The 55357-nt window shown below is 73.2% G+C and carries 52 protein-coding genes (2 of these 52 only partly in view); 24 read left to right on the top strand and 28 right to left on the bottom strand.

The genetic code is table 11. The features are described 5' to 3' along the window. The 6 genes in view from ACH5AC_RS17075 to ACH5AC_RS17050 are tightly spaced (at most 11 nt apart) and all read left to right on the top strand, a layout consistent with a single transcriptional unit that may run on beyond the window. Window positions 1–528 carry the 3' portion of an NADH-quinone oxidoreductase subunit H gene (locus tag ACH5AC_RS17075; protein WP_398862627.1) on the top strand. Its footprint begins 399 nt before the window's first position, so 528 of the gene's 927 nt are visible here — the last part of the coding sequence; the start codon falls outside the window, past its left edge; its stop codon occupies window positions 526–528. A gap of 11 nt (window positions 529–539) precedes the next feature. Beyond that, entirely contained in the window at window positions 540–1100 is a 561-nt protein-coding gene (locus ACH5AC_RS17070; protein WP_398862626.1) for an NADH-quinone oxidoreductase subunit J, read from the top strand. Continuing rightward, on the top strand, window positions 1097–1402 hold the full coding sequence (locus tag ACH5AC_RS17065) for an NADH-quinone oxidoreductase subunit NuoK (protein WP_398862624.1): 306 nt from the start codon (window positions 1097–1099) through the stop codon (window positions 1400–1402). Before ACH5AC_RS17070 ends, ACH5AC_RS17065 begins: the two co-directional genes overlap by 4 nt. Beyond that, window positions 1399–3240, top strand: a complete 1842-nt coding sequence (locus ACH5AC_RS17060; RefSeq protein ID WP_398862623.1) for an NADH-quinone oxidoreductase subunit L — start codon at window positions 1399–1401, stop codon at window positions 3238–3240. Before ACH5AC_RS17065 ends, ACH5AC_RS17060 begins: the two co-directional genes overlap by 4 nt. A gap of 6 nt (window positions 3241–3246) precedes the next feature. Next, window positions 3247–4752, top strand: a complete 1506-nt coding sequence (locus ACH5AC_RS17055; protein ID WP_398862622.1) for a NuoM family protein — start codon at window positions 3247–3249, stop codon at window positions 4750–4752. Next, window positions 4749–6176, top strand: a complete 1428-nt coding sequence (locus tag ACH5AC_RS17050) for an NADH-quinone oxidoreductase subunit N (protein ID WP_398862621.1) — start codon at window positions 4749–4751, stop codon at window positions 6174–6176. The genes ACH5AC_RS17055 and ACH5AC_RS17050 overlap by 4 nt, the downstream gene beginning before the upstream one ends. Window positions 6177–6395: 219 nt before the next feature. On the opposite strand, the gene ACH5AC_RS17045 is transcribed toward ACH5AC_RS17050, so the two are convergent. The 5 genes from ACH5AC_RS17045 to ACH5AC_RS17025 all read right to left on the bottom strand — a co-directional run bounded on the left by ACH5AC_RS17045 (window position 6396) and on the right by ACH5AC_RS17025 (window position 12389). Next, complete coding sequence (locus ACH5AC_RS17045; protein WP_398862620.1) at window positions 6396–7343, bottom strand: DMT family transporter; 948 nt, start codon at window positions 7341–7343, stop codon at window positions 6396–6398. A 200-nt stretch (window positions 7344–7543) separates the two neighbouring features. Continuing rightward, complete coding sequence (locus tag ACH5AC_RS17040) at window positions 7544–8308, bottom strand: class I SAM-dependent methyltransferase (RefSeq protein ID WP_398862619.1); 765 nt, start codon at window positions 8306–8308, stop codon at window positions 7544–7546. 89 nt (window positions 8309–8397) lie between these two features. After that, the gene (locus tag ACH5AC_RS17035) at window positions 8398–9600 is read right to left on the bottom strand and encodes an aminotransferase class V-fold PLP-dependent enzyme (protein ID WP_398862618.1); all 1203 of its coding nucleotides are present in this window, start codon (window positions 9598–9600) and stop codon (window positions 8398–8400) included. 6 nt (window positions 9601–9606) lie between these two features. Beyond that, window positions 9607–10926 (bottom strand): pyridoxal-phosphate dependent enzyme, encoded by a 1320-nt coding sequence (locus tag ACH5AC_RS17030; protein WP_398862616.1) that lies wholly within the window; start codon window positions 10924–10926, stop codon window positions 9607–9609. Further along, window positions 10923–12389: a Y4yA family PLP-dependent enzyme gene (locus ACH5AC_RS17025; RefSeq protein WP_398862615.1), complete on the bottom strand. Its 1467-nt coding sequence runs from the start codon at window positions 12387–12389 to the stop codon at window positions 10923–10925. The genes ACH5AC_RS17030 and ACH5AC_RS17025 overlap by 4 nt, the downstream gene beginning before the upstream one ends. A gap of 173 nt (window positions 12390–12562) precedes the next feature. On the opposite strand from ACH5AC_RS17025, the gene ACH5AC_RS17020 reads away from it, so the two are divergent. Then, the gene (locus ACH5AC_RS17020) at window positions 12563–12748 is read left to right on the top strand and encodes a hypothetical protein (protein ID WP_398862614.1); all 186 of its coding nucleotides are present in this window, start codon (window positions 12563–12565) and stop codon (window positions 12746–12748) included. A 182-nt stretch (window positions 12749–12930) separates the two neighbouring features. Here ACH5AC_RS17020 and ACH5AC_RS17015 read toward each other — a convergent pair whose 3' ends face one another. The 3 genes from ACH5AC_RS17015 to argG all read right to left on the bottom strand — a co-directional run bounded on the left by ACH5AC_RS17015 (window position 12931) and on the right by argG (window position 16493). Then, complete coding sequence (locus ACH5AC_RS17015; RefSeq protein WP_398862613.1) at window positions 12931–13404, bottom strand: hemerythrin domain-containing protein; 474 nt, start codon at window positions 13402–13404, stop codon at window positions 12931–12933. 14 nt (window positions 13405–13418) lie between these two features. After that, on the bottom strand, window positions 13419–14660 hold the full coding sequence (locus tag ACH5AC_RS17010; protein ID WP_398862612.1) for a nitrate/nitrite transporter: 1242 nt from the start codon (window positions 14658–14660) through the stop codon (window positions 13419–13421). 378 nt (window positions 14661–15038) lie between these two features. After that, complete coding sequence (gene argG / locus ACH5AC_RS17005) at window positions 15039–16493, bottom strand: argininosuccinate synthase (RefSeq protein ID WP_398862611.1); 1455 nt, start codon at window positions 16491–16493, stop codon at window positions 15039–15041. 87 nt (window positions 16494–16580) lie between these two features. Here argG and ACH5AC_RS17000 point away from each other — a divergent pair, with 87 nt between their 5' ends. Then, window positions 16581–17558, top strand: a complete 978-nt coding sequence (locus tag ACH5AC_RS17000) for a phosphotransferase enzyme family protein (RefSeq protein WP_398862610.1) — start codon at window positions 16581–16583, stop codon at window positions 17556–17558. 25 nt (window positions 17559–17583) lie between these two features. Here ACH5AC_RS17000 and ACH5AC_RS16995 read toward each other — a convergent pair whose 3' ends face one another. The 4 genes from ACH5AC_RS16995 to ACH5AC_RS16980 form a co-directional block, all read right to left on the bottom strand. Further along, entirely contained in the window at window positions 17584–20214 is a 2631-nt protein-coding gene (locus tag ACH5AC_RS16995; RefSeq protein WP_398862609.1) for a multicopper oxidase domain-containing protein, read from the bottom strand. A gap of 80 nt (window positions 20215–20294) precedes the next feature. Continuing rightward, window positions 20295–21515, bottom strand: coding sequence for a TIGR04053 family radical SAM/SPASM domain-containing protein (locus ACH5AC_RS16990; RefSeq protein WP_398862608.1), 1221 nt, complete (start codon window positions 21513–21515; stop codon window positions 20295–20297). Continuing rightward, window positions 21512–22006 (bottom strand): hypothetical protein, encoded by a 495-nt coding sequence (locus ACH5AC_RS16985; RefSeq protein ID WP_398862607.1) that lies wholly within the window; start codon window positions 22004–22006, stop codon window positions 21512–21514. The genes ACH5AC_RS16990 and ACH5AC_RS16985 overlap by 4 nt, the downstream gene beginning before the upstream one ends. Before the next feature lie 49 nt (window positions 22007–22055). After that, the gene (locus ACH5AC_RS16980) at window positions 22056–22865 is read right to left on the bottom strand and encodes a DUF2249 domain-containing protein (RefSeq protein WP_398862606.1); all 810 of its coding nucleotides are present in this window, start codon (window positions 22863–22865) and stop codon (window positions 22056–22058) included. A gap of 469 nt (window positions 22866–23334) precedes the next feature. Between ACH5AC_RS16980 and epsC the strand changes: the two genes are divergently transcribed. The 5 genes from epsC to ACH5AC_RS16955 all read left to right on the top strand — a co-directional run bounded on the left by epsC (window position 23335) and on the right by ACH5AC_RS16955 (window position 26829). After that, entirely contained in the window at window positions 23335–23976 is a 642-nt protein-coding gene (gene epsC, locus ACH5AC_RS16975) for a serine O-acetyltransferase EpsC (protein ID WP_398862605.1), read from the top strand. Further along, the gene (gene cysK / locus ACH5AC_RS16970) at window positions 23973–24905 is read left to right on the top strand and encodes a cysteine synthase A (RefSeq protein ID WP_398862604.1); all 933 of its coding nucleotides are present in this window, start codon (window positions 23973–23975) and stop codon (window positions 24903–24905) included. The genes epsC and cysK overlap by 4 nt, the downstream gene beginning before the upstream one ends. Window positions 24906–24929: 24 nt before the next feature. Continuing rightward, on the top strand, window positions 24930–25547 hold the full coding sequence (locus ACH5AC_RS16965) for a vitamin K epoxide reductase family protein (RefSeq protein ID WP_398862603.1): 618 nt from the start codon (window positions 24930–24932) through the stop codon (window positions 25545–25547). A gap of 101 nt (window positions 25548–25648) precedes the next feature. Next, window positions 25649–26512 (top strand): class I SAM-dependent methyltransferase, encoded by an 864-nt coding sequence (locus ACH5AC_RS16960; protein WP_398862602.1) that lies wholly within the window; start codon window positions 25649–25651, stop codon window positions 26510–26512. Beyond that, window positions 26509–26829 carry a cupin domain-containing protein gene (locus tag ACH5AC_RS16955; RefSeq protein ID WP_398862601.1) on the top strand — a complete coding sequence of 107 codons (321 nt, stop codon included), beginning with the start codon at window positions 26509–26511 and terminating at the stop codon, window positions 26827–26829. The genes ACH5AC_RS16960 and ACH5AC_RS16955 overlap by 4 nt, the downstream gene beginning before the upstream one ends. Here ACH5AC_RS16955 and ACH5AC_RS16950 read toward each other — a convergent pair. After that, the gene (locus tag ACH5AC_RS16950; RefSeq protein ID WP_398862600.1) at window positions 26795–27307 is read right to left on the bottom strand and encodes a GNAT family N-acetyltransferase; all 513 of its coding nucleotides are present in this window, start codon (window positions 27305–27307) and stop codon (window positions 26795–26797) included. The genes ACH5AC_RS16955 and ACH5AC_RS16950 overlap by 35 nt on opposite strands. An 83-nt stretch (window positions 27308–27390) precedes the next feature. On the opposite strand from ACH5AC_RS16950, the gene ACH5AC_RS16945 reads away from it, so the two are divergent. Beyond that, window positions 27391–28467: a YihY/virulence factor BrkB family protein gene (locus tag ACH5AC_RS16945; protein WP_398862701.1), complete on the top strand. Its 1077-nt coding sequence runs from the start codon at window positions 27391–27393 to the stop codon at window positions 28465–28467. Window positions 28468–28476: 9 nt separating this feature from the next. After that, the gene (locus ACH5AC_RS16940; RefSeq protein ID WP_398862598.1) at window positions 28477–28989 is read left to right on the top strand and encodes a molybdenum cofactor biosysynthesis protein; all 513 of its coding nucleotides are present in this window, start codon (window positions 28477–28479) and stop codon (window positions 28987–28989) included. 12 nt (window positions 28990–29001) lie between these two features. On the opposite strand, the gene ACH5AC_RS16935 is transcribed toward ACH5AC_RS16940, so the two are convergent. Genes ACH5AC_RS16935 through ACH5AC_RS16925 form a run of 3 tightly spaced genes read right to left on the bottom strand, consistent with a single transcriptional unit; the run spans window position 29002 to window position 30739 of the window. Next, on the bottom strand, window positions 29002–29742 hold the full coding sequence (locus ACH5AC_RS16935; protein ID WP_398862597.1) for a metallophosphoesterase: 741 nt from the start codon (window positions 29740–29742) through the stop codon (window positions 29002–29004). Then, window positions 29739–30026: a BON domain-containing protein gene (locus ACH5AC_RS16930; protein WP_398862595.1), complete on the bottom strand. Its 288-nt coding sequence runs from the start codon at window positions 30024–30026 to the stop codon at window positions 29739–29741. The genes ACH5AC_RS16935 and ACH5AC_RS16930 overlap by 4 nt, the downstream gene beginning before the upstream one ends. After that, window positions 30023–30739 carry a nucleotidyltransferase family protein gene (locus ACH5AC_RS16925; protein WP_398862594.1) on the bottom strand — a complete coding sequence of 239 codons (717 nt, stop codon included), beginning with the start codon at window positions 30737–30739 and terminating at the stop codon, window positions 30023–30025. The genes ACH5AC_RS16930 and ACH5AC_RS16925 overlap by 4 nt, the downstream gene beginning before the upstream one ends. Before the next feature lie 186 nt (window positions 30740–30925). On the opposite strand from ACH5AC_RS16925, the gene ACH5AC_RS16920 reads away from it, so the two are divergent. Next, window positions 30926–31798 (top strand): trypsin-like serine protease, encoded by an 873-nt coding sequence (locus ACH5AC_RS16920; protein ID WP_398862592.1) that lies wholly within the window; start codon window positions 30926–30928, stop codon window positions 31796–31798. An 89-nt stretch (window positions 31799–31887) separates the two neighbouring features. Here the strand turns inward: ACH5AC_RS16920 and ACH5AC_RS16915 are convergent, their stop codons facing one another. Continuing rightward, entirely contained in the window at window positions 31888–33876 is a 1989-nt protein-coding gene (locus tag ACH5AC_RS16915; protein WP_398862700.1) for a discoidin domain-containing protein, read from the bottom strand. Between the two features lie 308 nt (window positions 33877–34184). On the opposite strand from ACH5AC_RS16915, the gene ACH5AC_RS16910 reads away from it, so the two are divergent. Both ACH5AC_RS16910 and ACH5AC_RS16905 read left to right on the top strand, forming a co-directional pair. Next, window positions 34185–35867, top strand: a complete 1683-nt coding sequence (locus tag ACH5AC_RS16910) for a serine/threonine-protein kinase (RefSeq protein WP_398862591.1) — start codon at window positions 34185–34187, stop codon at window positions 35865–35867. Further along, on the top strand, window positions 35864–36484 hold the full coding sequence (locus tag ACH5AC_RS16905; RefSeq protein ID WP_398862590.1) for a hypothetical protein: 621 nt from the start codon (window positions 35864–35866) through the stop codon (window positions 36482–36484). Before ACH5AC_RS16910 ends, ACH5AC_RS16905 begins: the two co-directional genes overlap by 4 nt. On the opposite strand, the gene ACH5AC_RS16900 is transcribed toward ACH5AC_RS16905, so the two are convergent. From ACH5AC_RS16900 to ACH5AC_RS16890, 3 genes are all read right to left on the bottom strand, one after another. Then, window positions 36474–38024 (bottom strand): MFS transporter, encoded by a 1551-nt coding sequence (locus ACH5AC_RS16900; protein ID WP_398862589.1) that lies wholly within the window; start codon window positions 38022–38024, stop codon window positions 36474–36476. The two genes, ACH5AC_RS16905 and ACH5AC_RS16900, sit on opposite strands and share 11 nt — an antisense overlap. 96 nt (window positions 38025–38120) lie before the next feature. Beyond that, window positions 38121–39167 (bottom strand): MASE1 domain-containing protein, encoded by a 1047-nt coding sequence (locus tag ACH5AC_RS16895; protein ID WP_398862588.1) that lies wholly within the window; start codon window positions 39165–39167, stop codon window positions 38121–38123. A gap of 475 nt (window positions 39168–39642) precedes the next feature. Beyond that, window positions 39643–40473 carry a PP2C family protein-serine/threonine phosphatase gene (locus ACH5AC_RS16890; RefSeq protein WP_398862587.1) on the bottom strand — a complete coding sequence of 277 codons (831 nt, stop codon included), beginning with the start codon at window positions 40471–40473 and terminating at the stop codon, window positions 39643–39645. A 170-nt stretch (window positions 40474–40643) separates the two neighbouring features. Here ACH5AC_RS16890 and ACH5AC_RS16885 point away from each other — a divergent pair, with 170 nt between their 5' ends. Continuing rightward, window positions 40644–42089, top strand: coding sequence for a glyceraldehyde-3-phosphate dehydrogenase (locus ACH5AC_RS16885; protein ID WP_398862586.1), 1446 nt, complete (start codon window positions 40644–40646; stop codon window positions 42087–42089). 28 nt (window positions 42090–42117) lie between these two features. Here the strand turns inward: ACH5AC_RS16885 and ACH5AC_RS16880 are convergent, their stop codons facing one another. Beyond that, the gene (locus ACH5AC_RS16880) at window positions 42118–42618 is read right to left on the bottom strand and encodes an HAD domain-containing protein (protein ID WP_398862585.1); all 501 of its coding nucleotides are present in this window, start codon (window positions 42616–42618) and stop codon (window positions 42118–42120) included. A gap of 129 nt (window positions 42619–42747) precedes the next feature. On the opposite strand from ACH5AC_RS16880, the gene ACH5AC_RS16875 reads away from it, so the two are divergent. From ACH5AC_RS16875 to ACH5AC_RS16860, 4 genes are read left to right on the top strand one after another with little or no spacing between them, the layout of a single operon-like run. Continuing rightward, entirely contained in the window at window positions 42748–43245 is a 498-nt protein-coding gene (locus ACH5AC_RS16875; protein ID WP_398862584.1) for a DUF6461 domain-containing protein, read from the top strand. After that, window positions 43242–43613 (top strand): hypothetical protein, encoded by a 372-nt coding sequence (locus tag ACH5AC_RS16870; RefSeq protein WP_398862583.1) that lies wholly within the window; start codon window positions 43242–43244, stop codon window positions 43611–43613. The genes ACH5AC_RS16875 and ACH5AC_RS16870 overlap by 4 nt, the downstream gene beginning before the upstream one ends. Window positions 43614–43631: 18 nt before the next feature. Continuing rightward, on the top strand, window positions 43632–43790 hold the full coding sequence (locus ACH5AC_RS16865; protein WP_398862581.1) for a hypothetical protein: 159 nt from the start codon (window positions 43632–43634) through the stop codon (window positions 43788–43790). Window positions 43791–43830: 40 nt separating this feature from the next. Continuing rightward, window positions 43831–44451 carry a GNAT family N-acetyltransferase gene (locus ACH5AC_RS16860; protein WP_398862580.1) on the top strand — a complete coding sequence of 207 codons (621 nt, stop codon included), beginning with the start codon at window positions 43831–43833 and terminating at the stop codon, window positions 44449–44451. Between the two features lie 72 nt (window positions 44452–44523). On the opposite strand, the gene ACH5AC_RS16855 is transcribed toward ACH5AC_RS16860, so the two are convergent. Genes ACH5AC_RS16855 through ACH5AC_RS16840 form a run of 4 tightly spaced genes read right to left on the bottom strand, consistent with a single transcriptional unit; the run spans window position 44524 to window position 51289 of the window. After that, the gene (locus ACH5AC_RS16855; RefSeq protein WP_398862579.1) at window positions 44524–47307 is read right to left on the bottom strand and encodes a hypothetical protein; all 2784 of its coding nucleotides are present in this window, start codon (window positions 47305–47307) and stop codon (window positions 44524–44526) included. Next, complete coding sequence (locus tag ACH5AC_RS16850) at window positions 47304–48425, bottom strand: AAA family ATPase (RefSeq protein ID WP_398862578.1); 1122 nt, start codon at window positions 48423–48425, stop codon at window positions 47304–47306. Before ACH5AC_RS16850 ends, ACH5AC_RS16855 begins: the two co-directional genes overlap by 4 nt. A 27-nt stretch (window positions 48426–48452) precedes the next feature. Further along, window positions 48453–49838: a VWA domain-containing protein gene (locus ACH5AC_RS16845; protein WP_398862577.1), complete on the bottom strand. Its 1386-nt coding sequence runs from the start codon at window positions 49836–49838 to the stop codon at window positions 48453–48455. Further along, window positions 49835–51289: a hypothetical protein gene (locus ACH5AC_RS16840; protein ID WP_398862699.1), complete on the bottom strand. Its 1455-nt coding sequence runs from the start codon at window positions 51287–51289 to the stop codon at window positions 49835–49837. The genes ACH5AC_RS16845 and ACH5AC_RS16840 overlap by 4 nt, the downstream gene beginning before the upstream one ends. 776 nt (window positions 51290–52065) lie before the next feature. Here ACH5AC_RS16840 and ACH5AC_RS16835 point away from each other — a divergent pair. Continuing rightward, the gene (locus ACH5AC_RS16835) at window positions 52066–53622 is read left to right on the top strand and encodes a C40 family peptidase (protein WP_398862576.1); all 1557 of its coding nucleotides are present in this window, start codon (window positions 52066–52068) and stop codon (window positions 53620–53622) included. Window positions 53623–53635: 13 nt separating this feature from the next. On the opposite strand, the gene ACH5AC_RS16830 is transcribed toward ACH5AC_RS16835, so the two are convergent. From ACH5AC_RS16830 to ACH5AC_RS16820, 3 genes are all read right to left on the bottom strand, one after another. After that, window positions 53636–53809: a hypothetical protein gene (locus ACH5AC_RS16830; RefSeq protein WP_398862575.1), complete on the bottom strand. Its 174-nt coding sequence runs from the start codon at window positions 53807–53809 to the stop codon at window positions 53636–53638. Window positions 53810–54004: 195 nt separating this feature from the next. Next, window positions 54005–54634 carry a phosphatase PAP2 family protein gene (locus tag ACH5AC_RS16825; protein WP_398862574.1) on the bottom strand — a complete coding sequence of 210 codons (630 nt, stop codon included), beginning with the start codon at window positions 54632–54634 and terminating at the stop codon, window positions 54005–54007. Window positions 54635–54717: 83 nt separating this feature from the next. Next, a protein-coding gene (locus ACH5AC_RS16820; RefSeq protein ID WP_398862573.1) for a diacylglycerol/lipid kinase family protein crosses the window boundary here: on the bottom strand, window positions 54718–55357 show its end. It continues 749 nt past the right edge of the window; only the last 640 of its 1389 coding nucleotides appear in the window; its start codon lies off the right edge, out of view — the gene reads right to left on this strand; the stop codon is at window positions 54718–54720.

Genomic DNA, 55357 nt, shown 5'->3' with positions numbered 1-55357 from the left:
CGGTTCCTCGCCCAGGGGCTGGCCTACGAGCTGCCGTTGATGTTCGCGCTGATCTCGGCGGGCACGGGTGCGCAGTCGCTGCGGGTGGGTGAGGTGGCGGCCGCGCAGCACGGGCTGTGGTTCGCGGTGTGGATGCCGGTGGCGTTCGCGGTGTTCCTCGGCGGGGTTCTGGCGTTCAGCTTTCTCGGGCCCTTCGCGTATCCGGCCGGATCGGACATCGCGGGCGGGGTGCTCGGTGAGGCGGCGGGGGCGGACCGGCTGCTGCTGCAGGCGGGCCGTTGGCTGTGGCTGGCGGCGGGGGCGGCGATGGCGGTGCCGCTGTTCCTGGGCGGCGGGAGCGGGCCGGTCCTGCCGGACTGGGCCTGGTCGGCGGTCAAGACCTTTGCCGTGCTGGCGCTGCTGGTCGTCGTGCGGCGCCGGCTGCCGGTGGTGCGCGCGGACCGCTTCATGGAGGTGGCCTGGGTGGTGCTCATCCCTCTGACGATCACGCAGGCCCTGGTGGCGGCCCTGGTCGTCCTGAACCGGTAGGAGGCGAGGGCGTGTCGGCGGTGCTGTCGGTGGTCCTAGGGGTCGCGGCCCTGGTGTGCGGGTGGCTGGTGTTCCGGTTCCGCTCGATGGCCCGGGCCACCTTCGCGCTGCTCGCGTCGCTGGTGTGCGTGGGCGGCGAGGTGGTGGTTCTGGGCCTGCCCTATCTGGGTGTGGTGATCGTCCTGATGATGGTGATGGAGATGGTCATCATGGCCGTCTTCATGATCGCTTACATGATGGATCCGGCCGGTCTGATGCCCATGTCGATGGTCCACAACCAGCGGGGTTCGGCGGCCGTCGCGGGCGGGCTGTTCGCCGCGCTGGCCGTCGCGGTGTTCCTGGTGCCCTGGCCCGAGCGGTCCGGCCGGCCGCCGCGGGACACCACTTTCCAGTTGGGTGAGGCACTGATGGGCGAGCAGATGCTCACCATGATCACACTGGGGTTCGTGCTGCTGGCCACCATGGTGGCGACCGTTGCGCTGGCCACCTCTCGGGGCCGCTACGACCGGTTCGGTGACGACCTCGACCGGCGCGCCCCCGATGATCCGGCACGGGGAGGGATGGGTCGGTGATGCTGGAACTGTTCCTGCTGCTCGCCACCGGGCTGTTCTGCGTCGGTCTGTACGGGGCGCTGTCCCAGCAGTCCATCGTGATGATCATGATGGGGATCGAGCTGATGATCGGCGGGGTGATCGTCGCCGGTGCAGCGCTCTGGCACTTCGTGGCCCCGGCCGCCGCGAGCGGGCAGGTCCTGGTGGTGGCCGCGGTGGTGGCGATGGCGGTGGAGATGGCGATGGGTTTCGCCGTGACCACCGCGATCTTCCGGGCCCGGCAGGTCGACATGACCGACATGGCCGAGGACCTCAGGGGATGAGCGCGATCCTGTGGGCGCTGCTCGTCCTGCCCCTGGCCGCCGGCACGGCGCTCGCCCTGGCGGGCCGGACCGCCGACCGGTCGGCTCCGGTGCTCGGCGTCGCGACCGCCGTCGTCACGCTGGGCCTGGCGGTCGCCGCGGCGGTGACCCGCCCGGCCCTGTCGGTGCCGCTGTTCACCGGTGTCGACGCCGGGGCACGGGTGGACGGGCTGTCGGCGGTCATGGTGGTGACCGTCGCGGCGGTGACCTGCGCCGTACTCGGCTACTCCGTCGGGGAGTTCCGGACAGCTGACGACCGGGGCCGGTTCTTCGGGCTGATGCTCCTGTTCGCCGGCGCGATGCTGGTCACCGTCACCGCGACGACGCTGCCGCTGCTGCTGATGGCCTGGGAGGCGATGGGCGCCACCAGTTGGGCGCTGATCGGCTTCCGGTGGCGTGAGCGGGCGCGGGCGGAGGCGGCGGACGTCGCCTTCCTGACCACCCGCACCGCGGATCTGGGCCTGTACCTGGCGGCGGGCGCGGCTGTCGCCGGCGGGGTCGGCACGCTCAGCCTGGACGCGCTGGGCGCGGCCTCCTCGCCGTGGCTGCACCTGATCAGCGGCGGGGTGATCGCGGCCGCGCTGGGCAAGTCCGCCCAACTGCCGTTCTCCTTCTGGCTGTCACGGGCCATGCAGGGCCCGAGCCCGGTGTCGGCGCTGCTGCACTCGGCCGCCATGGTGGCGGCGGGAGCGTATCTGCTGCTGCGGATGCAGCCGCTGCTGACCGCGACGGGCTGGGCCGGGCCGCTGGTCGCCTGGGCCGGGGCGGTGACCGCGCTGGCGCTGGGGTCGGTGGCCGTGGCCCAGGTGGATCTCAAGCAGTTGCTGGCCGCCTCCACCGCCGCGCAGATCGGCTTCATGGTGCTCGCGGCCGGCGCGGGCGGGGTGGCCGGCGGGACCGCGCAGCTCGTCGCGCACGCCGCCGTGAAGTCGGGCCTGTTCCTGGCCGCCGGAATCTGGCTGACCGCGCTGGGCAGCCAGCTGTTGCCGGCGCTGCGCGGTGCCGCCCGGCGCCTCCCGCCGGCCGGTGCCGCGTTCACCCTCGGCGCGCTGACGCTGGCCGGGCTGCCGCCGCTGTCGCTGTGGGCGACGAAGGACGAGGTCCTCGCCGCCGCCTTGGAGCGGGATCCGGCACTGTACGCGGTGGGGCTGGCCGCGGCGGCCGTGGCGGCCGTCTACAGCGTCAGGGCCCTGCACGAGGTGCTGCGCCCCCTTCGCGCCGCCGAGGACCTCCCGCACCCGCACATCCCCGTGGTCATGGTCGCGCCGCCGGTCGTCCTGGCCGGCGCCGCTGCCGTCCTCGGCGTGCTCGCCCTGCCGGGGCCCGCCCAGTGGCTGCGCGGCCTCCTCGGCGCTGAGGGTGAACCCAGCCCGCACGCCTGGGAGTTGGCCCTGTCCGCGGCCGTCGTACTCGCCGCAGCGGGACTCACCTGGCGGCGGCCGGTCCGGGTGTCCGGTCGTGTGCGGGACTGGGCGGCCGACTGGCTGCGCCTCGAAGCGGTGGCCCGGCGTCTCGTGGCGCGGCCCGTGCTGTCCGCGGCGCGGGCGCTGGCCGACTTCGACGACCGGGTGGTGGACGGCGCGGTGCGTGCCGTCGGCCGGGGCGGCCTCGCCGTGGCGCGGACGGCGGGCCGCGTGGACGACGGTGGTGTCGACGCGGCCGTGCGGGCCGTCGCCCGCGGTGCCCGGCGGCTCGGTGGGTGGGCGCGGCGCCCGCAGACCGGGCTGCTGCACCAGTACTACGCCCAGGCCGCGGTCGGCTTCGCGGTGCTGACCCTGATCGTGCTGTTGGTGAGGTGACCGTCGATGCTGACCGCCGTCACGTTCTGGCCGCTGCTGGTGTGCGCCGTGCTGCTGGGGGTGCCCGGGGGCCGGTCCGGCCGGGTCTTCGTGTGGACGTGGATCGCCGCCGCCGCGCTCGACCTGGCGCTGGTGGTCGCGCTGTGGGTGGGCTTCGATCCGGGCGGCGGCCTGCAGTACGAGCAGCGGGCGCGCTGGATCCCGGGCGCCGGGGTCGGCTATCACGTCGGCGTGGACGGCCTGTCGCTGCCCCTGGTGGCGCTGACCTGTGTGCTGTTCCTGGCGGCCGCCGTGTACTCCCTGCGGGAGACGCGCCGGGTGCGGGCGTACGTCTGTCTGTTCCTGTTCCTGCAGACCGTCTGCACGGGGCTCTTCGTCGCCCTGGACCTCATCCTGTTCTTCGTCTTCTTCGACCTGGCGATCGTCGGGATGTTCTTCGTGATCGCCGGCTGGGGTCATGGTGAGCGGGCCCGGGCGGCGGCGCTGAAGTTCTTCCTCTACACCTTCGTCGGCTCCCTCGCCCTGCTGCTGGGCTTCATCGGCCTGTATCTCGCCGCCGACCCGCACACCTTCGACCTGGTCGAGCTCACCCGCGCCGATCCCCTGGCCGGCCGGGGCACGTATGCGGCGCTGGTGCTGCTCGCGCTCGGTGTCGGCCTGGCCGTCAAGACGCCGACCGTGCCCTTCCACACGTGGCTGCCGCCGGCCCACACCGACGCACCGGCGGCGGGATCGGCGATCCTGGCGGGGGTGCTGCTGAAGATGGGCACGTACGGTTTCGTGCGCATCGCGATGCCGCTGCTGCCCGGGGCCTGGCGTCGCTACGCGCTGGTGTTCGTCGTCGTCGGGGTGGTGTCCGTGGTGTACGGCGCGCTGGTCGCGCTGGCGCAGACGGACTTCAAGCGGATGGTCGCGTACACGTCCGTCAACCACATGGGGTACGTCGTTCTCGCGGTCGGCGCGGCCGGGGTGCTCGCGGGTACGGACGAGCAGGCCCGGTCGCTGGCCGTGATCGGCGCGGTGGTCCAGATGGTCAGTCACGGTCTGCTCACCGGCGCCCTGTTCCTGCTGTCCGGTGTTCTGTACGACCGGGCCGGGACCTATCGCATCGACGCCTACTCGGGTCTGGCCGGGCCCACCCCGCGTTTCGCCGCCGCCACCGGTGTCGCCGCGTTCGCCAGTCTGGGCATCCCGGGGTTCTCCGGGTTCATCGCCGAGTTCCAGATCTTCACCGGATCGCTCGGCTCCCAGGCGGTGGCGACCGCGGTCGCGGTGACCGGCATCCTCCTCACCGCCGCGCTGTTCCTGCGGGCGCTGCGGCAGATGTTCCTCGGCCCGGTGCGCCTGCCCGGCGAGGTCCGCACCGGGGGGTTTCCCGACCTGGCCGCCCGTGAGGCCCTGTCCGTCGGGCCGCTGCTGGTCCTCGCCCTGGTCATCGGTGTCGTGCCGCGTCCGCTGCTGGACGTCGTCGAGCCGGCCGGGCGCACGCTGGTGGGGCTGGTGGCGCGGTGAGGGACGACCTCGCCGCGCTGCTGCCCGAGACCGCGCTCGCCGCGGCTGCGGTGGTCGGTCTGCTCGCCGGGTCCTGGCTGCCGCGCCGCCGCCAGTGGGTGGTCGCCGTGCTGGCGGCGGTGGCCTGTGTCGTGGGCCTGGTGGCGGCCGCCGTCCCCCTGGTCGGCGAGGGCGAACGGACCGTCTTCTCGGGCACGTTCGCCGTCGACACCGCCACCGGGCTGGGACGGCTGATCGTACTGGGCGCGCTGCTGCTGGTCGTCGCGCTGTCCGTGGAGACGTTCGGCGGGCACCGGCGTGAGGCGGAGTACTACGTCCTGCTGCTGCTGACCGGCGCCGGGACGCTCGCCCTGGTCGGCGCCAACGACCTGCTGATGCTGTTCGCGGGCTATCTGCTGGCGAGCCTTCCCGCCTACGCGCTGGCCGGTTACGCCAAGGACGCGCGCGGCACCGAGGCCGCCCTGAAGTACTACCTGCTGGGCGCGCTGCTGGGCGTGACCATGCTCGCCGGGATCACCCTGCTGTACGGGGCGGGCCGGGCCACCGCGTACGCCCGCTTGCAGACGGCGTTGCCGCAGGCCGCCTACGGGCTGGTCGCGGTCGGCCTGGTCGGGGTGCTGGCCGGGCTGCTGTTCAAGGTCGGCGGGGTGCCGGCGCACTTCTGGGTGCCGGACGTCACCGACGGCGCCACCGCCCCCGTCGCCGCGTACGTCACCACCCTGCCGAAGATCGGCGGGTTCATCGCCGCCTACCGTCTGCTCCGTCAGGCGCTGCCGGCGGTCGACGTGAACTGGCCGCTGCTGCTGGCGGTGCTGGCGGCGGCCTCGATGACGCTGGGCAATCTGGCCGCGTTCTTCCAGACCTCCGTCAAGCGTCTGCTGGCGTACTCGACGATCAGTCAGGTCGGCTATCTGCTGATGCCGCTGGCCGTCGCGACCCGCACGGACCTGGCCCAGCAGGCCCTGCTGCTCTATCTGGCCGCCTACGCCGCCACCAACCTCGGTGCCTTCGCCGTGGTCGCCGAGCTGCCGCGGGCCCGCACCCTGCGGGACTACCGGGGTCTGGCCCGGGATCGTCCCGGACTGGCCGCCGTGCTGGTGGTGTGCCTGCTCGGCCTGGTCGGCACCCCGCCCACCGGTGTCTTCCTCGGCAAGCTCCAGGTGTTCGGCGCGGCCGTCGACGGCGGCCAGACCTGGCTGGCCGTCCTGGCGGTGGCCAACACCGTGGCCTCCCTCTTCTACTACCTGCGCTGGCTCGCCCCGGTGTTCCGCCCCTCCCCCTCAGCCCATGCCCTCCCCGCACAGGCCCCGGCCGGCCGCTGGTGCGCGGCCACCGCGTACACGGCGGCCGCGCTGTCGCTGCTGCTGGGCCTGGCGGGCGGGGCCGTACTCGCGGTCGCGCGCGGCCCGCTGCTGCTGCGGTGAGCGGCCGGAGGGGGTGCGCAGGTTCGATCCACGAGGCCGGCGGAGGCCGCGTAGGGTCCGGCGCCGGCCGACGAGTCCCTCGCGGCCGTCGAGGAGAACCGCGACCGGATCGGCCGGGGCGCCGACGACAGCGACGTCGACCGTGCCGTGCCGGACGGCGAGACAGCGGATGCCGGCGAGGCCGACGCGGCGGCGCGGGCGCTGCGGAACTTGCGGGGTCTAACGCCCCCGACGACCCGCTCCGGCGGGCGCGGTCAGCAGGATCAGGCCCGTGGCGAGGATGCCCAGTCCGCACCAGGAGGCGGTCGGCAGGCGTTCGCCGACGACGGTGACGCCGAGGACCGCCGCCACGGCGGGCTCCGCCAGGGTCAGCGTCGTGGCCACCGAGGCCGGGGTACAGCGCAGGCCGTGCCCGAAGAGCCGGTACGCCAGGTAGACGGTGAACACGGCGAGGTACACCGCCACAGCCGTGCCCCGCAGTGTGCCGAGCCAGTGGGTGTCGGTGAGGAGGACGATCGGCAGCACCAGCAGCCCGGCCCCGCCGAACAGCACGCCCATCACCGCGTCGGAGGGGTGGCCGCGGGTGATGAGCCGGCCGCCGATGAGCGAGTAGAGGGCGTACGACAGTCCGGCGCACCCGGCGAGGGCGACGCCCCTCAGGTCCGTCGGTGTGCCGCGCCCGGCGAGTTCGGGACCGAGGACCAGGAGGGCGCAGCCCAGCACGGCGGCCGTGGTGGCGCCGGTCCAGCGGGCCGTGGGCCGGGCCTGCCCGGTGATCCAGGACAGCAGTCCGGCGAAGACGGGCGCGCTGCCCAGCGCGATCACGGTGGCCACGGCCACACCGGTGCGGGCCACGGCCGGGTAGAAGGTGATCGGGTACCCGGCGACGGCCAGTGCGCCCAGGACGAGGAGCCACCGCTCACGGGCGGTGCCGGCGGCGGGCAGTGCGTGTGCCCCTCGGGAGGTGAGGAAAAGCAGGAGGCCGCCGAGGGCGAGGCCGGCGCAGCCGATGGCCGCCGCCGGTGCGTCGGCCGGTGCCTGCAGGGCGGCGGTTCCGGTGGTGCCCCACAGCACGGCCGAGGCGAGGATGGGCGCGGGGCCGCCGAGGGAGCGGGCGTGGGAGGGGCGCGGGGCAGCGGGGGTCGGGCGGGAAGTGCGGTTCGGCACAGTCGTGTTCTTCCGTCGTCGCATGCGTCAGGGACCGGGTCCGAGGCGGGCACGTACGACAACGGAACCCCTGACCGCCCGTGCGGGTCGGCGGGGCCGGGAATCGAGCCGTCGGTGTGCGCGCCCGTCAGGCGCTGAGCGGCGGCAGAACGACGTGCCAGTAGGTGTTCATGCGGCGATCGTACCGGAGCCCGTTCCGGTCACCGGACCCCGACCACCACGCAGCTGTCGCCGTACTGCCAGACCGCCCCGGCGTGGCGGAAGCCGGCCCGGCGCAGCAGGTGGACATGGGTGGACAGGGGCAGGCGGACGTCGCCGTCGGTGGCGAGGGCGGACTGCCGTGCGCGGCGTTCGGTGAGCAGGTCGGCGAGTTCGGGGTCGGCGGCGGCGGCCGCCCACCAGGAGCTCCAGTCCTCGTGGGCGTAGGCCCGCCGGCGTTCGGCCCGGCGGTGGCCGACGGCCTGCGTCATCGCGGCGAGGGCGGGGTCGGCGGGTGGGAGGTGGTCGCCGTTGACGAGGACGCCGCCGGGCCGCAGCAGCCCGGCGAGCTGCTCGTAGGTGCGCAGCAGGGTCCGCGGGCCGAGGTAGTGCAGGGCGGTCGTGGACACGGCGGCGTCCAGCGGGCGGTCGAGGCCGAGGGCGTGGGTCCAGCCGTCCTGGCCGATGACCGTGTCGACGTAGCGGGCCGCGTCGGGGTGGTGGGTGCGGGCCAGTTCGAGCAGCAGCGGGTCGCAGTCCACGGCGACGATGTCCGCCTCGGGCAGTCGGCGGGCGAGCCGGGCCGCGAGGGAACCGGGGCCGCAGCCGAGGTCGACGACGAGCGGCCGGCCGGGGCGGCCGGCGGTGGTGTGCTCGACGACGTCGGCGATCACCGTGAAGCGGTCCTCACGGTCGACGGCGTAGTGCCGCTGCTGAAGTTCCCAACGCTCCACCCACTTCTCGGCCGTCGCCAGGCTGAGCCCCATGCGGTCGTGCCACCTTGCCGTCGCGCCTACATCGTGCTGCGAGCAGCCTACAGCTGGAAACGGTTTCCATTACGCGGTTCGGGTGAGTGTCATCCGAGGGTGGCGAGGACGGTCAGCAGCCGGTCGATCTCCCCCACGGTGTTGTAGACGTGCAGGCTCACCCGGACCGACTCGTCCTTCTCCCCCGCGCCGCCCTGGCAGTGGTGGTCGGAGCGGACCATGAAGCCGTGGTCGTAGAGGACGAATCCCAGGTCGCCGGAGCCGATGTCGCGGTGGCGGAAGGTGACGATGCCCTGGCGCCGCTGGACGGGTGAGTCGGCGGCCAGGCTGGTCTGGCAGCCGAGGATCTCGTAGGCGTCGAGGCGGCGCAGTCCGTCGGTGAGGCGGGCGGCCAGGGCGACGGTCCAGCGGGAGATGCGGTCCGGGCCGGCGGCCTCCAGCCACTGAAGGGCGGCGGCCAGGGACAGGATGCCGACGGTGTTCGGCGTGCCCGACCAGCCGCCGGGGGTGAACTCCGGTCCGCGCTCCTGGCGGGCCCAGACGGCTCCGGAGCCGGGCAGGGCCAGGGACTTGTGGCCGGAGAAGACGACGAAGTCGACGTCCGGCTCGGTCACCGAGACCGGCAGATGGCCGATGCTCTGGGCGGCGTCCAGGCAGATCACCGCGTCCGGGCCGACCGCCCGGCGGATGCGGTGGATGTTCATGTCGGCGCCGTAGACGTGGTGGACGTGGGTGACCGCGACGAACCTCGTGCGCGGCCCGGCGAGTTCGGCGAGCGCGCGGTGGTCGTAGTCGCCGGACGCCTGCTGGTAGGGCATCGGCACGACGTGGACGCGCACTCCCTGGCGGGCCAGTTGGCGCTGGGTCTCCAGCCAGGGCTCGATGTTGGCCTGGTGGTCGGCGTGGGGTACGACGATCTCGTCGCCGTCGGTGAGGAGCCCGGGGAGCCAGTCCCGGGCGATGGTGCGCAGCCCTTCGGTGGTGCCGCTGGTGAAGTGCACGGCCGAGCGCTGCGGGGCCGGGTCGCGCAGGAACCGCCGGACCCGGTCGCGGGTCTCCTCGACCAGCGCCGTGGTGCGGTTGGCCCAGGGGTAGGTGCCCCGCCCCGCGTTGGCGTTGCTGGTGGTGAGGTAGTCGTGGACGGCGTCCAGGACGGCCCGCGGTTTCTGGGCGGTGGCGGCGCTGTCCAGGTAAGCCAGATCCGGGTGTCCGGCGATGATGGGGAACTGCGCCCGCAGTTCGCGCTGCCATGGTGCCAGCTCGTCGAGCGTGCGGCTCTCGGGCTCGGTCACGGCGCGTCAGTCCCGTACCAGGGGGGCGCCCGCGTCCCGCCAGGCGATGATGCCGCCGGCCAGGCTGCGCACGTCGGGGTGGCCCATGCGGGTGAGCAGCGCGGCGTAGCGGGCGGACTTCTCGCCGACCGGGCAGGCCAGCAGGACCGGGCGGTTGCGGCTGAACGGCAGCCCGCCGTGCAGGAGTTCCTCGAAGATCTCGTCGACGATGTTGACCGACCCGTCGATGTGCAGGGCGGCGTAGGCGAAGGGGCTGCGCAGGTCGACGACGAGGGGGGTGCCGGTGGCGATCCAGGCCCGTGCGCCGGCGACGTCGATCGCGGGTGCCGTGCGGATCTCGGCGTCCGTGAGGTCGGCCGGGGAGTTGCGGCGGCGGGGGCGGCCGAACAGGTCGGGGCGGCGCCGGCGGACGTAGCTGAGGTAGCTCTCGACGCGGTCGCAGACGATGAACACGGCGGACTGGCGCTCCGTCAGCTCGGCGTCCACGGCGCGGAGTCGGCGTATCGCTCCGAAGTAGGCGGCGCCGCCGGTGGGGCCGGCGAGGATGCCGCAGCGCCGGTTCAGGGTGAGCATGCCCTCGATGGCGTCGGCGGCGGTCACCGCCTCGATGGTGTCGTAGGTGCCGGGGTCGAACAGGCCGACCTCGTGGGCCTCGTCGATGGTGCGGATGCCGGGGATGAAGTCGGACTTGGCGGCGACCAGTCCGAGGACCCGGACGGCGGGGTGGTGTTCGCGCAGGGCGCGGGCGACGCCGGTGGAGGAGCCGGCGGTGCCGACGCAGGCGATGAACCAGTCGGGGGCGCGGCCGTCGAGGTCCTTGACGATCTCCGGGCCGGTGCCGATGAGGTGGGCCTCGGTGTTGCGCGGGTTGAAGTACTGGTCGGTGTGGAGGTAGGCGCTGCCCGGCTCGGACAGGGTCCGGTGGAAGAGGGTCAGTGGGTCGTCGGTGGCCGTCGGGTCGAGGCACTCGCTCTGGCCCGGGAGTTCCTCGATCTCCGCGCCGAGCAACAGCAGCAGGTCCTTGATCTCCGGGACGCGCATCCGGTTGGTGACGCTCTTGAAGGTGAGCCCGTGCATACCGGCGAGCACCGCCAGGGCCTTCGCGGTGTTGCCGCTGGACAGCTCGACGACCTGGCTGCCCTGCGCGGCGGCGGACTCCAGGTGGGGACGGGCCATGCTCCAGGCGGCCCGGTCCTTGACCGACCCGAAGGGGTTGAGCAGTTCCAGCTTGGCGTACAGGTCGATGTGTTCCAGCCCGTGCACGGCCGGGTCGATGCGGACCAGCGGGGTGTTGCCGATGGCCTCGGTGATGCTGTCGTACCTCAACTCGCTCCTCCCACGGAGGTGGTCGGCCAGTACTGGTCGTCCAGGCACCAGCGCCACGCACCGTCGTCCTGCCAGGCGGCGACCTTGCGGGCGACGGGCTGGCGCTGGGCGTGGGTGGCGTGGAAGTCCATGCAGTAGCCGGCGGTGTTGGCGAAGGCCAGCAGGTCACCCGGCTCCGGGCGGCACGGCAGGAAGACCGTCCGGCGGGTGATGAGGTCGCCCTCCAGGCAGAGGGCGCCGACGAGGCGGGCCGCGACCGGTCCCCCGTCGGCACGCTCGGGGTGCCGGGGGAGGACGACGGGGTCCATGAGCACCCCGTGCTCCTCCAGTGCCACGTCCTCGCTCGTCGCGGCCAGCCGGACGAGGAGTTCCCCGCCGTCCTCGCGGGCGTCCGCCGCCACGACCTTCGCCAGGGTGACCCCGCACTGGTCCAGCAGGGCGCGGCCGGGTTCGATGTGCAGGTCGTAGAGGTGGTCGAGGAGCAGGGCGGCCAGGGGGCGGCCGCCGAAGGACGTGGCGGGGTGGGCGAGGAGTTCGTCGAGGTAGCGGGGGCCGGCGACGGGCCGGTGCGCGGGGTAGAGGCCGAGCGAGCCGCGCAGGGTGCCGGCCTCGTTGCGCAGTCCGTAGCCGTGACCGCCCTGGGTCAGGGGCGGGCGGGTACCCAGGACGGCGGCGGTGAGTTCGGAGGTGTAGCGCTCCCACTGGGCGCCGTCCGCAAGGTAGTTGAGGCCGAATCCGCCGCCGATGTCCACGGCCGAGGGCCGCAGTCCCCGGCTGCGGCACTCCTCCAGCACGCCCAGGCAGCCCTCGAGTGCCGTCGCCTTCTCGGCGAGGCTGGTGGTGTCCAGGTGGTAGGCGACGCCGGCCAGGTCGACGGCGTCGCCGTGGCGCTCGACGTCGTCCAGCAGGGACCGGGCCTCCCGTACCGGTGTGCCGAAACGGCTGTGCCGGCTCAGCACGCGCACGCCGTGCGTCTCGAATCCGGACAGGCGCAGCAGGACGCGGGCCCTGGGAAGCTTGTGGCGGCCCACCAGCCCGGCGAGTTGCTCCAGTTCGCCCCGGCTGTCGACGGCGACGGTGACGGACGTACGGGCGGCCAGCCAGAGGAACTCCGGGTTCTTCGGCCCGGTGGCCGTGATCCGGTCGGGCGTGAACCCGGCGCCGAGGGCGTGCTGCAACTCACCCAGCGACGCGACGTCCACGCCGGCGTCGGTGGCGGCCAGGCGGCGCAGCAGGGCGCTGGAGCGGTTGGACTTGTGGGCGTAGAAGACCTGGCCGGACAGGTGATGAGTGCCGTACACCGACCGGAAGTGCGCCAGGTTGTCGGCGATGCGGTCGGGAAACACCACGTTCAGTGGGGAGCCGAGCGCGTCGGTGAGCGTGTGCGGCAGGGTCTCGGAGGTCAGGAACGCGCGTGGGGGCCCGTCCAGCCGTGGTTCGAGATACAGGGGCTGCCCGCCCATATCCGGCCCCTCCCCCGCACATCGGGCCCGACATCCCGGGCACGGCAGACCACTTCCAGCGCTTTGCCGTATAGCTCCCTTCCCACCCATCCGGCGGTTTACCCGCCCCGGGCCGGCCTTCTTGATCGCGGGAGGCCCTTGCGCGGCTCGACGGATCGTTCACGACGGATGCCGTGTTCGAAGTGACGGTGACCGACGAGGGGTTCCGGATCCGTGAGACTCCTGTGGACCCACCTGTCCACAAGTCGTTCCGCGAGGAGGACGAGCAAGACGAGGATCCGGGGCTGAGCCGTACGGTGGTCGCCGTCGACGGGGACGAGCTGTGCGGGTTCGTCACTGCGTCCTTCGAGGGGGGGTAAGGGGGGGTCTGGCGGACCCTGATGGGGCACGCCGTCGGCTTCGGGCGGGAGACAGACGCGGGGCATGTCTGGCTGGAGTCGGCCGGTGAGCAGGCGCTCTTCATGGTCCGTCGGCTGCGCTGACGGCACGTGGTGGGGCCGGGACCCGTGTCGGGCCCGGCCCCGCGGGGATTCGGCGGCCGTCAGGGGGACGCCGCCGGCTGGTGGGAGGCGGTTCGGGTGCGGATCGCGTCGACCGTCTCCCACTGTTCCGGGGTGAGCAGGGCCAGGGCGGCGGGGAAGACGCCGTCCTGCTCCTTGAGGATGTGTTCGCGCAGGAGGGTGAGGGCGTCGATCAGGCGGTCCGGCCAGCCGGGATCGGTCAGGAACGGGCCGTCGGCCTCGGCCAGCACCGCCTCGATGCGGCGGTGCTCGGCCTCCAGGGCGGCGATCTGCTCGGGGAACTCCCCGGCGAGCGCGGGGAACAGCCCGTGCTCCTCCACCTCGGTGTGCGGGGCCAGGACGGCGGCGATCGCACGGGCCAGCTCCGCCATCCGGGCCACCGCGCCGGCCCGGCGGGCGTCGCGGACGTGGCTGATGAGGGTCACGACCCGTTCGTGCTCCTGGGTCAGCCGGCCGATGCTCTCCAGTGCCTGGCAACCGCAGTACTCACACATGGCGCCCTCCGCCCTCAGTGCTGCTGTGCGAGGCGCCGGGTGACCTCGCGGCGCACCCCGGTCTGGGTGAACGTCAGCGCGGCGCCGGCGACCAGTGCGAGCAGGACCAGGCCGATGGCGTACGAGCCGTACGCGCCGTACAGCGAGCCCATCAGCAGCGGCGGTACGAAGCCGCCCAGCCCGCCCGCGGCGCCGACGACGCCGGTGACCGAGCCCACCATGTTCGCCGGGGCCAGCAGGGCCACCAGGGCGAAGACGGCGCCGCTGCCCGCGCCGAGGGCGGCGGCCATGGTGAGGAAGGCGATCGTGCCGAGCGGCGCCAGGGGCGGGGTGAAGGACTGCGCGAAGGCGCCGGCGAGCACCACGGTCATGGAGCCGACGAGCACCTTGACGGGGCCGACGCGGTCCGACAGCCAGCCGCCGACCGGGCGCATGGCGACCGCGAGGAGCACGAAGCCGGCCATGCGGTTGGCGGCGTCGGCCTGGGTCAGGCCGTAGCCGGTCTTGAGGTAGGTGGGCAGGTAGACGGAGAAGGCGACGTAGCCGCCGAAGGCGACGGCGTAGAGCGCGGACGCCTGCCAGGTGATCCCGAGCTTGAGGGTGGCGGCCAGCCGGTTGGTCAGGGGCTCGGTGGGCACGGTGCGGCCGGGCGCGTCCCGCAGGACGGCGGCGGCCACGACGGCATAGGCGGCCAGCACGCCCGCGGTGATCAGGAACGGGTTGGCCATGCCGTTCGCGTCGACCAGCTTCACCGTGGTGAGGGCGCTGATCGCGGTGCCGCCCATGCCGACGCCGAAGACGCCGATGGCCAGGCCGCGCCGGGCGGGTGGGAACCAGGCGCTGACGAAGGGGACGCCGACGGCGAACGCGGTGCCGCCGATGCCGAGGAAGAAGCCGCCCACCAGGAGCGCGGCCAGCGAGTCGTGTCCGGCCAGGCCCAGGTAGAGCACGGGCAGGATGGTGGCGGCGGAGACCAGGGGGAACATCACCCGCCCGCCGAACCGGTCGGTGAGCGCGCCGACGGGTATGCGGCCCAGGGAGCCGACCACGACCGGCACCGCGACCAGCAGTGACTGCTGGAACGAGGTCAGGTCGAGGGTGTCCTTGAACCGGGGACCGAGCGGGCTGAGCAACGCCCACGCCCAGAAGTTGACGGCGAAGCCGAGCGTGGCCAGCGCCAGCATCAGCCACGCCCGGCCCGTGCGGGGCGCCTCGGTCGACGGGTCCTCGCTGAGGTTGCTCGACGGCTGGAGCATGCCGCCCGTTCCTTTCGTACGAAGGGAGGGCGGCCCCGAGGGACGAGTCGGGGCCGCGGGCCCGCTGAGCGTGGTGTGCGCCAGTGACCCGCAGCCACTATCCGCCGCGTACGGCGCTGGTGAGGTGGGGCCATCGGTCCCCCGCGACCGGTCCGGCGGTCCCCGGTCGTGGGGGCCTTTGTGGGGGCGGGTGGTCCCCTTTCGGCGCGGGCCGCTTCTCCGGTCCGCGCCGGTCGTACCGACGGTCCGCTCGCCGTGCGACGGTCCCCTCCGGCCGTACGGCAGTCCCCTCCGGCCGTACGACAGCGGCCCCGGCGGAAGGGGATCCGCCGGGGCCCGCTGCCCTGGTGTGTCTGCCGGTCTCAGTCCGTGCCGGTCTCAGTCCGTGCCGGACTCCATCGCGGCGCGGTCCAGCAGCGCGTCCTCCTCGGAGACCTCGCCGCGGGAGGCGATGGCCTCGGCGCCGCCCTCCGCCAGCTCCGGCATGGTCCCGATGAGCCCGGTCGCGGCGGCCTGGGAGGCTCCGACGGTGGGGCTGCCGGTGCCGATCAGGCCGAGGCCCGCGTACTGCTCCAGCTTGGCCCGCGAGTCGGCGATGTCGAGGTTGCGCATGGTGAGCTGGCCGATCCGGTCCACCGGGCCGAACGCCGAGTCCTCGATGCGCTCCATGGACAGCTTGTCCGGGTGGTAGCTGAACGCCGGGCCGGTGGTGTCGAGGATCGAGTAGTCCTCACCGCGCCGCAGCCGCAGCGTCACCTCGCCGGTGACGGCCGCGCCGACCCAGCGCTGCAGCGACTCGCGGATCATCAGCGCCTGCGGGTCCAGCCAGCGGCCCTCGTACATCAGGCGGCCGAGGCGCCGGCCCTCGTTGTGGTACTGGGCGAGGGTGTCCTCGTTGTGGATCGCGTTGACCAGGCGCTCGTACGCGGCGTGCAGCAGAGCCATGCCGGGGGCCTCGTAGATGCCGCGGCTCTTGGCCTCGATGATGCGGTTCTCGATCTGGTCCGACATGCCGAGGCCGTGGCGGCCGCCGATGGCGTTGGCCTCCATCACCAGGTCGACGGGGGAGGCGAACTCCTTGCCGTTGATCGTCACCGGGCGGCCCTGCTCGAAGCCGATCGTCACGTCCTCGGCGGCGATCTCGACGGACGGGTCCCAGAACCGCACGCCCATGATCGGCTCGACGATCTCGATGCCGGTGTCCAGGTGCTCGAGGGTCTTGGCCTCGTGGGTGGCGCCCCAGATGTTGGCGTCGGTGGAGTACGCCTTCTCCGTGGAGTCCCGGTAGGGCAGGCCGTGGGCGACCAGCCACTCCGACATCTCCTTGCGGCCGCCGAGCTCGGTCACGAACTTCGCGTCCAGCCAGGGCTTGTAGATCCGCAGGTTCGGGTTGGCGAGCAGGCCGTAGCGGTAGAACCGCTCGATGTCGTTGCCCTTGTACGTCGAGCCGTCGCCCCAGATCTGGACGTCGTCCTCGAGCATCGCGCGCACCAGCAGCGTGCCGGTGACGGCGCGGCCGAGCGGGGTGGTGTTGAAGTAGGCCCGCCCGCCCGAGCGGATGTGGAACGCACCGCAGGTGAGCGCGGCCAGGCCCTCCTCGACGAGCGCCGCGCGGCAGTCGACCAGGCGCGCGATCTCGGCGCCGTAGGTCTTGGCGCGGCCGGGCACGGAGGCGATGTCGGGCTCGTCGTACTGGCCGATGTCGGCGGTGTACGTGCACGGGACGGCGCCCTTGTCGCGCATCCAGGCGACGGCGACCGAGGTGTCGAGGCCGCCGGAGAAGGCAATGCCGACGCGCTCGCCGACGGGGAGGGAGGTGAGGACCTTGGACATAGAGAAATTATGCATGACGTCGCATGGTCATGCAACGTGGGCTTTTTTCGGTCGTCGGCCGGGGCCGGTGTCCGGGAGGGTGTCCCCATGCACACATCAGCCGACTTGATGGCCGAGACGTACGGGCTCGGCGCCGGGCCGTGGACGGTGGCCCCCGTCACCCGGGGCGCGCTCGGCCGGATCTGGAAGTTGACCGGGAACGGCACCTCGTGGGCGGTCAAGGAACTCCTCTTCGGATGCGACGAGGAGCAGATCCGCCGGGAGGCCGCGCTGCGGCAGACCGCGCAGGACCTGGGGATCGCGTCACCGCGCCTGCTCCCCAACCGGGACGGTGGGTACGTCTCCCACCTGACCACCTCCGGCGGCAGGTCCTCCGTGAAGCTGTACGAATGGATCGACGGCGCCCGGGCCGACGCGTCCGACCCGGACGTCCTGGACTGGTTCGGCCGGACCATGGCGCTCCTGCACACGGCGGGCGCGGGGGCGACCGGGACGCCGCACGACTGGTACGAGAAGTGCCCCGGGGAGCCGGACTGGAAGGACCTGCACACGAAGGTCCGGCAGGCCGGCCTGCCGTGGGCGGACGCCCTGGGCCGGTTCGTCGCGACCACCGCCGCCGAACTGGCCCGGTGGGTGACGCCGTCCGGTTCCGGTGACCGGGTGACCTCGCATCTCGACCTCCAGCCGCAGAACGTCCTCGTGGGCCCGGCCGGGCCCGTCCTGCTCGACTGGGACAACGCCGGGCCCACGTCCGCGGAGCGGGAGTTCGCCCGCGCCGTGTACGTGTGGTCGGGCGGCAACGACGTCGACGTCGACTCCGCGCGGCGGCTGGTCCTGGCGTACCGGAACGCCGGTGGCCGGGCCGTGGTCCGGGGGCCGCAGTCCTTCTCGATGCTCTTCGCCACCGACCTCAACTACGTCCGGGTCCAGGCCGAGTGCGCCGTCGATCCGACCGTGAGCGCCGAGAAGCGCGCCTTCGCCGGCGATCAGGTCGTCGACACCTTGCGCACCCTGCCCGACCTGACGGCCGTCGCACGGCTGACGGCGGCGCTCGAGGACATGTGATGACGGCGGGCTCGCGCGAAGTCCCCTACTTCGTCACCCGCACGGTGCCGTGGGCGCCGGTCTCGGCGTGGCGCATGTCGTGATCGACGAAGGAGTAGTGGCCGGGCTCGGGGAAGGTGGTCTCGATGTAGCCGCCCTGGGCCGGGGCCAGGTCGAGGACCTGGGCGCCGCCGGGTTGGTCGGGCGTCAGGAGGAGGGCGCCCTCCTTGTAGACGGTGTCGAAGACGGTGCCGACGATGTGGAACGCGACTCCGTCGGTCGGTCCGGCGGCCACCACCCAGAACCGGGCCCGCTCCCCCGCCTTCACCGACAGGGGCCGCTTGGCGTACTGGGCGGCGATGCCGTTGAACGCCCAGGCGTCCGGGGTGCCCTGGCGCATCTTGGCCACCTGGGCGGCGCTGCCGGGCGTGCCGAGGTAGAGCTCGGAGGAGACCAGGACGTACTCGTGGTCGACCTCGGGCAGTCCGGGCGGGTCGATGATCACGGCGCCGTACATGCCGTTGCCCATGTGCTGGAGCATCGGCGCGGTGCTGCAGTGGTACAGCCAGGCGCCCGCCCGCTCGGCGCGGAAGCGGTAGACGAGGCGCTCGCCGGACTGGATGGTGCGCATCGGGCGGTCGGGGGCGAGCGCGCCCGCGTGGAAGTCGATGCCGTGGCCCATGCCGTGGTCGTCGTTGACGAGGGTGATCTCGAAGACGTCGCCGACCTTGCCGCGCAGGGTGGGGCCGGGCGCGGTGCCGCCGAAGGTCCACATCTGCTGCCGTACGCCCGGGGCGACCTCGATCTCGGTGTGGGCCGCGTGCAGTTCGGCCTTGTGCACGGTGCCGCCAGGGGCGGGAGCGAGGTCGGCGGCGCGCGGTCGCCAGCCGGTGGAGAAGTCGGCCGCGAGGTCCGGTCCGCCGCTGTCCGGGGCGGTGGCGGTGGTGTGGCCGGTGTGCCCGTCCGCGTGGCCCTGCACGACGATGTCGAGCGTCATCCCGGCGGCGCGGTGCCCGGGCAGGGTGCACCATGCCTCCCGGTCCTCGCTGATCGGTCCGAGGTCGAGCGTCTGGCTGTCGCCGCGAGCGAGCAGGGCGGTCGCGGGGCCGTCCTCGACCTTGAGGTCGTGGCGCTGGGCGTCCTCGTTGGTGACCTTCAGCCGCAGGGCCGTGCCCTCGGCGACCTCGATCCGGGCGGGGCGGACCCGCATGTCGGTCAGGGTGACGTCGACGGTGCGGGCGGCCGCCCCGCCGGTACCGGCGGCGACGGGTGAACGGCCCGTGTCGCCGCCGCTGCCCGCGACCAGCAGGGCGAGGGCGGTGAGCACCGCCGCGGCGGCCGTGCCCAGCAGGACGGGCCGCCGGGACGGGGCTCCGTCGGTGTCGGGGCGGACGCCGCGGGCGAGGACGGTGACGGTGAGGGCGAGGAACGCGGCCCCGGCCGCCCCGGACAGCACCGCCCCGGCGGTGCCCGCGGGATCCGGCAGGGGCAGGGCCGTCAGGGCGACGCCCGCGTTGAGCGCGACCACCCGGACCGCCCAGCCCCGCTCCAGCACCGCCCGCAGCGCTGCCCGTTCCTCGGGGCCGCTCGCGAGCACGACCGGCAGCAGATAGGTCAGGGCGCCGATCAGCACCTGCGCCACGAACCCGACGAGCAGCAGCGGCACCAGGCTTCCGATGCCCTCGGTGGCCTCGTCGAGGGGGCGTGCCGCGAGGACGCCCACGTCCGCCGCCACGCCGACGCCCAGCCATGCGGTGGCCGCGCCCAGCATCCACACGGCCGCCGCCGAGACCGGACGCCGGCCGCGCACCGTACGGGCGAACAGCTCCACGGCCAGGGCCGCTCCGGCCGCGTACCCGGCGGCCCCGGCCACCGCGGGCCAGCGCCATCCGGCCGCGAGCGAGACGACCGCCAGCGGGAGGCCGGCGCCGGTCAGCACCAGCACCCGGCGGGCCGTCCGAGCGGTGCGCTCGGCCATGCGGACGCCGAGGACGGTGGGCCACAGCATGAACAGCGTGCCGAGGACCGGCCAGCCGATCCAGCCGAGCAGGGTGACATGGATGTGCGCCAGGCGCAGTCCCGCGTGGCCGTCGGCCGGGTAGCGGCCGGTGGCGAGCAGCCAGCCCAGGACCGCGCCGGCGATCAGCGCCGCGGCGGCGGCCCGGTAGAAGCCGACCACCGGGGCGAGCCGCCCGCCCAGTGCTCCCTCGGTCAGCCGCATCAGCACCACCAGGTGCGCGGCGACCGCGGTGACCAGCAGCGCGCAGGCGAGGCCGGTCAGCACCGGCAGGTCCGCCCACACGCCGGTCAGGACGCCCGCGACGGCGAGGTTGACGCCGGCCAGCCGGGCGTCGCTCCAGCGTGCGTCGGGGCGCCGGGCGTGCAGCAGGGCGATCGCGAAGTGCTCGCTCCAGACCACAATGGCGGTGGTGGCGGCGCCGAGCAGGAAGAGGTGGACGGCCAGCCAGCGGGCCACCGGCAGGGTGTGCTGCGCGGTGGCCGCCAGCAGGGCGAGCGCCAGCCACATCACCACCAGCGCGTGGGCGCGCAGATGACGGCCCTTCAGATGGGCCCGGGACGGGCCGGGCTGCCTTGCGGCGCCCGGGCCGACGGGGGTCAGCGAAAGGTCGGGGCCCCGGCCGCCGGTGCGGGCGGGGTCCTCGTGCCGACTGGTCATGTGATTGCTGCTCCTCGCCGCCTCGACCGGCGGTTCTCACGGACGTGACCGGCAGTGCCCACGGACTTGACCGGCGGTTCTCACGGATGGGACACGGCCCGCGCGGGCGGCGCGTCGCCCAGGAGGGCGGCCAGCTCCCGCTGGAAGGGGAAGGAGCCGGGCCGGTATCCGCACCAGGGCTCCTCGGCGTAGGGGTCGCCGGTGACGCCGTACGCCCGGGACCGGGAGCCGCCGCAGACGCGGCGGAACTCGCACCGCCCGCACCGGCCGCCCAGCCGGTCGGCGTCGCGCAGTCCGGTGAACAGCTCCGACGTGCGGTAGATCTCCGGCAGCGGGGTCCGGCGCACGGTGCCCGCGCCCAGCGGCAGGAAGCCGCTGGGGTGCACGGTGCCGGTGTGCGAGACGAAGACGAAGCCGCGCCCCGCGTTGACGTCCAGGGGTGGGCGCCGGGCCCGCCGCCCGCCCTCGTGGAGGCCGAGGTCGGCGGCGCGCGCGGTCAGTTCCCGGTACAGCGGCCCGAGACCCAGCACCGCGGTGTGGTCCTCGCCCGCGTCCGCCAGGACCCTGCGCTGGAGGGCGACGCGGCGGAAGTGGTGTGCCTCGGTGGTCTTGGCGGGCACCGTCATGCCGATGTCGTGGACGAAGTTCAGGACGTCCTCCGTCTCGCCCGGGGTGAGCAGTCCGAGCTGCCGGCCGCGCCCGGTGGGCACCAGGAAGAAGGCGCTCCAGAGCATCGCCCCGTGGTCGCGGACGAGCCGGACGACGTCCGGCAGGTCGTGCAGGTTGTGCCGGGTGACGGTGGTGTTGATCTGGACCTTCATGCCGAGGGCGCGGGCGGTGTCCCAGGCGTCCAGGGTCCAGCGGTAGACGCCGGGGACGCCGCGGAAGCCGTCGTGCAGGTCGGCGGTGGAGCCGTCCAGGCTCAGCGACAGCCCGACCGCGCCCGCCCCGTGCACGGCCCGCAGCCGCTCGGGGGTGAGGGTCGGGGTGCCCGAGGGCGAGACGGCGACGCGGACGCCCGCCTGCTCGCCGTAGGAGATGAGTTCCTCCAGGTCGGGCCGCTGGAAGGGGTCGCCGCCGGTGATGACGAAGAGGGGTGCGGGGTGTCCGAAGGCGGCCACCTGGTGCAGCAGGTCCTTGGCGGCGGCGGTGTCGAGTTCGCGCGGGTCGCGGCCCGGGACGGCCTCGGCGCGGCAGTGCAGACAGGCCAGCGGGCAGGCCCGGGTGGACTCCCAGATCACGATGAACGGCCGGTCCGCCACGTCCTGGTGCTGACGGCGCACCACCCGCACGGCGTTCACCGCGGATCCGCTCCCAGCGCGTCGGCGGTGACCACCAGGGCCGCGCCCACTCCGGTCAGCAGCGCGCCGAGGCCGGTGACCAGGGTGGTGAGATGCCACGCCTGGTAGGCGGAGAGCAAGGAGCCGCGCAGGGTCTCGCCCATGAAGGCGGTCTGGCGCAGCTTGGCCAGCTTCTCGTCGTCGCCGCCGCTCGCCTGGAGTTCCTCGGTGATCTCGGCGTACGTACGGCCGCCCGTGGCGTGGACCAGGTGATCCTTGATCAGCTCGGCGTAGGCGTGGGCCTGCGGGCCGGTCTCCACGGGGCACCCGGCGTGCTGGGCGAGCTGGGCGGGCAGTCCGCTGCGCGGGAAGGTGATCCGCTGCGCGGCGAGTTCGCCGTGGATCTCCTTGCGGCCGCCGCGGCCGCGGACGACCATGACGGGCCCGGCGGCCATCAGGACGGCGCCCACGGTGGCGAGCAGGGCGGCGCTCCGGCGGGGCGCACCATTCATGACGTGTCTTCCTTCGGTGTGAGCCGGTGGGCTGGGGGGCGGGTCCCGGTCAGCGGTGGCTGAGCCGCAGCCGCCAGGTCTCGGGGCCGCGCTGCAGGTACTCGACCGCGAACGCGCCGGGGCTGCGGTCCTCGATCTGGGCGAGCAGCGGCAGCGGGTCGTGCGGGGCGACGAGCACCATCGCGCTGCCCGTCGGTACGGCCTCCAGGGCGCCGAACACGGTGGCGTGGCGCAGGGCGTGGGGCACCTCACGTACGTCCAGCTCGGGTACGGCCGTGTCGTCGGCGCCGCCGCAGCCGCATGCTCCGCCGCAGCCGGTTCGCTCGGATTCCTGGTTCGTCATGTTCGCTTCCTCTTCGTCGTTCTCGGGGGCGGTGGCGGTGAGCCGGTCGTCCAGCTCGGTGAGCAGGGCGGCCAGGGAGATGTCGGGGGTCATGGCGAGGAGGGACAGCAGCAGGCCGTTCTCCTTGGCCGCGTGTTCCTCGTAGAGCACTTGCAGGGCCCGTGCGTCGGCCGCCGCGGCGGCCGGGCCGGACGCGGAGCGCAGGGCGTCGGTGAGGGCGGTCAGGCAGCGGTGCTCCCCGATCAGGCCCTCGACCAGCAGCCGGGCGGCGGGGATGCGGTGCGCGGCCGGGTAGAGGACCGACTCCTCCAGGGCGGTGTGCGGCAGGAGTTCGCGGTCGCAGAAGGCCACGAGGCCGGCCCTGAGGGACTCGGCGGCGCGCGGGTCGCGGTCGGCCGCGGTGAGCAGCAGGGCGACGCGCCCGGCCAGCTCCCCCGCCAGGCGGGCGTGGTGGGCCTCGGCGTCGGCGAGGGCGGTGGCGTCCTGCGCGGCCGAGGCGAGCGTGAGAGCACTCAAGGGGGTGTCTCCAGCGGTTCGTTCGGGGCCGGTCGTGAGGACCGGCGCGGTGCGGGTGCCCCGGCCGCCGGGGCCGGGCGCCGACCGGGCGGGGAGCACACCGTGCCCACTGCGGCCGTCGATGCGGGAGGAGACGGCCGGACAGCGGGCTGCGGCTGTCCGTGTCGCTCCCCGCCGGTCAGGGGCCAGCATCACCGGGCCGCGGGCGTCGGCGCCTGGGCCGTACGGTCCTGACCGCACCGCTCCTGGGGCCCCGGATCATGGCGTCCCGCAGGGCCCGATGGCCGCCGGAACGGGGACGTACGGCCCAGGCGCCACCGCTCCCGGCCGGTCTAGCGTCCCGCCCCATGGACCACGGCCCCCAACCCCACCCGGACGACCGGGACAGCCGAGACCGGCGCGCGCCGGAGAAATCCTCGGAGGCATTCCCGGAGAAATCGCCGGAGACATCTCCGGAGAAAGACGCCCCATGCTCCTCGAAGATCTCCGGACGGCCTGCCGCAAGGACCCGGCGCTGCACGGTCCGCATGTCGTCGAGGTCCTGCTCTATCCGGGGCTGTGGGCGATCTGGGCGCACCGGGTCGCCCACCGGGTGCACCGGCTGGGCGTGCCGCTGCTGCCGCGGCTGATCTCCCAGCTGTCGCGTGGACTCACCGGCATCGAGATCCATCCCGGCGCGGTCATCGGGCGGCGCTGCTTCATCGACCACGGCATGGGGGTGGTGATCGGTGAGACCGCTGTCCTGGGCGACGACGTGATGCTGTACCACCGGGTCACCCTGGGCGGCACGGGGTGGTGGGCGGACACCCCGGGCTCCCGGCGCCATCCGGTCGTCGGCGACCGGGTCGTGCTCGGTGTCGGGGCCAGTGTCCTGGGCCCGGTGAGCGTCGGTCACGACTCGGTGGTCGGCGCGCACGCGCTCGTGCTGCGCGACGTCCCCGCCCACTCCAGCGTCCGTGCCGCGCCGCCGGAGGTGGTCACCCGCCCACGCGGCGGCGCCCCGGCGCCGGTCGTGGAACCGGCACCGGCCGTGGAACCGGCACCGGTTGAAGCCCCGGCGCTTGTCGAAGCCCCGGCATCTGTCGAAGAACCGAAGGAAGTACTCCCGTGAGAGCACCCCAGCCCTCGATCCACCCGTCCGTCACGGCGCTGATCGGCCGCACTCCGCTGGTGGCCCTGCGCCGCTACGGCGGGGACCTGCCGGTGCGTCTGGTCGCCAAGCTGGAGTCCGCCAATCCCGGCGGCAGCGTCAAGGACCGGATCGCCCTCGCCATGATCGAGGACGCCGAGAGCACCGGGGAGCTCCGCCCGGGCCGCCGGATCGTGGAGCCGACCAGCGGCAACACCGGCATCGGGCTGGCGATGGTGGCCGCCGCCAAGGGCTATGACGTCACCTTCACCATGCCCGAGAGCATGAGCGTGGAGCGCCGGGCCCTGCTGGGCGCGTACGGCGCGGAGCTGGTGCTGACTCCGGCCGCCGAGGGCATGTCCGGAGCGGTGGCGCGGGCCACGGAGCTGGCGGAGCGTCACGGCTGGTTCATGCCGCAGCAGTTCGGCAACCCGGCCAACCCCGACGCCCATCGCCGCACCACCGCCCAGGAGATCTGGCAGGACACGGCCGGCACGATCGACGTCCTGGTGGCCGGGGTCGGCACCGGCGGCACCGTCACGGGTGTCGGCCAGGTGCTGAAGGAGAAGAAGCCGGAGGTCACCGTGGTGGCCGTGGAGCCGGCGGAGTCGGCGGTCCTGTCCGGCGGCTCCCCCGGCCCGCACCGTATCCAGGGCATCGGCGCGGGCTTCGTCCCGGCCGTCCTGGACGTCTCGGCGTACGACGCCGTCCACCGGACGTCGCTGGCCCAGGCGCAGGCGGAGGCCCGCCGGCTGGCCCGCAGCGAGGGCATCCTCGTCGGGGTCTCGGGCGGGGCCGCGCTGCACGCCGCCCGCACGCTCGCCCGGCATCCGCGGCACCAGGGCGCGCTGGTCGTCGTGGTGCTGCCGGACACCGGGGAGCGGTACCTCAGCACGGATCTGTTCGGGTAGGCGCCGGTCTTGGAAACGGTGCCCGTGAACATCTCGGAGATCGCCCCGGCGGGCGCGGGATCCGGTCGGCGCATGGGGGCGCTGCTGACGGTGGCCGGCGGCGTCGGCTGGCTGGCCTCCTTCCGGCTCGCCGTCGACGGCTGGCACGCCCTGGAGGACCCCGGCTTCCGGCCGGCCTGCGACATCAGTCCGGTGGTGAGCTGCGGCGCGGCCACGGCCGGCCCGCAGGGCAGTCTGCTGGGCTTCCCGAACGCACTGCTCGGCATCACGGTCTTCGCCGTCGTCGTCACCCTCGGCGTGGCCGTGCTCACCGGGTCGCGGCTGCACCGGGCGGTGTGGCTGGGGCTGAACGCCGGGGCGCTGGGCGGGGTCGTCCTCTCCCACTGGCTGATCCACCAGTCGCTGTACGAGCTGGGCCGGCTGTGCCCGTACTGCGCCGTCGTCTGGGTCGTCACCATCGCGCTGTTCTGGTACGTCACCCTGCACAACCTCCGGCACGGTGTGCTCCCGGTGCCGGTGCGCGCCCGTGGCGTCCTGGCGCTGGTGCTGGAGTCGCACTGGTTGTTCCTGGCCGCCTGGTACGGCCTGATCGTCGTCCTCGTCCTCACCCGTTTCTGGACGTACTGGACGGGCCTGCTGTGACGGGGCCACCGGCCCGGCCGGTCGGGACGTTCGGCCCTCGTACCCGCCGGACGGCGAAATTAGGGTCGCCTAAGTAGCACGGGCGGAGAGCGAGGCATCCCATGGCGAGAACGGACCACGACGAGCCGCTCCAACGGACCTCGGCCGTCCCCGGCGAGGGCCTGGACGCCGCCCGTCTGCCCGGCCACTGGCTGCTCGCCCGCTTGGGCAAGCGCGTCCTGCGGCCCGGGGGCGTGGAGCTGACCCGCTGGATGCTCGACGAGCTGGCCGTCGGCCCCGAGGACCGGGTGGTGGAGCTGGCCGCCGGGCTGGGGGCGACGGCCCGGCTGACGCTGGAGCGGGTCCCGGCCCGCTATATCGCCGTGGACCGGGACGCCGCCGCGGTGGCCGCCCTGAGCACGCTCACCGCCTCCACCACGACCGAGGTCCGGGCGGTGCGCGCGGACGCCGCCGACACCGGTCTCCCGGACGGCTGCGGCAGCGTCGTGTACGGCGAGGCGATGCTGACCATGCAGCCGTATGCCGCGAAGCGCCGTGTCGTACGGGAGGCCCGGCGGCTGCTGGCCGGCCCGGGCGGCCGGTACGGCATCCACGAACTGTGCCTGCTGCCCGACGACATCGACCCGGCGCTCGCCGAGCAGATCGCCGCCGACCTCGCCGGCGCCATCCATGTCGGCGCCCGGCCGCTGACCCCGGGCGACTGGAGCGCACTGCTCACCGACGAGGGCTTCACCCTCACCGCCCGCCGTACGGCGCCCATGGCGCTGCTCGAACCGCGCCGACTGGTCGCCGACGAGGGGCTGGCCGGCGCCCTCGGCATCGTCGGCCGGGCGCTGCGGGATCCGGTGGCCGGGCGGCGCGTCACGCGGATGCGCCGCGTCTTCCGCCGCCACCAGGCCCATCTGGGCGCGATCAGCCTGATCGGCCGCCCAGGAAGCACGGAGAACAAGGAGAACCCGGCATGACCGCCACCGTCATCACCGATCTGTCCGCCGAACTGCCCCTGCCCGAGGACGGCACCCTCAGCCGTGTCCTGTACCGCGACGACCGGCTGCGCGTGGTCGGCTTCGCGTTCGCCGCCGGCGAGGAGCTGACCGAGCACACCTCCGCCCTGCCGGTCGTCATCCAGGTCGTCCGGGGCCGTCTCGATCTGGTCCTCGGGGAGGAGAAGACCGAGGCGACGCCAGGGAGTTGGGTCCGGCTGCCCGCCCGGCTGCCGCACACGGTCCGGGCCACGGAGCCGACCGTCATGCTTCTGACGATGCTGGCGAACCCGGCGTGAGGAGGCGGCGTCGGTAGCGGGTTCCGGGGCGCCCGTCGAGAGTGATGTCCGCGACGGGCCCGAACCCGGTGCGTTCCAGCACGGTCCTGGAGGCGGTGTTGTCGTGGGTGGTGACGGCGGTGAGGGCGGAGAGCCGGTACTCGGTGACGGCGAGGCGGCACACGTCCCGCACCGCGGCGGTCGCCGTCCCGCGTCCCGCGGCGCGCTGCGCGATCCGGTAGCCCAGTTCGGCGGTGCCGTCCTCGACGTCCACGAGGTTGACCCGGCCGACCAGCCCGCCCCGGTCGTCCAGGACGACGTGGAAGTGGCAGACACCGGCGTCCTGCTCCGCGAGCAGGGCCCGATGGCGTGCGGCGAACTCCGCGAAGTACGCGTCGCCGCGGTCCGGGACCGACCGGGCGAAGTAGGCGCGGTTCGCACGCTCGAAGGCCAGCAGGGCGGCGGCGTGGTCGGCCCGCAGCCGTTCCAAGGTCACCATGGCCGACAGCATACGGACGGGTGACCGTCCCCCGGCCGTGCGGTGGTATGCGTGAGACCGACCGCGGGGGTTACCCGGCCCGCATGGCCCGGCTACCCAGAATCCGACACCGGGACGACCAGGACGAACACGTCCGGGAACGTCCCGCGGCAGACACCGGCGACCGGTACGGTCCCGGCGAGGACGTCGAGAGGGCGGCACCCGACAAGCCGACCCAGCTGTCCAGGCAGTCCTGGACCAAGGTGTTCAAGGGAACCCTGCGGGAGTTCAAGGACGACGAGCTGACCGACCGCGCGGCGGCGCTGACGTACTACGGCGTGCTGTCGCTGTTCCCGGCGCTGCTGGTGCTGGTCTCGGTCCTCGGCCTCACCGGCAGGTCGACCACGGACAGGGTGCTGGAGAACCTGCGGGAGCTCACCCCCGGCGCGGCGCAGGACATCCTCACCCGGGCCGTGGAGCAGTTGCAGGGCAACGCCGGCATCGGCTCCATCATGGCGATCGTCGGCGTGGTGCTGGCGGTGTGGTCGGCGTCCGGGTATGTGGCGGCGTTCATCCGCTCCGCGAACGCCGTCTACGACATGCCGGAGGGGCGGCCGGTGTGGAAGGTGCTGCCCGTCCGGGTCGCGGTGACCGTGGTCCTGATGGTGCTGGCGGTCGTCAGCGCGCTGATCGTGGTGTTCACCGGCGGTATCGCCCGTCAGGCCGGTACCGCGCTCGGCCTCGGCGACACCGCGCTCACCGTCTGGTCGATCGCCAAGTGGCCGGTGCTGGTCGTGCTGGTCACCATCATGATCGCGATCCTGTACTGGGCGACGCCCAACGCCAGGGTCAGGGGCTTCCGCTGGATCACCCCCGGCAGTCTCCTGGCCCTGCTGATCTGGCTGGCGGCCTCCGCCGGGTTCGCGTTCTACGTGGCCAACTTCGGCTCGTACAACAAGACGTACGGGACGATGGCGGGCGTCATCGTGTTCCTGGTGTGGCTGTGGATCAGCAACATCGCGATCCTGCTGGGGCTGGAGTTCGACGCGGAGACCGCGCGCCAGCGGGCCATCGCCGGGGGCCTGCCGCCGGACGCCGAGCCGTACACCGAACCACGTGACACCACGAAGTGGGACGAGGAGGACCGCCGCCGCATGCGCGGGCCTGACCGGCCCGCCTAGGCTGGCGCCATGACACAGGTGGAGGTCGTGCAGCTGCTCGTCTCGGCGGCGCACCGGTACGCGGGGCGGCCGGCGGACGGGCCGGCGGCGGGGCCGGACGACGAACGCGTGGCGCGGGTGGAGGTCCGTCGCGGCCTCGGTCTGGTCGGCGACCGCTACTTCGGGCAGGCCGCCCACCGGGACGCGTCCGTCACCGTGATGGCGGCGGAGAACCTGCCGACGGACCTGGACCCGGACGTGGACCTGCGGCACACACGGCGCAACGTGCTGCTGCGGGGCATCGACATCGACGCCTACGTCGGCCGCACGGTCCTCCTGGACTGCGGCACCGGGCCCGTCGTCCTGGCGGTCCGGCGCGCGGCCCGGCCGTGCGCGTGGATGGACGCCGTCATCGGGCCGGGCGCGCAGCGCGCCCTGCGGGGCAGGGGCGGGGTGCGGTGCGCACCGCTGTCCGACGGGGTGCTCACGCTGGGCCCGGCCACGTTCCGGGTCGTCGACCGGCCGGGCGCCGGGGCGCGGTGAGAGCGGGCGGGGTCAGTGGGCGGAGCCGTCGGCCCGCAGGTGGTAGACGTGGAACGCCCGGCCGATCACCGGCTGGGCGACGTTGCGCACCTTCACTCCGCCGGTGGTCATGCCGTGCTCGGTCCCCAGGTGGGCGTGGCCGTGCACGGCGAGGTCGGCGCCCGCCGTGTCGATGGCCTCGGCCAGCAGATAACTGCCGAGGAAGGGGTAGATCTCCAGCGGTTCGCCGGCCAGGGTGTCCGCGACGGGCGAGAAGTGCGTGAGCGCGATGCGCAGGTCGCAGCCCTGCTCCTCCAGGTCCTCCAGGGCGTCGCGCAGGCCGTCGGCTCGGCGGCGGGAGTAGGCCACGAACTCCTTCATGACCGGCTCGCCGAACTCGCCGGCGCAGCGCCCCACGAAGCCGCCACCGAAGCCCTTGGTCCCGGCCACGCCGACCCGGGCGCCGCCCTCGCAGGTCACCACCGTGGCGTCCCCCTCCAGGACCTGTGCTCCGGCCTCGGTCAGCACGGCGGTGACCTCGTCGGGGCGTCCCTCGTGGTGGTCGTGGTTGCCGAGGACCGCGACGACGGGCACCGGCAGGTCCTTGATCTCGCGGGCGACCACCTCGGCCTCCGCCCGGCTGCCGTGGCGGGTGAGGTCGCCGGCCAGTAGCAGGAGGTCGGCGACGTCCCCGAGGGTGTCGAACGACGGGCGCAGCAGGCCCTGGCTGTCGGGGCCCATGTGGATGTCGCCGACGGCCGCGACCCGGATCACGGGAGTTCCTCCGCGTGGTCGGGGGCGCTGACGTCCGCGACGGCGATGTCGCTGTGGACGGCGACGCCCGCGAGTTCGTCGTGGGCCAGGGTCAGCAGGGCGTCGCGGCACTGGGTGGTGGGCACGGTGCCCGACAACAGCACCGCGTCGCCGTGGACGTCGATGCGTACGCCGAGTTCACCGAGCGGGCCCTCGGCCAGCCGGTCGCCGAGCCGGGCGGCGCGGTAGTCGAGGTTGCCGGCGGTGGGGGCGCCTCGCGGGTGCCGGGTGCCGTGGCCGGTCATGACGGCTCCTTGGTCGGGGCGATGATGTTCAGCCGTTCGAGGAGGAAGAGGAAGGCGGCCGGCATCGGCTCCTGGCCGCATCGCTGCCGTACGTCGTCCCAGTCGACCTTCTCCCGCAGCACCCGGGCGACGGGCAGGGCCGCGCCGAAGTCGCAGTGGTGCTCGGAGAACGCGGCCAGCAGGCTCCACAGCAGGTCGGTCGGGGCGAGCACGGGCATGTGCACCGAGTCGACGGGCAGCTCCTGGGCCCGGGCGAGCAGTTCGGCGGTGACCGGGTGGTGGGCCAGTTCGAAGATGAGGTCGATGTCCTGGCCGAAGCAGGAGGTCTTCACCAGCCAGTCCTCCGGGGGCACCCGGACGTCGAGGCCGGCCTCGCGCAGCGTGCCGGTCACGGCGTCGGCGTCCTCGCGGAGCACGCAGAAGTCGGCGTCGTGGCGGAGATTGTTGTTGCCGCCGTGGGCGTAGACGGCGACGCTGCCGGCCACCGCGAACCGGTGGCCGTGACGCTTGAGCAGGCTCCCCACCTGTTTGGCCGCCTCCAGGATGGCCTGGGTGCGGTCGCCCGGAAGGCCGCCCCGGCCGCCCTGCCCCGGGGACGCGGGCAGGGGGTCCGGATCGGTGGACGGCATGCGCGCGGGGGTGTCGGTCGCCAGCCGCAGGTCCGGCGTCGTGCCACCGCGGGGCAGTGTCGAGCCCTCACCACTGTGCGCCATGAGCACTCCGTTCGCCGTGGCGGCCCCCACGGCCACCACCGGGCCCGAGTACCCATGGAGCACGGCCACGACACCGTACGAGCGTCGGCGAACCGGCTCTTGTGGATCACCGTCTCCGGGGGATTCAATGCCCCTCGCCTCCCACAGGGGAACACCTGTCCCCATCACCCGTAGAAGGGGTTCTTCTTGACTGCCGTACGCGCCACCGCCGTCACCGCAGCAGCCTGCGCGGCCGTGCTCGCCGCCGCGCTGCCCTCGTCCGCGATCAACTCCTACAACGCGACGCCCGCGCCCGAACGCACCGAGGTCGGCGCGCTGGTCGCGACCTGGGACAACGACAACGATCCGGCGACCCCGGACCGGGTCGACTGGGTCTGCTCGGGCACGATGATCGACGCCGACACGTTTCTGACGGCGGCCCACTGCACCACGGACTGGCCGGACAACGTCCGCTTCCACGTCTCGCTCGACCAGGACGTGCAGGCCGGGCTGGACGCCGCCGCGCTGAAGTACCCCGGGGACCCCGCCGCCCAGGCGCGGGCCGTCGCCGTCGAGGGCACGGCGCACAACCACCCCGGGTACCCGGGTCCCGCCTCGGACACCCGCGACATCTCGGTGATCGAGCTGCCCGCGCGGAAGGTCGCGGCCCGCTGGTCCTTCACCCCGGCCGCCCTGCCGGCCGCGAACCAGCTGGGCGCCATGGGGTCGCGGCAGCTGAACTCGACCGAGTGGTTCGTCGCGGGGTACGGCACCCAGGAGGCGGTGAACGGCCCGGGCGGCCAGACCCACCCGGGCGGTGGCGTGCGGCTGAAGGCGCCCGTGGGCTTCGACGCCCTCAACGACGCCTGGGTGCGCCTGGCGATGACCGCGCCCCAGGGCAACGGCGGTGCCTGCTACGGCGATTCGGGCGGCCCCAACTTCGCGGTGATCGACGGCGAACGGATCCTGGCGTCGACGACCGTCACCGGTGACTCGCCCTGCTACGCCACGAACGTCACCTACCGCCTGGACACTCCGGGCGCGCGGGCCTTCCTGTCGCCGTTCGTGAAGCTGCCGTAGGCGCGTCGGCCCGGCCCTCCCGCACCGTAGGCGCGTCGGCCCGGCCCTCCCGCACCGTCGGCGCGGGAGGGCCGGGCCGCGGGTGGTGATCAGCCGCTGTGGACGGTCACCTCGTGGAGCGAGTAGCCCCATTCGGTGCCGCGTTGTACGCCGTGGACGCGGATGTGGCGGGCCGGGGTGCCGGTGAAGCGGGCTGTGTCCAGGCCGCCGTCGCCGGTGGTGGTGGACCAGACGGTGTGCCAGGTCGTGCCGTCGGTGGAGAGGTCGATGCGGTACGCCTTGCCGTACGCGCGCTCCCAGTCGAGGGTGACGCGGCCGACCCGGTGGGTGGCACCCAGGTCGATGCGCAGCCACTGCTCGTCGCTCCAGTCGCTCGCCCAGCGGGTGCCCCGGTCGCCGTCGACGGCCCGGCCGGGTGCGTAGCTGGTGAACGGATTCCACTCGGAGGAACTGGCGGTCGCCGCCGCGCCCTTGGCGAGGTTGACGCCGGACTGGTGCCCTTCCGTGCCGCCCCAGGTGTCGAGGTAGGACTCGGCGCCGCGCAGGAGGTCGTCGACCACGCCCTGGCCGCCGACGAGCCGGATGTCCTCGATCCAGTCGGGGATCAGACCGGCGTGGGCGGCACCGTCGGTGTTGAGGTCCCAGGTGCGCTGTCCGGTGGTCTGCCGGTCGATGAGGGAGCCGCCGTCGGCGCTGCGGAAGGGGTACGTCACCGGGTTGGCGGTGTTCGCGCCGCGCGGGGCGGGGTGGTCGCCGATGCCGTTGAAGTCGGTGCCGTAGCCGTAGCCCACGCCGTACTTGTCGCGGAGCGCGTCCGTGCGCCGCGCCTCGGCGGCGAAGCCCTCGGAGCCGTGCATGTACTGGGCGATGAAGCCGCCGAGGGAGTAGACGCGTTCGGTCCAGTTGAGGTCCATCCAGCTGTGCGAGGAGAGCACGCCGGGGTAGGACTCGGCCTCCAGGATGTCGAGGACGCGGCCGGTGGCCTTGACGCTCATGTGGTCGATCTCGACCATCATCTTGCGTTTCATCATGCCGCGCAGGGCGTATTCGCCGAGGTCGGTGAGGCCGCGCACGTTGCACTGGGCGTTGTCGTCGTAGTCGGGGACCTCCACGCCGTCCGGGAGCTGCTCCTCCGCCTCGTGGGCCGCCACGCCGCCGATGGGGTTGTCCTTCTGCGGGCCGGTGCACTTCTCCGTCTTCCAGAAGGTGCCGGTCGACAGGAACTGACCGATGTTGATCGCGGTGCCGAGGCCGTGCTCGTCGAAGCGGACCCCGCACAGGGCGTTGTCGAACTTGTGGCACAGGAACATGCTGCGCACGCCCAGTGCGTACAGCTCGTCGAGTCCCTTGTCGATGTCCGCCCTGCTGCACTGCGGGATGTCCAGGATCTGCTTGCAGCCGAACGGCTCCGAGGTCTCCACGCCGAGCACGACCGCCAGCTTGCCCTGCCGGATGACCTCGCGGGCCTGCGCGCTGTCGGTGACGATGCGGAACCAGCCCTTGCCGGTGCCGCCGTACATCCTGTCGATGAACGCCTGCATGTCGTACGTCAGTTTGGCCTGCAGCCGGATCGACGTCATCTCGTCGCAGCCGCGATCCTTGAAGAAGTAGACCGAGCAGATCATGCCGTTGGTGACGAGGTCGTTGACGAGGACCCGCTGGCCGCCGCGCCAGGCGCGTTCGATCCAGGCGTAGTAGTTGGCCTGGTGGGTCATGGAGTCGTACGCCGGCCAGTCCTTGAACGTCGGCCAGCCCACCGGGTCGTGCCGGCCGTCGCCGCCGTGGGTGATGTAGTCGAAGATCGCGAGCGTGCCGTCGGGGTAGTGCTCGGGGCAGTCCTTGAGGGCGTCGGCGACGCCCGCCTCGGAGAACGGCTTGCCGCAGATGAGCCGGCCGCCGAACGCCTCGTTGGAGAACAGGTGGTTGTGCGCGTCGACGAAGCCGCGGACCTCGCCGGCGGCGTTCGTGCCGGTGAACGGCTCACCGGTGACGTCGATCCGGGAGTCCGGCGCGGGCCGGGCGGTGGGGGTCCACCAGTCGGTGCCTGCCGCGGAACTCGGCGCGGGACCGAGGGCCATGGCCAGGACGAGGAGGAGCAGCGACACGACGGTGACGTCTCTGCGTCTGCGGTACGGGAGTCGAGCCTTGGTCACGGGCCACGTCCCTCGGTCGGCGGGAAGGCGCGGTCGACGGCCGGGTCTGCGGGAGCCCGTAATATTGTCATGACCTGCGCAAGATGACGCGATGAGGATCTCGGCCGTGGCGTGCGCCGTCAAGACTTGTGTACCGACGAGTAAGTAGCCCGGGGCGCCGGTTGCCGGGCGACCGCAACCGACGTGGCCGAAAACGTGTCTTCGTCCCCGTGGGCCACGGCAAGGAGTGGGCGATGAGCGCATGGACGGTACCCGGGTACACCGAGTCGTTGGAACTCGGTTCCGGGGCCAGTGGGCGAGTGGTGCTCGCCGTGCACGAGCAGACCGGGGTGCCGGTCGCCGTGAAGTACCTCGGTGAGTCGCTGCGCACCCGGCCGGACTTCGTGCACGGCTTCCGCGCCGAGGCCGAGCTGCTCGGCGGGCTGACCAGCCCGTACGTGGCCGGTTTCTACGAGTACGTGGAGGCCGACCGGGGCGCCGCCATCGTGATGGAGCTGGTGGACGGGGTCTCGCTGCGGATGCTGCTGACCGGTCGGGGTCCGCTGGCGCCCGAGGCCGCGCTGACCGTCCTCAAGGGCTCGCTGCTCGGCCTGGCCGACGCGCACCGGGTCGGTGTGGTCCACCGCGACTACAAGCCGGAGAACGTCCTGGTCACCCCGGAGGGCCTGTCCAAGCTGGTCGACTTCGGGATCGCGGTGGACGCCGGGATCAGCGCCGGCATCGCGGGCACGCCCGCCTACATGGCGCCGGAGCAGTGGACCGGGGCACCGGCCTCCCCCGCCGGCGACGTGTACGCGGCCACCGCCACGTTCTTCGAGTGCCTCACCGGCCACAAGCCGTACCCCGGTGGCAACCTGGCCGAGCTGGCGCTGCAGCACCTGGAGCAGCCCGTCCCGGTCGCGGACCTGCCCGAGGCGGTACGACCGCTGGTGCTGCGCGGGATGGCCAAGGCGGCCGACGAACGGCCGCTGGACGCCGCGGCGTTCGTCGCGGACCTGGAGGCGGTCGCCCTGGCCCGCTACGGCGACGACTGGGAGGCGCGGGGCCGCCGCCGGCTGGCGGCGCTGGTGGCGCTGCTGCTGGCACCGCGTCCGCTCGGCGACGGGACGCCGCCCCGCCCTCCGGCCGACCGGGCGCACACCGTGCTCGGCCGGGGTTCGGGGCGCGAAGGGTGGCGCGCCTGGTGGCCCACGGGGCCGGGGCTCGCCGTGTCGGTCGTGGCCGTGCTCCTGGCGATCCTGCTGGCCCAGGGCATCGGCCGGGGCTCCGCGGAGAACACCGGGGAGGCCGCGCAGGCGCAGGCGCTGGCCACGACGAGCGCCGCGCCGGGCTCCGCCGCGGCCTCGCCGTCGGCTAACGGGGCGACGGACCCGCCGTCGCCGACGACGACGTCCGGGACCCCGACCGCGGGCCCGAGCACGACCCAGACGGCCACCGGCACCTCCACGCCGACCGACGCGGCGACGTCTGGGCCCGCCTCCGTCACCGCCACGGTCACTCCTACGGGGAACACCGGCACCACCACGCCGGCCACCCCGCCGACGGCCCCACCGAGCCCGTCGGAGGACACCTCCCCTCCGCCCACGCCTCCCTCCGTCAAGGACATCGCGGTGTCCGACTTCCGGCAGACCGGCCCCGACACGGCCACCGCGACCATCACCGTCATCACCGACGGCACCGGCCCGGTCACCCTGACCGTCGGCTGGTTCTCGGGGAACACCGCCGGACGGCCCGGGACCGCGGACGGCGCGCCGGTGTCGTACGAGCGCAGTGGTGCCGACCGGTACACGATCACCGTCGAGCACTCCTTCCGGACGCTCGGCTGCTACTGGACGGTGCAGGCCACGACCAGCCCGGCCTCCGCCGACGGCGGCGCGTCGCAGCAGCTGCTGACCCGGAGGTGTGTGCTGACATGAGCGCGCCCCACGACCGCCGGCCCGGTGACGACGACCAGTACAGCGCCACCGTGCTCGGCAGCCACTGGATCCAGCGGCCAGAGCCCGGCCCCACGCTGACGGACACCTCGGCCGCCCCGACCGTCCTGCGCTTCGGCCCGGGGGTCACGGCCGCCCTCGCCGACCGTGTCCCGGTGGCGCGGGTCGCCGCGCCGCCGAGCCCGGCCCGGTCCCTCGGCCGTCTGCGCCGGCACGCCCTGCCCGTCCTGGTGCTGATCGCCGCCGTCCTGTTCGTGCTGTGGCGGCAGCAGACGGCGGCGCCGCTGTCCGTGCGCGAGGTCACGGTGACGGTCGTGCCGGAGACGGTGGGGTGCGACTCGAACGCCGAGGTGGTGGCCGTCGTCGGGACGAACGGCCGGGGCGGCACGCTCGCCTACCGCTGGGTGCGCAATGACGGCACCTCATCCGCCGTACTGCACACGGCCGTCGACGAGGGTCAGCGCTCCGCGCAGCTGCGGCTGCTGTGGTCGTTCGAGGGCGAGGGGCGGTACGCGGCCGTGGCGGAACTGCGGATGCTCTCCCCCTCCCACGCCACCGCGGACGTCCGCTTCACCTACGACTGCCCGCTCAGCCGGTAGCCGTCCCGCCCTTGAGCCGCTCCAGGTCGGAGGCGCGCACCTGGATCACGGCGAGGGCGATGAGCGCGGCCGTCGCCGCCATGATCGCCGCGGTGACGAAGGCCGCCGAGACGCCGGCCGCGAGGATCTCGTCGGACCAGGGAGCCGGAAGGTCCCCGGTGCGTTCGAAGCGCGCTCGCTGCGCGGGGTCGGCCCGGGAGAGGAAGTCCGGGATCTGCCGCTCGGCCTCGCGGTTGCTCGCCGTGCCGAAGACGGTGACCAGGATGGACAGGCCGAGGGAACCGCCCACCTGTTGGGTGGCGTTGAGCAGGCCGGAGGCCGCCCCGGACTCGTGGACGGGCACGTTGGACAGCGCCATGAGCGTCAGGGAGACGAACTGCATGCCCATCCCGAAGCTGAACACCAGCATCGGGCCGAGGATGCTGCCCGCGTAGGTGGAGTGCACGTCCGTCAGGGTCAGCCAGGCCAGGCCCGCGGCCGCCAGCACCGCCCCCACCACCATGAACGGCTTGGGCCCGTACACCGGCAGGAACCGCGACGTCAGTCCGGCGGCGACCGCGATCACGGCGCTCACGGGGAGGAACGCGAAGCCGGCCTGGAGCGGGCTGAAGCCCAGGACGCCCTGCACGAACAGGGTCAGGAAGAAGAACATGCCGAACATGGCCGCGGCCAGGCACAGCATGATGGCGTAGGTGCCCGCGCGGTTGCGATCGGCGAACATGTGCAGCGGGGTGATCGGCTGCCGGGAGCGGCGTTCGATCAGTACGAACGTGGCCAGGACGATCAGCGCGCCGCCGAACGAGGCCAGCGTCAGCGGGTCGCGCCAGCCGTCCTGGGCGGCCCGGATGAAGCCGTAGACCAGCATCACCATGCCCGCCGTCGAGGTGAACGCGCCGATCAGGTCGAAGTGGCCCGGGTGGCGTTCGGACTCGCGGATCCAGCGGGGTGCCGCGAGGGCGATGAGCAGGCCGATGGGGACGTTGACGAAGAGCACCCAGCGCCAGTTCAGCCACTCGACCAGCATTCCGCCGGCGAGCAGGCCGATCGCTCCGCCGCCCGCCGACACCGCCGCGAACACCCCGAAGGCACGGTTGCGTTCCGGGCCCTCCCGGAACGTGGTGCTGATCAGCGCGAGCGAGGTCGGGGAGGCGATGGCGCCGCCGACGCCCTGGAGGGCGCGGGCGGCGAGGAGTTGTCCGGCGTTCTGGGCGAGTCCGCCGAGCAGGGAGGCGGCCACGAACAGCAGGACGCCCGCGACGAAGACCCGCCGGCGGCCCAGGATGTCGCCGGCCCGGCCGCCGAGCAGCAGCAGGCCGCCGAAGGTGAGGGTGTAGGCGCTGACCACCCATGACAGGCTGGTGGTGGAGAAGTCCAGGGAGCGCTGGATGTGCGGCAGCGCGATGTTCACGATCGTGATGTCCAGGACCACCATCAGCTGGCAGGACGCGATCACCAGCAGCGCCATCGGACTGCCGCCACCGCCGCCGGTCTGCGGGGCGGGCGTGGCGGGTGCCGATGCCGGTCGCGGACTGCTGCTCATCACGGGTCCCACGGGAGCCGGCGGCGTGCGCCGCCGGTCCACCGTTCGACCGTACGCCCGGCCCGGGACCGGCACCACTCGGGGCGCCGCCGGACGTCACGGCCAAGGTGTGTCGCCCTGGCTCGGGTTCGTGTTCGTGTCGGTCGCCGTTCGTGGGTGCAGGTTCCGGGCGGGCGGCGGGGGCTCCCCGGCCGTGAGGTGTTCGAGGACCTCGACGAGTTCCTGGCATGCGTTCTCGACCGAGCGTCTGGTGTTGCGCTGCTCGGTGATCACCGCCGACAGCAACAGCGCCGTCAGGGCCATCGCGCCGTTGAACGCCTGGAGCTTCAGCATCACCTCGATGCGGGTCAGTTCGGCGAAGGGGCCGGTGCGGTCCGTCGCCGCGACCGTGGCCATGACCGAGGCGAACAGGGCGCACAGCATGGTGCCGGCGAGCTGGAAGCGCAGGGCGGCCCAGATCAGCAGCGGGTAGACCAGGAACAGCACGCTGACGTCGTAGTGCGTGGCCACCGGCACCAGGACGCCGGCGCTCAGGATCAGCGCCAGCGCCTCCTGCCAGCGCCAGCGGGAGGGGTGCGGGGGCAGGCGGGCGCGGCTGAGGACGAGCAGCATCGGGGTGACGATCAGGACGCCCATGGCGTCACCGACCCACCAGGCCAGCCACACCGGCCAGAAGGCGTGGGCGGGCAGCTTGTCGGTCAGCACCAGCAGGCCGACGCCGGTCGTCGCGCTGATCAGCATGGCCGTGAGCGCGCCCAGGAACACCAGGGCGAGGCCGTCCTTGAGGCGGCTGAGACCGGTACGGAAGCCGACGCGGCGCAGCATCAGGTAGGCGCACACCGGGGCCAGGGTGTTGCCGATCAGGTTGCCGGTCACGGCGGGCGTGAGGTCCGTGGTGATCGACAGGATGACCAGCAGGGCGCCGAGGGCGATTCCGGGCCAGCAGCGCGGACCGATGATCAGCAGGGCGGCGACCGCGACACCCGTCGGCGGCCAGATCGGGGTGAACACGGCGCCTTCGACGACCAGCTGCCGCATGAGCCCCAGCCGGCCGGCCGCGTAGTAACAACCGGCCACGGCCAGCACCTGGACGACCGCCACGGCCGGTCGATGCAGATCCCGCGTAGCCACCACAGCAGCCATCACACACCGCCCCGCCCCCAACGGCGAGGCGAGAGCCCACCCGTCCGGCCCTATGGCTGAACCCGAGGGGCCTGGGGGCAGGCCGGGGGCCAGGCGCCCGGGGCGGGGACGAGGGGCCGTCGGCGGGGGCCGGGGAACGGGGGCCGGGACAGGGAACGGGGGCCGGGACAGGGAACGGGGGCCGGGACAGGGAACGGGGGCCGGGGCAGCAGCCCGAGGCCCGGGAGCCGGGGGCCGGGGGCCAGGGGCCGGGGGCCGGGGGCCAGGGGCCGGGGGCCGGGACAGGGAACGGGGGCCGGGGCAGCGGCCCGGGGGCCGGGTGGCCGTCTTGGCTGGGCCCGGAGGACCGGAAGACGGAGCCAGGCACACCGCAGACCACCCTCTCGCCCACCCCGACCGGGCCAGGGCGCTCCATGGGGGACCTTTCGCGCACGCTCTGACGGAACCTGGAGGGCCCTGTGGCGGGGTCGGGCGTCTACGGGGGGTCTTCGTGGCCGTCGTGGCCGATGACCAGGACGGCGGCGTCGTCCTGGTGGCCGACGCGTTCGGCGCCCTCGATGACGGCGGCGGCGAGGGAGGAGGTCTCCAGGCCGGCGACGGCGGCGAGGCCGGCGAGGCGCACCACCTGGTCCAGGCCCTCTTCCAGGGGCATGGAGGGGCCTTCGACCACACCGTCCGTGACGAGGACGAAGACGCCGCCGGTGGTGAGCCGGTAGCGGGTCACCGGGTACTCCGTGCCGGCCTGGATGCCGAGCGGCGGCCCGCCCGCGTCGTCGGCGATGCCGGACTTGCCGTCGGCCGTGGCCCACACGCACGGTATGTGGCCCGCCCGCGCGCTCTCCAGCACCCCGGTGGCCGGGTCGAGGCGCATGAAGGTGCAGGTGGCGAAGAGGTCGCTGCCCAGGGACAGCAGCAGGTCGTTCGTGCGGGCGAGGAGTTCGCCGGGCTCGCCGGTGACCGACGCGAGCGCGCGCAGACCGACCCTGACTTGGCCCATGAACGCGGCCGCCTCGATGTTGTGGCCCTGGACGTCACCGATGGACAGCCCGATGCCGCCGTCGGGCAGGGCGAACGCGTCGTACCAGTCGCCGCCGACGCTGAGACCGTGGTAGGCGGGTGCGTAGCGCACGGCCAGCCGCAGGCGCGGGGCGACCGGCAGGTCCCGGGGCAGCATGCCGCGCTGCAGGGCGATGGCGAGCTCGACCTGGTTGCGCTGGAGTTCCGCGCGCTCCCGTGCCTGGGCGGTCAGCGAGCCGAGTCTGGCCAGCAGCTCGTCACCGTCGTCCATGGGGCGCTTGCGGGGCATCGCTCACTCCGGCTGAGGCGGGCGCCCCTTTCAGGGCATATCACTTTCCAGGCATATCGCCCGATTTTACGTAGGTCAGATCATATCGACAGGGCGGCCACCCACCCCCGCTTGATCAAAAACGATGGTGTGGTTACATATGAGCGCCACCTAGCTCGAAAGATGGATCTGTGACTGTCAACGACGACTCGTTCACCCACTGGAAGCACCGCGAGGAAATCGCGGAGTCGATGATCCCGATCATCGGGAAGCTGCACCGCGAGCAGGACGTGACCGTCCTGCTGCACAGCCGCTCCCTGGTGAACAAGTCGGTGGTCAGCATCCTCAAGACGCACCGCTTCGCCCGGCAGATCGCCGGCGAGGAGCTCTCGGTCACCGAGACGATGCCGTTCCTGCGGGCGCTCACCACGCTCGACCTCGGTCCCTCACAGATCGACATCGGCCGGCTCGCCGCCACCTACAAGGCCGACGACCAGGGCCTCACGGTCGAGGAGTTCACCGCGCAGGCCGTGGCCGGCGCCACCGGCGCCAACAAGATCGAGCGCGGCGACGGCCGCGACGTCGTCCTGTACGGCTTCGGCCGCATCGGCCGTCTCGTGGCCCGCCTGCTGATCGAGAAGGCGGGCTCCGGCAACGGTCTGCGCCTGCGCGCGATCGTGGTGCGCGGCGGCGGCGAGCAGGACATCGTCAAGCGTGCCTCGCTGCTGCGCCGTGACTCCATCCACGGCCAGTTCCAGGGCACGATCACCGTCGACGAGGCGAACAGCACGATCATCGCCAACGGCAACGCGATCAAGGTGATCTACGCGGGCGACCCGTCCGAGATCGACTACACGACGTACGGCATCAAGGACGCCATCCTCATCGACAACACCGGCAAGTGGCGCGACCGCGCGGGCCTGTCGCAGCACCTGCGCCCGGGCATCGACAAGGTCGTGCTGACCGCGCCCGGCAAGGGCGATGTGCCGAACATCGTGCACGGCGTCAACCACGACACGGTCAAGCCGGACGAGCGGGTCCTGTCCTGCGCGTCCTGCACCACCAACGCGATCGTGCCGCCGCTGAAGGCCATGGACGACGAGTACGGCGTGCTGCGCGGGCACGTGGAGACCGTCCACTCGTTCACCAACGACCAGAACCTGCTGGACAACTACCACAAGTCCGAGCGCCGCGGCCGCTCCGCGCCGCTGAACATGGTCATCACCGAGACCGGCGCGGCCTCCGCCGTCGCCAAGGCGCTGCCCGACCTCAAGGCGAAGATCTCCGGCAGCTCGATCCGCGTCCCGGTGCCGGACGTCTCGATCGCCATCCTCAACCTGCAGCTCGCCCGTGAGGCGACCCGCGAGGAGGTCCTCGACCACCTGCGCGACGTCTCGCTGACCTCGCCGCTGCGCCGCCAGATCGACTTCATCAGCGCCCCCGACGCGGTCTCCAGCGACTTCATCGGCTCCCGTCACGCCTCGATCGTCGACGCCGGCGCGCTCAAGGTCGACGGCGACAACGCGATCCTCTACCTCTGGTACGACAACGAGTTCGGCTACTCCTGCCAGGTCATCCGAGTCGTCCAGCACGTCTCCGGGGTGGAGTACCCGACCTTCCCGGCTCCGGCCGCCTGACCCGGTACGGGCCCCCGGTGACCTCGACTCACCGGGGGCCCTTCCACAGCCACGCCTCCAGCACGGCGAAGTCCCCCTCGGTCAGGCCGACCGCGGCGTCGACACGGTGCAGCAGCGCCCGGCCCGGGTGATGCGCGGCGACCCAGGCGCGATCGACGTCGGTGATCTCGTCGTCGACCCAGATGAACGACCGCCCGGCGGCCGTGTCGACGAGCGGCCGCGTCTTGTGGTGCAGGGCGACCGCCTCGCCCTGCGGCGTCTCCGGCAACTCGACCACGGGCAGTCGTGGCAGGCCGAGCAGCGGGGAGATGACCTCGTTGGCGTCCGCCATCCATGTCGTGGCCCACATCAGCTCGCACGGCAGCGCCAGCAGCCGCGGCCCGTGCGCGGGATCGAGGCGCGCCAGCAGGGGGTTGGGCGTGTCTTGAACGGGGGCCGCCGGGGACCGAGTTCCGCCGAGGGGCAGCAGGGTGCCGTCGACGTCCAGGAAGAGCACGGGGCGTTCGGTCTGCTCGGCGCGATCGGTCATGGGCGCACGCTACCCGGCCCCCTGCCAACGGCAAGGCAGCCCAGCAGGGCGTCAGGCAGTGCCCGAGCCACGGCCACCGGAACCTGCGTTTCAGCATCAATGTCAGTGCCCCGTCCTAGGGTGCTCGGCATGAAGGACTGGATGCAGGCAGTCGATCCCGGCGACGAGGTGAACGTGGTCCTCGCCCGCGGCCTCTCCCCCGACGCGCTCACCGACGGCATACGACGGCTGCGACGCGAGCCGCGCTGCCACGGGGCGGCCGACGGATGGGCCTGGGCGGTGCACCCCGTGCACGACTGGGAGGCGGAGGACTACGACGACGTCGACTACCTGCGCCTGTGCTCCGACGGCACGGAACTGGTCGTCTTCGAGAGGGAGCCGTGCAGCGCGAAGTCATTCCCGCCCGCCTTCTCCTACTACCGGGACGGGCGCCTGATCCTCCATTTCAGCTTCGAGGACCTGCAGCAGCGGGTCGGTGACAACCCCGACCACCTCTCCCCCGAGCTGCTGGAGGCCGGTCTGATCGGCCCCGACGCGGTCGACGACGAACTCCGGCTCGTACGCACCCTCGCCGACTTCTTCCACCTGCCCAGCCCACCCCTTTCCGCGGAGGTGGCGGCCCGGTGAGCCTGCTCCCCGCCGACACGTATCTCACCTTCCTCCGGGGCATGGACCTGCCCACACTCTCCGGCATCCTCACCGAGGTCGACCGGCCTCCCCTGACCTCGGGCGTCTCGGACGGCTGGGTGTGGGTGACCCACGCCGCCCACGGAACCGGATGGAAACTCGCGCGCGACCTCACCGGCTACCGGTACAAGGACCGCGTGGCCGATCCGGAGTCCGTGGAGTCCGTGTTCCTGGCCTCCACGCCCCCGTGCACCTGTCCCCACGGGCAGAACTACGCCGTCGCGCACTGCGCCGAGCACCCTTTCCAGTTCGCCCACAGCCGAGGCGGCTTCGAGCAGACGTACTTCAACGTCGGCGGGCGCCGGTAGTCCCGGCGCGGTGGTGGCATGGCCGACCTGCTGGTGCGGGAGCTGCTGGAGGCGGGGATCGTGGGCCGTGAGACACCGGGCTACGACGCCGACGGCGGCTTCAACGCGGACGGTGCCCTGACCCTGCGGATCATCGCCGATCACTTCGCGCTGCCCGCACCGCCGTTGACCGAGTGACGCCCTTGTGGGAGCGCCATGGCTGCGATCATGCTGAGTCATGAAGCCAGCGCCCCACGTACGCCCGTATCAGCCGTCCGATCGCCTCGCCGTCGGTGACATCTGCGTGAGGACGGCGCACAACGGCCAGGACTCCTCCGCCGTCCACCCCGACCCGGAGTTGATGCCGACGATCTTCGCCTACCCGTACGTCGACCGGGAGCCGGAACTCGCACGGGTACTGGACGACGGCAGCGGGCGCGCGGTGGGTTACATCCTGGGGACGGTGGACACGCCCGGGTTCGTGGAATGGTTCCGTGGGAGGTGGCTGCCCCGGGTCGCGGGCCGGTATCCGCGCCCCGACGGTCCGGCCCGGACGCCGAGCGAGGAGATGACCGGGCTGCTGCACGACCCGGAGCGCATGGTGCTGCCCGAGCTGGCGGAGTTCCCCGCCCATCTGCACATCGACCTGCTGCCGCAGTGGCAGGGGCGGGGCCACGGGCGCGCGTTGATGTGGGCGTTCCTCGACGCGCTGAGGGCCGGCGGAGTGCCGGCCGTGCATCTGTGCATGGCTCAGGCCAACACGACCGCGCGGGCGTTCTACGACCGGCTGGGCTTCCGTGAGATCGCCGTGCCGGATCCCGGTCCTGTGTGGTACCTGGCCCGTTCGACGACGCGCTGACCGGCGCGACGGACCCACCCCGCCGGTCCGTCGCGGTGGCGGGGCGGGGCCGTGGCGCCGGGTGCCGGCCGGTCAGGTGGTGGCCAGCAGTTCTTCCAGCGCGATCGCCGTGGCGGGGTGGCGGGCCAGGAGCGGAGTGCCCCGGTCGGTGGTCGGGGCGGTCTGCCAGGGGTCGTCGCAGCCCAGCAGGGCGGCCAGGGCATCGCAGGTGTCCGGGTGGGCCGCGAGGAGCGCGACACCGCGCGGGATACCGGCCGCTGCCCGAGGTGGTGCGGCGACCGGCTGGGCCTGGAGGTGCCAGGGCGGTGTCCAGGCGTCCAGGGCGGGCAGACGGCCCGGGAAGATACGGCCGGCCTCGCGGATGAGCAGCGGTGCGAGTTCGCTGCCGTCGGCGCGCAGGGTGGTGATCAGGGTGGGCAGCCAGGGCAGCAGGACGCTGTCCGGCAGGCGCGCGAACGCGTTCGAGACGGCCTCGACCACGAAGTCGGCCAGCGCGGGCACCGGCTCCAGGGCGTGCAGGAACCCGCTGAGGTAGCGCGGGTAGGCCGGCACGACCAGGGGGTTGGCGAGCAGTTCCGCGCAGCGGGCGCTGAGGTCCGTGCGGGAGAGGGTGCCCAGGTGGGTGCGGGCCGCCCAGAGCAGGGCGGTCTTCGCCGGGTCATCGGGGTGCGACTGGGCGACGGCCAGTTCGAGCTGGGTGCGGTCGCAGCCGAGGGACAGGGCCAGGCCCTCCATGCTGAACAGGAAGCCCAGCATGGCGGCGACCTGACGGACGGTCGCGTCGTCGTCGGTGAACGCGGTCGGCAGCAGGGTGCAGTAGTGGGCGTATCCGGTCTTGACGAAGGACTCGATCCAGGGCGGCAGGACCGGTTCGACGGTGCGGTAGTACGCCAGCAGGCGGCGTACCCGGCGCAGCACGTCCGGGGCGCCGTCGACGGTGCGCTCGCGGGCGAGGACGCTCAGGGCGTGGCCGCCCAGTTCGTCGGCGAGGCGGCGGCTGCGCAGGTAGAGGGTGGCGTCCTCCACCGCCTCCAGGACGGTGGCCGTGGTCGCCTGGGGGTCGTACGCGGTGCGGCGCAGCCGCTGTTCCAGGACCTGTTCGAGGGTGACGCCCTCGTAGCCCAGCTCGATGAGCGCGCGCTGGTGGGTGCCGAGGGCCAGGTCCCAGGACTCCTGGATGGGCCGCTCGCCGAGCCGCCGCTCGCCCATGATGGGGCGGGCGGCGCCGTGCGGCAGCAGGCGGCGCAGCATCCACAGCACGTCGGAGCAGGCCGCCAGCTCCGGCTGGGAGGCGATGTCCAGCAGGGCCCGCTGGACGCCTCGCTGCTGGAGTCTCAGGTTCAGCGGGGCGAGGCGGTCGTGCACGTCGCGGGCGAGGGGCGGCAGGGCGTCGTAGCCGACCTGGCCGATGCGGTCGCCGCCCATCATGATCTCGACGAGGCGGCGGACGTCCCGGCGGCCGGGCACGCTGTCCTTCTCGATGCAGGTGACGGCCGCGTCCTGGAAGTCGTACGGCGTCGGCTTGGCCCGGTCGCGCATGCCGGCCAGCAGGATGGACGTCTCGAACACGGCGATGGCGTCGGCCGTGGAGGCGAGGTAACCGTTGCGCCGGGCGGCGCGCACGATGTCCACCGACCAGCCGAGGAGTTCCGCCTCGTCGAGGCCGTCGAGGACGGGGGGCCGCTGCAGGAATCCGGAGAGCCGGTCGGCCGGTTCGGCCGGCGGCGCGGACACGGCCGGGGCCGGCAGGGCCTTCTTCTTCGGCTTCCTGGTGCCCGCCTGGCCTTCCAGGCGGTACGGCCGTACGCCGGTGCGCCGGACGTTCTTGGCCCATTCCGTGGCGGCGATCGACACCGAGCCGGAGGCCAGGGCGAACTGTGCCTCGATCGCGGCGTGGCTGGACGGGATGAGGCCGTGGCGCCACTTGGTGCCGCTGGGCGGGCTGATGGTGAAGGTGTCGGTGCCGTGCACACCGAACTCCGCGACGCGGCTGGCGGCGTGGAAGGCGCCGCAGACGTAGAGGCAGTCGGCCGGGTCGGTGCCGGTGGCGGCGAGGTGCTCCCGCATCCGGGTCCACATGTACCGCTCGCGGTCCTCGTCGACGCGGACCCGGTGCGGGTCGCCGGGGGCCAGGCGGCGGAAGAGGCTGCCGATCAGCAGCATGACCTGGCGGTAGGTGTCGTGGTCGCTGTCGCCGAGCGGGACCTCGACGTACTGGTGCCACCACTCCGACCAGTGCCGCACCCGGCCGTGGCGCAGGAGGTGTTCCTCCAGTTGGGCGAAGCGGGGCCGCAGGTCGCCGATCTCCACGCCGACCGCGTCGCCGTGCAGCCCCGCCTCCTCCTCACCGGTGGGGGCGTCGGCGTCGGCGGGCCGCTCGTCGCGGGTGTCCCACTGGAAGACGTGGTCGGAGGAGCGGTCGACGAGGACGAGTTCGACACCGGGGGTGTCGAGGGCGTAGGCGATGGCCTGGTACTCGGCCGACGCCTCGGTGATGGGGGCGACGACCGAGAGCGGGGTCCACTCGGCGGGGAAGCCCTCGACCTCGCTGGCGAACGCCTGGACGGCCACCGGGAGACGGCAGTTGCGCAGTTCGGTCAGGAGCGGGGCCATGTCCTCGCACAGCTCCAGGTAGATCACCCTGGGCTGCTTCTCGCGCAGCCGGCGGGCCATGGCGAGGGCGGAGGCCGGCGAGTGGTGGCAGACCGGGAAGATCTCCAGGGGCTCGCCGACGGCCCGGTCGACGTCATCGACGATGCCGCGCAGGATGCCCTCCAGCGCGCCGGGGCCGTCCGCGAACTCGGTGGCGGCATGCTGGAGTTGGGTGCGCAGTGCCTCGAAGGTGGCGCCGCTCACGACAGGGTCGCGATCGCGTCGCGGCCGCCCTCGAGGAACTCCGGCCAGGAGCCGCCCTCTTCCTTGCTGCGCGGCTCGACGACGCCGTGCAGGTACTTGTTGAGGATGGCGAGGTCCTCCGGTGCGCGCCGGGCCAGTGAGCCGACGAGGGAGGAGGCGAGGGTCTGGGCGGTGAGGGCGCGCTCGCCGAAGAAGTTGCTGTGCAGGATGGCGTCCTCCAGGACGCCGATCTGTTCGGCGGTGGACAGCGCGGACTCCAGTTTCTCGTCGTCGCTGCCGGCCGCGGCGGCGGAGGCGCGCAGATCGGCGAAGCTCTGCAGCAGTACGTCCAGCAGGGTGGGCGGGACGTCCAGTTCGATCCGGTGGCGGCGCAGCAGTTCCTCGGTGCGGAAGCGGACGATCTCCGCCTCGCTCTTCTTGTTGGTGACCACGGGGATGCGGACGAAGTTGAAGCGGCGCTTGAGCGCGGACGACAGGTCGTTGACGCCCCGGTCGCGGCTGTTGGCGGTGGCGATGACGGAGAAGCCGGGCCTCGCGAAGACGATGTTGTCGTTGTTGTCGCTGTCGAGTTCGGGGACGGAGATGTACTTCTCCGACAGGATGGAGATGAGGGCGTCCTGGACGTCGCTGGTGGAGCGGGTGAGTTCCTCGAAGCGGCCGATGGCGCCGGTCTCCATGGCGGTCATGATCGGTGAGGGGATCATCGACTCGCGGGACTGGCCCTTGGCGATGACCATGGAGACGTTCCACGAGTACTTGATGTGGTCCTCGGTGGTGCCGGCGGTGCCCTGGACGACGAGGGTGGAGTTGCGGCAGATCGCGGCGGACAGCAGCTCGGCGAGCCAGCTCTTGCCGGTGCCGGGGTCGCCGATGAGCAGCAGTCCGCGGTCGGAGGCGAGCGTGACGATGGAGCGTTCGACGAAGCTGCGGTCGCCGAACCACTTCTGGGAGATCTCCCGGTCGATACCGTCGGCGCGCTCGGAGCCGAGGATGAACAGGCGGACCATCTTCGGCGACAGCCGCCAGGAGAACGGCTTGGGGTTGTCGTCGATCGACTCCAGCCAGTCCAGTTCCTCCGCGTACTTGATCTCGGCGGGGGCGCGCAACAGGTCGGACATGTGAGGGCCTTTCTGGGCTGCTGGTCGCTAGGCGAGGAAGGTCTTGAGCTCGCGGACGAGCTTGTTGATGTGGCCGGAGATCACCGGCGTGCCGAGGGCCTTGAAGCGCTCCCGGAACCAGGGGTTGACCTCCTGGCGGCCGGAGCTGGTCACCGAGCCGACGGGGATGAACCTCACCCCGGAGCGGTGCACGGCCTCGATGCCCTCGAAGAGCGGCTGGGAGCGGTCGAACTCGTAGAAGTCCGAGATCCAGACCATGACGGTGTTGCGCGGCTCGGCGATCTTCGGGCGGGCCATGGCCATGGCGACGGGGCCGTCGTTGCCGCCGCCGAGGTTGGTGCGCAGGAGTGCCTCGAAGGGGTCGTTGACCCAGGGCGTCAGGTCGATGACGCGGGTGTCGTAGGCGATCAGGTGGACGTCCACCTTGGGCAGTCCGGCGAAGATGGAGGCCAGGATGGTGCAGTTGACCATCGAGTCGACCATGGAGCCGGACTGGTCCACGACCACGATCAGACGCTGGGGCGTGGTCTTGCGGGCGGTCTGCCGGTAGTAGAGGCGGTCGACGTAGAGGCGCTCTTCGTCGGGGCTGTAGTTGGTGAGGTTCTTCCAGATCGTGCGGTCGAGGTCGAGGTTGCGGAAGACGCGCTTGGGCGGGACGGAGCGGTCGATCTGCCCCACCGACGCCTTCTCCACCTGGGTGCGCAGCACGTCGGCGACGTCGTCGACATAGCGGCGGATGAGCGACTTGGCGTTGGCGAGGGCCACTCCGGAGAGGTTGCTCTTGTCGCGCAGGAGCTGCTCGATCAGCGACATGCTCGGGGTCAGTCGCGCGGCCAGCTCCGGGTCGGCGAGGACCTCGCGCAGGTGCATGCGCTTGACCAGGTCGGCCTCCAGGGCGCCGAGTTCGGGGCCGAGGGACGGGATGAGCCCGTGCGGGGCGTGGCCGCTGCCGCCGCTCTGTCCGCGTCCGCCGCGCAGTTCGCCGGGGCGGCAGCCGAGGGCCCGCTCCAGCCAGCCCGCGTCGGACTGCCAGCGGGCCAGCTGCCCTGCGGTGACCGTCCCGGAGCCGGTGGCGAAGACGTTGAGGAGGACCTTGGACACCAGGGCGGCCCGGCGGACCTCGGCGGCCCGGTCGCGTGTGGCGGTGTCGGCGTTGTCCGTCTCGGGCTGCTCGTCGGCCGCCAGCAGGCCGTCGAACTCGGCGGCCAGCTCCGGATGGCGCTGCACGATCGAGTCGACGGAGGTCTGCGGGTCCAGCAGCGCGGGCGGCAGGCCGATGTCCTCGACGACGGCGAGGCTCGCGGATTCGAGCGTGGCCTGCTCCTCAGGGTCGAAGAGGCGGGCCAGCAGGCGCCAGTACAGAACCTGGCGGCGGTTGTCGTGAGCGTCGGCCGCAGGGGTGAGGTCGGTCATTTCCGCAGCAGCCTTCCGGCGCGCTCGCGCAGCACGGTCACGGCGTCGGTGGCGGCCTTCTCGGCCTTGACGCCCGCCTTGTCGGTGGTGCCGCCGGCCCACGCGCCCGCGTGCACGGCGACGGTCTTCTTCCGCACGGTCGTCTCGACGGCGAGCGGCTGGACGCTGAACGTCCCGGCGTCCCAGCGCAGCAGTCCGATGCAGGCGCTCGACGCCGCGACGGCGTCGGGGGTGAGGGGGCCGGCGGCCGGTACCCGGTCGGTGTCGACGGGCAGGGTGCGTCCGGGGAGAGCGAACGTCACCGTGTCGTCGTCCCGTTGGACGGTGTAGCCCTCCAGGAACACGGGCGTGGCGATGCCCGCCGGGTGCCGGTCCAGGGGTACGGTGGCCGCGTCGTCGGCGGTGGACAGGGCGACCCGGGCGGTGGCGAAGGCGTCGGCGGGTGCGCCGGGGCGGGCGTGCGTGTCGTCCCAGAGCAGGTCGCCGTCGGCGGTGAGCGGCATGTCGGTGAGGTCCATGGCGCGGCCCTCGCCGACGGCCGCGAGCAGCGTCATGTGCGGGCGCAGCAGCTGCCAGACGCCGGCTCCTACGACGGTGTCGGGCTTGGGCGCGCAGACGCCGGCGCGGACCAGGCGGGGTGCGCCGCCGTCCTCCGGTTCGAACACCGCGTGGACCTGGGCCTGGACGGCGGTGGCGTGTTCGTGCAGGTCGATGCCGAGGGGCAGCAGTCGGCCGGTGGCGGGGGCCGACGCGGCCGGGCCGGCGGCGCCGGGCAGGGTGAGCAGCAGGGCCCGCGACCACAGGTCGCCCCAGCGGCGGGCCGGGATCCGGTCCAGGGTGGCGCCGGGGCAGGAGGCGGCGAGTTCGGCCGTGAAGCCGTCCAGCAGGGCGGCGGGGCGGCGCAGCGCGGGGTCGGGCAGCATCGCGGAGACGATCGGCGCGGCCCCCGCGATCAGGTCGTGGTCGATGCCCCGCCAGCCGCTGCGGGCGAGGTCGCACAGCCAGGTGCGGGCGGCGGCGAGCACGTTCGCCGCGTGCGGTTCGCCGAGGCGGGACGGGCTGTCCTCGGCGCGGGTCCGGCCGGTGGCCTGTGCCGTACGGGCCGCCAGGGCATCGTGGACGGCCCCGAGGAGGGCGCCGCGGGCGGCGGCCAGTGCGATGAAGTGGTCCTCGCCCGCGCTGCCGGCCGCGGCCTTCTCGACGGCCTCGGCGACCCGGGTCGCCAGCGGCGATCCGGCGACGGCGTGGGCGACTTCGGTCAGGTCGGCCGCCTGGGCGGGCTGGGGGCGCAGCAGACCGGCGACGAGCGCGCGGTCGAGGGCGTCGACGGCGGCGAGGGCATCGTCGGCTCCGGCGACGGGCTCGGCGAGGGGGTCCGTGCCGTCACCGGGGGCGGCCGCGTGCGGGAGCGCTTCCGCTCCCGCCGCCCGGGTCGTCGGGAACCACTGCATCTCCGGCAACGGCGCGGTGGTCGGGGCGAGTTCCAGGTAGGCCAGGTGGCGCAGGAAGCGGCTGAAGACGGCGGCGGCCGCCTTGCTGTCGGCCGGCGACGGCCGCGTGGCGGTCATCGCAGTAGTGAGGGCCGCCGCGTCCGGTTCGTCGGCGCCGGTGTCCACCCGCAGACCGCGGGCGACGCGCTGGGCGCCGTACTGCAGGACCGCCTCGTTCACCAGCGCCCGGATGTGGTTGCAGAACGAGCCGCGGGCGCCGCCGCAGGGACGGTTGTTGTTGGTGCTGCACGCGAAGGCGTACGTGCCGGCCGCGACCGACGAGACGTAGACCCGCTCGATGTCCGAGCCGCTGGAGACGACGCCCTGGAGTCGTCCGTCGGCCAGTTCCACGAAGGGGACCTTGGCGAGTTTGCGAGGCCGCGCGGGCGGGATCACCCGTGCGGTGCTCGACTTCTCCCAATCCGACAACGCACCAGCTCCTTTGCAGCGCAAGGGGATGTCACCGCCAGATCGGCGGGACAGGACTGAACATAGTGGCGACCACTGACAACGCCGTCCGGAGGCGCCGCGGCGCGGGCCGCTCGGGCCCAACAGCCGTGTTCGCGCTGGTACTTGGCGTGACGAGAGACGAAGGTCACGAAAACGTATCGGACATTTAAGACCTCAATCTTCACACCAGCCACACAAATTGGCTAGGTTGACGCCCAGCCGCACCATCGGCTCCGGCGCACCCGCCGGGCCGGACGGCTTCCCCCGAGCAAAGGAGCACGTCGTCCATGCCGACGGATCGAAGCCAGAACCCCGTCGGTGCCGCACACCTCGACGACGGCGACCGACCGAGCCGGGCGGAGATCCAACGGCGGGTCAACGCGCTCTACGACCGCGCCGAGAGCGACACCGGGACCTTCAACGCGACCCGCGCGATGTCGTCGCTGACGCGCCGGCGCGGGGGCGGTGGGCGCGGCTCGGACGACACCACGCTCGGCGCCGTCGCGCGGCAGTGGTTCGACGTGGCCCGCGACCGGCTCGGTCCGACCGTGCCGGCCGCCCTGCCGCGTGACCGCATGCCCGAGCGCCCGGCCCTGGAGTCGCGTCCACCGAGGCAGGCGGAGCGGTCCGCCGACGCGACCCCGGGGCGGGAGCCGGAGGCGGTCGAGCGGCGGGTTCCCGAGCTGACGGCCCGGGCCGTGGCCGCGCTTCCCGCGGCGCCGGAGGTGCCCGAAACGTCGGCACCGGCCGCGACTCTCGCGCTCCCCGCCGCGCCGGACGCGCGCACCACGTCCGACGCCGTTTCCTGGCCGACGGCGGACACCGCTCCGGCGGGAGCCGAGCCCGTCCGGCGTCAGGAGTCTCTCAAGAACACCAAGGAGCAGGTGGGCCGCAAGCTCAGCACGGCCCGCGAGCTACTGGCGCGCGCCGTGACGCAGCCGCCCGTGCCCGCGGCACCCGCCGCGGGCGAGGCACCGTCGGCCGAACCCTCCTGGGACACCGGGGAGTTGCCCCTGTACGGCGGTGGCACGCAGACGTGGCAGGCGCAGCAGCAGCCCGTCTTTTCCGGCGTCGGGCGGGAGACCCCCGATCCCGCCCACCCACTCGCGTCGGTCACCGAAGCGGGCGCCCCACTCGCACGGACCGCCGCGGCCGCCGCCCCGCTCACGCCGATCACCGCGGTCACCCCGGCCGCATGGACTCCCGAAGCCGCATCCACGGCCACACCGACCACCGCGGCCGCATCCCCGGCCACACCGACCACCGCGGTCACCCCGCCCGCACCGACCACCGCGGCCGTCACCCCGCCTGCCTGGACCCCCGAAGCCGTCCCCGCGCCCGCACCGACCGCCGAAGCCGCCTCCCTCCTGGCCGCTCCGGCGCCCCAACCCGCCCACCCCGCCGCGCCGACCACGTACGGCCGCGGCCTGCCGGCCCCCGTGCCCCCCGGCTCACCGGGACCGCAGGCCCTCACGCCGAGCTACGCCATGAAGGCGGACAAGGCGGTCGCCTTCGCCCGTGCGCAGATCGGGAAGCCCTGTGTGTGGGGTGCGAAGGGGCCCGGCTCCTACGACTGCTCCAGTCTCACCCAGGCCGCCTGGACGGCAGCCGGGGTGGCGCTGCCGCGCGCGGCGGCCGAGCAGGCGCAGGCCGGCACACCGGTCGAGCTGGCCGACCTCGAACCCGGTGACCTGGTCTTCTTCTTCGACGGCCTGCGCCACACCGGCCTGTACACGGGCAACGGCATGATGATCCACGCACCGGGCCCGGGCGCGTTCATCCGCGAGGAGTCGATCTATCACGCCGGCCAGGAGACGATCCGCGGGGCAGTGCGGCCCGCGTGAGCGGTGAGCGAGGTCAGCGCATCGCCGAACTCGGGCGGGCCTGACCTCTTCTGGCGTTGTTGTAGAGGCGCAGCAGGTGTTTGGCGGCCGCGCACGGCACCGTGTCGACGGCGCACTGGCGGCAGGTGCGCAGGTGCTCGTCGTAGGTGGCGCGGGCCTGACGCAGCGATTCCTCATGCGGGGGCATGGGTGTCCTCCGAGGTGGGGGGGTGAAAGGAGTGGCGGTGGCATGACAGCGCTTACTTGCCACCGAAAAGAAGTGGATCATGTTACTCGCGGTACACGAAAGTCAGGATCCCGCCGTCCTACGCACGAGTAACCCACATCACTGCTCGGCCTGCGATCCGCCGTCCTGCCCGTACCCCCTGGGAAGTTGTCCCCGTCAGCCGCGGGCGCGCCCCAGCCGGAACAAGGTGCTCGGCGGCGTGACCCCGGCCACGCCCGAGACCGCGAGGACCGTGGCGGCGGCACCCGTCCCGAGGACGGCGCCCGCGATGACGTCGCCCGGGTAGTGGACCCCCGTGTGGATCCTGGAGTACCCCACGGCGGCGGCCAGCAGGCCCAGCGGGATCGTGGCGGCCGGGACGACCGGGCCGACGGCGGCGGCGAAGGCGACCGCCGAGGCGGTGTGGCCGGAGGGGAAGGACGCGGAGGCCGGCATGGGCACATGGCGGCCGGGGAAGGGCGAGTCCTCGGCCCGGTGCGGCCGGGGACGGCGTACGAGTTGCTTGCCGACGAGGTTGGCGGCCGCCGAGGCGACGCCGATCGCGGCGACTCCGAGGACGGCGGCCCGGCGGGGCCGCCCCGGCAGCAGGGTGAGGGCGGCGGCGGCCGCGAAGGACAGCTTGGAGTGGTCCGCCGCCCTGGACAGCCGCCGCAGCGCCGTGTCCAGGGTGGGTGTCCGGGTCACCGTCACGGCCTCGTAGAGCGCCTGGTCGAGAGCCGCGAGGTCATGGACCAGGCGCAGTCGGGACAGCGGGTTCCGGGGGGTCGTGGGCCGGTGGTCGGGCATCGCCCTCCTCCTTGCTGGTCTGGGCCGGAGACGACGGTGACGCGTCCCCCATGTGCTTCGGCTCGCCGCCGAGTGGTCCGTGATCAAGTATCGCCGCCCTCCTCACCGGTGCGGCCGCCGGGGCGGTTGAAGGCGAGATCGACGATACGGCGCCAGTCGACGGCCGGCGGGGCGTAGGTCGCGCCGGGGCGGCGGCGCGGGACGCGTACGCGCAGCGCGCGCGGGCGCAGGGTGCACACCACCGGGCTGGGCAGGGTGAGCGCCTCGCCGTCGACCGCGACGGGTATGCGGTCCGCGTCCGCGGTGACCTCCACGCGCAGCGCGGGGAACGACCGGATGCTGCCGGCCCGTTCGCCTCGCAGGGCGACCTCGGCCGCCTGGGCGGCGCTCTCCACCCGGATGCCGATGACACCGAGGACACCCGAGTCCAGTCGGGGTCTGCGGCCGCCGCCCAGCGCGTCGGCGCGCGCGTAGGGGTTGTTGCTGACGAGGAGCGCCTGGGGGGCGTGCAGCCGGATGCCGTCGGCACGCACGTCGAGGGTCGCGCCGGCGCCGCCGAGCAGCAGGCCGGGCAGGTGGTCGAGGGTGGTCACGGCCTTGGCGTCACGGTAGTCGGGGTGCTGGACGATCTCGGCGTACGCCCCGAAGGAGACGGTGTTGACGAAGGGCCGCCCGTCGATGTCGCCGAGGTCGACGCGGAGTTCGACACCGTCGGTGAGCGCG

Source organism: Streptomyces sp. NPDC018693 (assembly GCF_044391385.1).
Taxonomy (GTDB): Bacteria; Actinomycetota; Actinomycetes; order Streptomycetales; family Streptomycetaceae; genus Streptomyces.
This window is presented reverse-complemented; position numbering and strand designations above follow the sequence as displayed.

Excerpts from the sequence above, each read along its gene's own strand:
- ACH5AC_RS17060 (WP_398862623.1), top strand. The coding sequence starts at position 1,399 with ATGAGCGCGATCCTGTGGGCGCTGCTCGTCCTGCCCCTGGCCGCCGGC.
- ACH5AC_RS17055 (WP_398862622.1), top strand. The coding sequence starts at position 3,247 with ATGCTGACCGCCGTCACGTTCTGGCCGCTGCTGGTGTGCGCCGTGCTG.
- ACH5AC_RS17040 (WP_398862619.1), bottom strand. The coding sequence starts at position 8,308 with ATGGGGCTCAGCCTGGCGACGGCCGAGAAGTGGGTGGAGCGTTGGGAA.
- ACH5AC_RS17025 (WP_398862615.1), bottom strand. The coding sequence starts at position 12,389 with ATGGGCGGGCAGCCCCTGTATCTCGAACCACGGCTGGACGGGCCCCCA.
- ACH5AC_RS17015 (WP_398862613.1), bottom strand. The coding sequence starts at position 13,404 with ATGTGTGAGTACTGCGGTTGCCAGGCACTGGAGAGCATCGGCCGGCTG.
- ACH5AC_RS17010 (WP_398862612.1), bottom strand. The coding sequence starts at position 14,660 with ATGCTCCAGCCGTCGAGCAACCTCAGCGAGGACCCGTCGACCGAGGCG.
- argG (WP_398862611.1), bottom strand. The coding sequence starts at position 16,493 with ATGTCCAAGGTCCTCACCTCCCTCCCCGTCGGCGAGCGCGTCGGCATT.
- ACH5AC_RS17000 (WP_398862610.1), top strand. The coding sequence starts at position 16,581 with ATGCACACATCAGCCGACTTGATGGCCGAGACGTACGGGCTCGGCGCC.
- ACH5AC_RS16995 (WP_398862609.1), bottom strand. The coding sequence starts at position 20,214 with ATGACCAGTCGGCACGAGGACCCCGCCCGCACCGGCGGCCGGGGCCCC.
- ACH5AC_RS16985 (WP_398862607.1), bottom strand. The coding sequence starts at position 22,006 with ATGAATGGTGCGCCCCGCCGGAGCGCCGCCCTGCTCGCCACCGTGGGC.
- epsC (WP_398862605.1), top strand. The coding sequence starts at position 23,335 with ATGCTCCTCGAAGATCTCCGGACGGCCTGCCGCAAGGACCCGGCGCTG.
- ACH5AC_RS16960 (WP_398862602.1), top strand. The coding sequence starts at position 25,649 with ATGGCGAGAACGGACCACGACGAGCCGCTCCAACGGACCTCGGCCGTC.
- ACH5AC_RS16955 (WP_398862601.1), top strand. The coding sequence starts at position 26,509 with ATGACCGCCACCGTCATCACCGATCTGTCCGCCGAACTGCCCCTGCCC.
- ACH5AC_RS16950 (WP_398862600.1), bottom strand. The coding sequence starts at position 27,307 with ATGGTGACCTTGGAACGGCTGCGGGCCGACCACGCCGCCGCCCTGCTG.
- ACH5AC_RS16945 (WP_398862701.1), top strand. The coding sequence starts at position 27,391 with ATGGCCCGGCTACCCAGAATCCGACACCGGGACGACCAGGACGAACAC.
- ACH5AC_RS16940 (WP_398862598.1), top strand. The coding sequence starts at position 28,477 with ATGACACAGGTGGAGGTCGTGCAGCTGCTCGTCTCGGCGGCGCACCGG.
- ACH5AC_RS16930 (WP_398862595.1), bottom strand. The coding sequence starts at position 30,026 with ATGACCGGCCACGGCACCCGGCACCCGCGAGGCGCCCCCACCGCCGGC.
- ACH5AC_RS16925 (WP_398862594.1), bottom strand. The coding sequence starts at position 30,739 with ATGGCGCACAGTGGTGAGGGCTCGACACTGCCCCGCGGTGGCACGACG.
- ACH5AC_RS16915 (WP_398862700.1), bottom strand. The coding sequence starts at position 33,876 with ATGGCCCTCGGTCCCGCGCCGAGTTCCGCGGCAGGCACCGACTGGTGG.
- ACH5AC_RS16910 (WP_398862591.1), top strand. The coding sequence starts at position 34,185 with ATGAGCGCATGGACGGTACCCGGGTACACCGAGTCGTTGGAACTCGGT.
- ACH5AC_RS16905 (WP_398862590.1), top strand. The coding sequence starts at position 35,864 with ATGAGCGCGCCCCACGACCGCCGGCCCGGTGACGACGACCAGTACAGC.
- ACH5AC_RS16900 (WP_398862589.1), bottom strand. The coding sequence starts at position 38,024 with ATGAGCAGCAGTCCGCGACCGGCATCGGCACCCGCCACGCCCGCCCCG.
- ACH5AC_RS16895 (WP_398862588.1), bottom strand. The coding sequence starts at position 39,167 with ATGGCTGCTGTGGTGGCTACGCGGGATCTGCATCGACCGGCCGTGGCG.
- ACH5AC_RS16890 (WP_398862587.1), bottom strand. The coding sequence starts at position 40,473 with ATGCCCCGCAAGCGCCCCATGGACGACGGTGACGAGCTGCTGGCCAGA.
- ACH5AC_RS16880 (WP_398862585.1), bottom strand. The coding sequence starts at position 42,618 with ATGACCGATCGCGCCGAGCAGACCGAACGCCCCGTGCTCTTCCTGGAC.
- ACH5AC_RS16875 (WP_398862584.1), top strand. The coding sequence starts at position 42,748 with ATGAAGGACTGGATGCAGGCAGTCGATCCCGGCGACGAGGTGAACGTG.
- ACH5AC_RS16865 (WP_398862581.1), top strand. The coding sequence starts at position 43,632 with ATGGCCGACCTGCTGGTGCGGGAGCTGCTGGAGGCGGGGATCGTGGGC.
- ACH5AC_RS16860 (WP_398862580.1), top strand. The coding sequence starts at position 43,831 with ATGAAGCCAGCGCCCCACGTACGCCCGTATCAGCCGTCCGATCGCCTC.
- ACH5AC_RS16850 (WP_398862578.1), bottom strand. The coding sequence starts at position 48,425 with ATGTCCGACCTGTTGCGCGCCCCCGCCGAGATCAAGTACGCGGAGGAA.
- ACH5AC_RS16845 (WP_398862577.1), bottom strand. The coding sequence starts at position 49,838 with ATGACCGACCTCACCCCTGCGGCCGACGCTCACGACAACCGCCGCCAG.
- ACH5AC_RS16840 (WP_398862699.1), bottom strand. The coding sequence starts at position 51,289 with ATGCAGTGGTTCCCGACGACCCGGGCGGCGGGAGCGGAAGCGCTCCCG.
- ACH5AC_RS16835 (WP_398862576.1), top strand. The coding sequence starts at position 52,066 with ATGCCGACGGATCGAAGCCAGAACCCCGTCGGTGCCGCACACCTCGAC.
- ACH5AC_RS16830 (WP_398862575.1), bottom strand. The coding sequence starts at position 53,809 with ATGCCCCCGCATGAGGAATCGCTGCGTCAGGCCCGCGCCACCTACGAC.
- ACH5AC_RS16825 (WP_398862574.1), bottom strand. The coding sequence starts at position 54,634 with ATGCCCGACCACCGGCCCACGACCCCCCGGAACCCGCTGTCCCGACTG.